Here is a 54,238-nt window from a genome sequence, read left to right on the forward strand (position 1 = left end):
ATCGAAATTATCGCAAAGGATCATGTGATCGCCATAGGCGTCGAACCGATCGCACTCCAGTCGGGCCGCATGGTCCACCTGTGCGCCGCCCCCGCCCAACTCGGTCACGAAAACATCATAGCGCAGACGCTGCGCGGCGCGCAGCTCCGCCTCGGTGCGGGCCAGTCTGACGGAAAACCGGGCATCCGAAGACTGCTTCCGCTCGTCCGCTTGTGAAATTCCGGTCTCCACCCGTCGCGCCCTCGCCTGCCGCTTTTCTCGCCCCAGAGCGGACAAGAAAGTGTATCACTCAACTCAAGGATGTGTTAATGATTTGGAAACCATGTTCAGGCATCAAAAACCGGTATCAAGGCAATTCGGGAACTCTCAATGACGACCTTACCTTTATCACGGAAATTGACGGTGACACGACCGCTGATGTTGCTTTGGACCTGGCCAACCCCCCAATCGGGCTGTCCGGGATGCCGGACCAGCATCCCCGGCGACAAGATGGCATTCAGATCTTCCATGACACACCCTTTCACGGCGGGGCTCTGATGGGCCAGAGCACAATCGACATCGGCACCCTGATCGGCAGCCGCATCTGTCATGACCTGATATCGCCCATCGGCGCGATCAACAATGGGCTCGAGCTTTTGGACATGTCGGGCGGCGCACCGGGCCCCGAGATGGATCTCATCGCCTCCAGCGTCAGCAGCGCCAGCGCGCGCATCCGGTTTTTCCGCATCGCCTTTGGCGCGGCAAGCGACAATTCGATGGGCCACGACGAAATCTGCTCGATCCTGAACGATATGACACAGGGCGGACGCCAGAGCGTGGAGTGGGGCGTATCCGATGCCCAACCGCGCAGCGAGGTCAGAATGGTTTTTCTGGCGCTTCAATGTCTCGAAAACGCTATGCCCTATGGCGGCAGGATCGAAATCGACAAGACCGGGGACACCTGGACGCTTCATGGCATGGCCGACAAGCTGACCGTGAACGAGGAGATCTGGACGATCCTTGCCACCCGCGACGCGCCCAGCACGCTTCAGCCCGCGCAGGTGCAGTTCGCCTTGTTGCCCCTGATCGCAAGGGACGAGGGCCGCCGCGTCATCGTGGACAGCGGCCCCACCCACATCAAGCTCAGCTTTTAGCCGCGAACGGTGCCATCGCCGGTGACCAGGTACTTGAAGCTGGTCAGTTGCGCCGCCCCCACCGGGCCGCGCGCGTGCATCTTGCCGGTGGCGATGCCGATCTCGGCGCCCATGCCGAATTCGCCCCCGTCCGCGAACTGGGTCGAGGCGTTGTGCATCAGGATCGCGCTATCCAGCCGCGACGTGAAATGGCCCACCGCGCCGTCATCTTCGGTCAGGATGCATTCGGTATGATTTGAGCCGTACTGACGGATATGCGCGATTGCCGCGTCGATGTCCGGCACGACCTTGGCTGCGATGTGCATGTCAAGGTACTCGCGTCCCCAATCCTCCGCCGTGGCCGGGGTTGTGCCGTCGATCGTGGCCAAGGCACCGTCGGCGTGCACCTCGACCCCGGCATCAAGCAGCGCCTTGATCACGCCTTGGCCGATGGTTTCGGCCACGTCCTGGTGGATCAGCAGACATTCCGCCGCGCCGCAGATGCCGGTGCGCCGCGTTTTGGCGTTCAGCACGACTTTCAATGCTTTCTCGGGGTCGGCGTCCTTGTCGATGTAGATGTGCACGATGCCTTCGAGGTGGGCAAAGACCGGCACGCGCGCCTCGCGCTGGACAAGACCGACAAGGCCCTTGCCGCCGCGCGGCACGATCACGTCGATGGTGTCGGTCATGGTCAGCATCTCGCTGACCGCGGCGCGGTCGCGTGTCGGAACAAGTTGGATCGCGTCCTCGGGCAGGCCCGCGTCCTTGAGCCCTTTCACCAGGCAGGCGTGCAATGCGCGCGAGGAATGAAAGCTTTCGGAACCGCCGCGCAGGATCACCGCGTTGCCCGCCTTGACGCACAGCGCGCCGGCATCCGCCGTCACGTTGGGGCGCGATTCATAGATCACGCCGATCACGCCCAGCGGTGTGCGCACACGCTTGATATGCAATCCCGAGGCCATGTCCCATTCGGTCAGGACCTCGCCCACCGGATCCGCCTGCTCGGCGATGGCGCGCAGGCTGTCCACGATGGCACGCACGCGGTCCTCGTCCAGCGTCAGCCGGTCCAGCATCGCGCCCGACAGGCCCTTCTCGTCGGCGGCCGCCAGATCCTTGGCGTTGGCCTCGAGAATGGTCTCGCGCGCGGACCAAACGGCATCTGCGGCGGAAATCAGCGCCGCGTGCTTGCGCTCTGCGGTGGCATGCGCCAGCTCGGCGGCGGCGGCCTTGGCCCGCGTGCCGATGTCGGCCATCAGCGCGGGAATGTCAGTGTCGGTAGCGGAATGATCGTTCATGATGTGTCACCTTTCGGTCCGGTTCGGTCAGGATGCGACGGGCAGAAACGCGGGTGCGTCTCAAAATGCCATGTCGTCGCGGTGAATAAGCGATGCGCGGCTGGGCCGGCCCAGCAGGCTTTCGATGTCGCGGGTGCGCGCGCCAATGATCTTGGTCGCTTCGTTAGAGGTATAGCGCGTGAGGCCCTGCCCCAGCACGTGACCCTGAGCGTCGACGATCGACACCGGGTCGCCCCGGCCAAAAACGCCTGACACGGCGGTCACGCCAGCCGGCAGCAGGCTGCGGCCGTCGTCCAGCGCCTTGATCGCGCCCGCATCGATGGTGATCTGCCCGGTGGGCTTCATCGACGCGATCCATTGCTTGCGCGCGGTCTTGGGGTCGCCATGCGCGGTGAACCAGGTGGCGTTCGCCCCGGCTTCGAGCTTTTGCAGCGGGTTCATCGCCGATCCTTCGGTGATGGCCATCGCGCATCCGCTATAGACGGCGGTCTTGGCGGCCATCAGCTTGGTCTTCATCCCGCCCTTGGACAGGCCGGAGACGGGATCGCCGGCCATGTCCTCGATTTCGGGGGTGATGTCGTCGATCTCGTCAAAGCGGGTGGCGGTGGGATCGACCGAGGGGTTCGCCGTATAGAGCCCGTCCACATCCGACAGAAGGATCAGCTGGTCGGCGCCCACGGTCACGGCGACCTGCGCGGCCAGCCTGTCATTGTCGCCATAACGGATCTTGTCGGTGGCGACCGTGTCGTTTTCATTGACGACCGGCACGACGTTCATGTCGACAAGCGTCTCGAGCGTGGCGCGGGTATTGAGATACCGCCGCCGGTCCGAGCTGTCATCCAGCGTCACCAGAACCTGCGCCGTGGTGATCCCATGCGGCGCCAGTACTTCCTCGTAAGCGCGCGCCAGGCGGCTTTGCCCGACGGCGGCGGCGGCCTGGGATTGCTCGAGCGGCAGCGCCGTCGCCGGCAGGTTCAGCACCCGCCGCCCCAGGGCGATGGAGCCGGAGGACACCAGCACGACGCGGATACCTTTCTTGCGCAGCCACGCCACGTCTTCGGCCACGGATTGCAGCCAGTCGATCCGCAGATCGCCGCTTTCCTTGTCCACCAACAGGGCGGAACCAATCTTTACTACCAGAATATCGGCGGACATCAGGGATGCCATTCTTCTACCTCCTCGGCCGGGCGGTGCCGCAGCCTGTCTTCGTTGATTTGGCCGCGCAGCGCGCGCAGCACATCGGTCACGCCGTCGCCTGCCACCCCGGACATTCTCATCACGGGGCCGCCGCTGGCTGTCTCAAGCTCGGCCTCGGCTTCGGCACGGTCTTCGTCTGTCAGCGCATCGATCTTGTTGAGCACGGTCACGCGGGGTTTGTCGGCAAGATCGCCGCCATAGGCTTCCAGCTCGGTGATGATCGTCCGGTAGTCCTCTGCCACGGTCGCGGATGTGCCATCCACCAGATGCAGCAGAACCGCGCACCGCTCCACATGCCCCAGGAACAGGTCGCCAAGGCCGCGACCTTCGGACGCCCCTTCGATCAGGCCGGGTATGTCGGCCACGACGAATTCGGTGTTGTCGACGCCTACCACGCCCAGATTGGGGTGCAAGGTGGTAAAGGGGTAATCCGCGATCTTGGGCCGCGCGTTGCTGGTGGCCGCCAGAAAGGTAGATTTGCCGGCGTTGGGCAGACCCAGCAGGCCCACATCCGCGATCAGCTTGAGCCGCAGCCAAAGCGTGCGCTCCACCCCGTCCTGGCCGGGGTTGGCCCGGCGCGGCGCCTGGTTGGTCGAGGATTTGAAGTGCAGGTTGCCAAAGCCGCCATTGCCGCCGCGCGCGAGCTGAACGCGCTGGCCCAGTTCGGTCATGTCCACCAGAACGGTTTCCTGATCCTCGTCCAGGATCTCGGTGCCGACGGGCACGCGCAGCACGATGTCGTCGCCATCCTTGCCGGTCCGCTGGCGGCCCATGCCGGGCTGGCCGTTCTTGGCGAAGAAATGCTGCTGATAGCGGAAATCGATCAGCGTGTTCAGCCCATCCACCGCTTCGGCCCAGACCGATCCGCCTGTGCCGCCGTCCCCGCCATCGGGTCCGCCGAATTCGATGTACTTTTCGCGCCGGAAGCTGACACAGCCGCCGCCGCCCGCACCGGAGCGAATATAGACTTTGCACAGATCGAGAAATTTCATGTCGGGTTCCTAACGCGACCGCGCCGCGGCCTCAAGCGTCCTAGCAAAGGTTTCGGCTGTAAGTCCATGTCAGGACCGTGGCATCGCGGGCGACGCAAAAGCTTTCGGCATCGCCCAGATAGTGAAATCCGCAATGGGTCAGCACACGCGCCGACGCCTCGTTGTCCTGAAAGACCGAGGCAAACATCGCCTTGTTCTTCAACGGGTTGGCCTCGACCAACGCCTGCACGGCCTCGGACGCAAGCCCGGTGTTCCAGAACGCCGGAGCGACCCAGTAACCGACCTCGGATTGGCTCCGATCCATGCGTTCCAGAGAAATGAGCCCCATAAGCTCGGATCCGCCGGTCTTGGTGCCGTCGATCGCCCAGACGTCGTCGTTGCGCGGCTCTCGGGTCGCGCGCTCGACGAATGCGTCGGCGGTTCCGGGCGGCAGCGGGTGCGGAATCGAGGTGGTCATCAGCGCCACGCGCCGGTCCGACCAATACAGGGTGATCAGCCCCGCGTCGGATTTGCGCAGGGGGCGCAGATCAAAGCGCTCTGTCTCGATGATCGGTTGGGTAATCGTTGCTGTCATCGTCATGTTCCTCCTCCGAACAGTACGAATAGAACCGAAGCCACGGTCAGCGCGGCCAGGGTCCACATCAAATAGGGTTCCGCCCGGGTTCCGGCGACCGTGCTGGCGATCCTGTCGCCTGCAAAGGTCCAGAGCGGATGCAAAAATAATTGGCAGGTCAATAACACGGCCGCGATCGTGGCCGTTGCGGCAAGTGCCGTCGTGCCCGGCCCCACAAACCCGGTAAAGCCCGCGACGATCATCGCCCAAGCCTTGGGGTTGAGCGGATGCACGACGAGGCCCGCGGCAAACCCCGGCGGGGTTCCCGCCTCCCCGGACGTGGACAGGCGCAGGTTCGCCACCTTCCACGCCAGCCAGACGATATAGGCCGCCGACAGCCATTTCAGCGCCTCGAAAAGCATCGGCATCCGCCCGGCCAATTCCATCAGGCCAAAGCCCACCGGCCAGATCACAAGCTGCTTGCCAAGCGCGACCCCGGCGACGAAAGGAAGCGCCGCGCGAAATCCGAACCGCGCACCCGTCGCCATCAGCGCCATGTTCGCAGGACCCGGCGTACCGATCTGACTGGCCGCGAAGACGGCGAAACTGGCGAGAGCGACTGACATGACGTGCCTTTTCGGCAATTGGGGTGTGGAAACAACAAAGGGGACCGGCGGTATCGCCGATCCCCAGAATTTTGTGTCACCGACGGGTTCGGGCTTACTCTGCGGCTTCCGCCGCTGGCAGGACCGAAATGAAGGTGCGGTTTTTCAGGCCCTTGTGAAACGTCACGGCGCCGTCGACGGTTGCAAAGATCGTGTGATCCTTGCCCATGCCTACGCCCTCGCCCGGCCAAAACTTGGTGCCGCGCTGACGCACGATGATGTTGCCGGGAATTGCCGACTGACCACCGAAAAGTTTCACGCCCAGACGACGACCGGCAGAGTCGCGACCGTTTCTGGATGAACCGCCTGCTTTCTTGTGTGCCATCTCGTCTCTCCTTAGCTTTTGCTCAGTTCTTTGGCCTGTGCGATCCAGCCTTCACGCTCGATCCGACCCTTGAACGACAGTTTTTCGTCCATATCAGCCACGTCCGCATCCGTCCATGCCGCGATCTGGGCAAAGGTCGTGATGCCTTCGGCAAGCAGCTTCTTCTCGAGCGCGGGGCCGACGCCCGACAACTGCTTGAGATCATCTGCGCCTGCGGCGGCTTTCGGCGCGGCCTTGGCTTTTGCCGGCTTGGCCGACTTTTCCTTGGCTTCGCCCTCGGAAACGCGCTTGGCCATCTCGGCCTGCTCGCCCTTGTTCTTGGCATAGCGGCCATCGGAGGCTGCAACCGCAAACCCGGCGCCGCCGACCGCGGCTTTCACGCCCGACTTGTCCGCTCCGGTGGCGAGGATGTCCGTCACCTTGATCAGCGTCAGCTTCTGGCGGTGGCCCTTGGTGCGCTTGGACGAATGCTTCCGGCGACGCTTGACGAAGTTGATGACCTTCTCGCCCTTGATCTGGTCGATCACCTCGGCCTGAACCCCGGCGTCTTTCACGAACGGAACGCCAACCTTGGGGCTGTCGCCACCAAGCATCAGGATTTCGTTGAACTGTACTTTTTCGCCAGCTTCCGCAGCCAATTTTTCAACCCGGAGGATATCGCCCGATTGAACCTTGTACTGCTTGCCGCCGGTCTTGAGGACCGCAAACATGCGTCTTTCCTTTGCACTATCGCGTTCTGTGGTCCCCGCATGGCGGGTGTTTTCGGCCCTCGGGCCACCTCGAACAGCGCACCCATCTTTCAGGATGATATCATAAATTGGGCTGCTTCACAGCGAAGCACCCGGTTCGAAGCCGCCTCTTGCACCAGCCCCGGCGCGTTGTCAAGCCGGCTGGCGGGTTAAAGATCGCTGCTGTGCGCGCTCAGCGCAACCGCGCGCCCAAGCGCATAGGAAATGTCGCGGTACATCGCCTCGAACCCCGCGAACAGCGCCGCGTTCAGGGCACGCCCCGTCGCCGTTTGCGAGAACGCCACATACTCCTCGATATCGCCGGTTTCAAGCGGCTCGTAGGCCAGCAGAAGATAACCGTAGAGCCAACCTTCGGTGTCATCGCGAATGGCCTGTTCCTGCTCCCAGACGTCCGCCAGCATCTCTTGTTCGGTCATGTCGATCGCGCCGCCCTCGGCAATGCCGCGGTAGAACTGCATGTTCGATGTCATCGCCCCGGTGACATTGCGATCCAGAAGGTCATTCGCCGCCACGAAACGGTCGATGGGGTCAAGCCGGGGGTCGTGCTCGTTGCGCAGCCGCAGGTAGGTGCCGCGCGCGGCCTCCTCGACGGCCTCGTCCACCATCGCGGCGCGCGCCGCCACCTCGAGCGTCACGATCCGGCGGCCCAGGTCGCTGTCGAAAAACAGCAGTGCCCGGTCCACCTGTTGCGGGGACAGCCCGTTGCGCAGCCCCTCGCGCACCATCTCCATCATGCGCGCGCGGTCATAGATGCGCGTCACCTGCGCGTTCCAGAACGCGCCGCCCTGCCCGGCCAGCATGTCCTCGTCCAGCGACTGCGCGTAATCCAGCCCCTCGTCACGCATGATGTCGACGATCTCGGCCAGGTGAAGCCGCTCCATCAACAGCGTCACACGCGCATCCGCCCAGGCCGGAGCCGCCAGAAGCATGAGCATCGCAAGAGCCCAAAACGCTGCGGCCCGCGCGCGCATCACAGGTCCTGACTGGGCTGCATGGACTGCAGGCGCCGCGCCACCGCCTCGTACCGATTGGCCATGATCTCGAACTGCACCGCGTTCATCAGTTCATAAACGCTTTGCATTCCGGGCTGCTCCAGCGCTTCGGCATAGGTCGTCATCTCGGCGTCGGAAAACGCCTGGTAGGTATAGGCCGATGCCGCCAGGCCCGACCGTTGCAGCGACAGGCGCAGCGCATCGGCATCGGCCGCCAGCGCCGCGCGCAGGTCCGCCTCGTCCATGCGCAGTTCGACCAGGCCGGCCGCGGCGGCGGCCATCAGGAACCGCACCTGGACCTCGTGAATGGCGCGCACCGAGGTGTCGACCGAACCGCTGGCGCGGTTCAACCGCTTGAGTATCTCGAGCCGCGGCAGCCCCAGCCGCACCAACCCGTCGACGATCGCCTCGCCGCTCTCGCGCTTTGCGGTGTCGTCCTCGATCATGTGCGACAGGTTTTCCGCCGCCACCAGCCGCTGGCCCAGGTCCGATCCGTAGAAATCCACCGCATCGGTCAGCAACCGCTCGTCCAGCGTTTCGGACAGGATATCCATCGCCATGGCGCGCAGGGTCTGCGGGTCAAAAAGCTCGTCCACAAGCCGCGTCCACTCCGATCCGAAGTCCTCGGCCTGCATCCCCACCATCTGCGGCGCCGATTCCGCCGAAAGCCGGAGACTGTCCAGCGCCACGTCAAATCCGGTCACCGCCAGAAACCGCTCAATCTGGGCGCGCTCGGCGGCACGCACGGGCAGCGACAGCAAAACGAAGAGAGCAATCAGGCAGGTCAGGGAAAAAACTTGGCGCAGAGCGGCTGTCATCGCGGTCTCCTCGTTCGCTGCATCAAGCTTAGGCCATTTGCGGATGCGGGCAATGAAAAAGCCCACACGATGACCGAAGCGTGAATTGGCCCCTTGTCACAGCCCAGAAACCCGACTAAACGCCCCGGACCAGACCCCCGCGGAGAGGTGCCGGAGTGGTCGAACGGGGCGGTCTCGAAAACCGTTGAGCCTTCACGGGTTCCCAGGGTTCGAATCCCTGTCTCTCCGCCATTTTCCCCAAGCTGCGGTTCATGCACGGGAAATCATGCCGATGCCCGGTCAGCCGGTGGACCCGACGACACACGCGGCGCAGGCTGCGGACATGCGATATCTGATCCAACGTCGCACGCCCGGCACAGGTGGGCTTCCTGCGATGACGGGGTCAATGCGGAGGCATGGGCGTCACGGACCACATCACGGGTGGACGGATTGGGCGCGAGAGGCCCGGCCGCGGTCCGTCGAATGATTTGGGGCAACAGTGCGACAGGTTCCCGAGCGCTGGACTGACGTCGCTCCGCTCCTCCCGAACCGAAGCTTTCACTTGCCAGACTCCTAGGCGCGCGTCATCGTTGGGCATCACGCCTGAAACCGTCTTCCGCAGCTCTTGTCGAGGAAATCATGGCTCTTAAAGTAATTGGCGCCGGTCTGGGGCGCACCGGCACCTATTCCCTTCGGATCGCACTCAATCAGCTTGGATTCGGCCCCTGTTTCCATATGGAAGACGTTGCAAGAAACCTTCCGGTTCAACTTCCGCTTTGGCAGGCGGCGCTCGCGGGACACGCTGACTGGGACGCGATCTATGATGGTTTCAACAGCGCGGTCGATTGGCCCACCGCCCGGTTCTATCGCGAGTTGAACACCGCTTACCCGGATGCGAAATTCGTGCTGGGCGACCGCGATCCTGTGTCATGGGCGGATAGTTTCGGCGAAACGATCTACAAGCTCATATCGGATCGGGAAACCGCACCTGAGCAATTCCATGCATGGCTCGACATGTCCGCCGAAACCATTCGCCAATCCGGCATCCCCATGGGAACGGATCGCGACGGGCTGGCGGCCGCGTTTTCCGCCCATGTCGAGAAGGTGCAAGAAACGATCCCCCAAGAACGTCTGTTGCTGTTCCGGGCCAAGGACGGCTGGGCGCCGCTCTGTGCGTTTCTTGGCGTACCGGTGCCTGATGACCCCTTTCCGCGTACCAACAATCGCAGCGAATTCTGGGATCTGATCGACAGCATCGGTTGAACGCCGCGTTCGCAACGCATGCCGTGCCGCCGCGAGCGGTCGCCACATCGCTTCGCCCGAGACGTTCGCAGCGCACGCCGCCGTCGCGCCCCGGATCGCTGCCACGCGATCACCCGAAGCTTGCCGCCTGAGCGCCCAAGGACTGCCCAAATCCGGAAATAAACTGCGGGCACATCCGATGAAACAGGCACGCCCATGACCCAGCCCCGCGAACCTCGACTGCATGACCCCGGCTATCCGCGCCATTCGCGGCTGTTCGAATTGATCCGCCAGAAGAACCAGGCCGATACGACCGTCGCCCGGGTTCAGGGCTTTACCATCCGCCGCATCACTGCGGAGGAAGCGCTGCAATTGCAGCGCGCGGCAGAGCGGTCCTTGCAGGGATCGAACTGATCCGCCCCTCCAAGCCCGCCGATTGCCGAATGGCGCCTCAGTAGAACGACTCGGCGTTCAGGCCGATGGTCATCGCACCGATCACCGCCCCGGTCGCGGGATCGCTGAGCGCCACGGAGACTTGCCCCTGATAGGTCTGCGTGCTTTCGTCGAATTCGACCTCGTCGACGAAAATCGTACCTGCACCCTGCCCGAAGCTTTGCGAAAACTTCGACTCGTCACCCTGCCAATAATCCGACGTCACGGCGCTCGACGCGACATTGAGCCCTTGGGCATCCATCACGAAAATCTCGTTGATGCGTCCCCCCGATGCCGCGACCTGCTCTGAAAGAAACGCGGAAAGCGGTGTCTGAAGCACCTGGTCGATCAGCGGCGACGCGGCGGTTCCGACCTGGCTGCGCCACTCGGTATCCCATTTGGCGATGTCCTCGGCGCTGGCCGACGCGGTACGCTGGTTCTGCGACTGGATGGCGGACACGACCCGTGTCTCCTGCGCCCAGCCAAGCACGTTGGATTCGACAAAACTGCGCATTGCGCCGGCCCCCGGCGCATCCGCGGCGGACGCGGCGCCGGTCAGGGCGACAAGGGGAGCGCATAACAACATGGCACGAAACATCATTGATCCTTTCGAATGACGCCCCGCGCCCCAATGGCACGAGGTCGCGCCACGCTACGCGCGCCGGTTTAAAGGATCGTAAAGAGCCGAAGGTTCATGCGTCGGCGCGGCGGCATCACCGGTTGGCCGTGCTGTCCCCTGTCGCGCGAAACCCTGTGGCGACGACAAATTTTTCCGAACTGTCCGACCGCGACGCGGGCGGCTTGATGTTGGCCACCTTGGTAAAGCGCTGCTTGAGCAGTTTCTGCAATTCCCCCTCGGCGCCACCGGCCAGCACCTTGGCCACGAATGTGCCGCCGTCATCCAGCACGTCGAAGGCGAAATAGGCCGCGGCCTCGCACAGGGCGATGATGCGCAAATGATCCGTCTGCTTGTGGCCGGAACTGCTGGCCGCCATGTCCGACATCACGACGTCCGCCGCGCCGCCGAGCCAGGATTTGACCTTGAGATCGGCGTCGTCCTCCATGAAGTCGAGCTGGTGCAGCTCGCAGCCCGCGATCGGCTCCATCTCCTGCAGGTCGATGCCCAGGATCGTGCCCTGCGCCTTGCCCGGTTTCTCGCCCAGAACGTTGCAGCGCTTGACCGCGACCTGGCACCATCCGCCGGGCGCGGCGCCCAGATCGACGACCCGCGCACCGGGCACCAGAAAGCGGTACTTGTCGTCGAGTTCCATGATTTTGTAGGCCGCGCGCCCACGATACCCTTCGGCCTGCGCGCGTTTGACGTAAGGGTCATTCAGTTGCCGTTGCAGCCATCGTGTCGAGCTGAGCGTGCGCCCGCGGGCGGTCTTGACCTTGACCTTGAGGTCGCGCTGCCCCCGTCCGGAGGTATTCTTGCCCGTCGGGGTCTTGCCGCCGGTCGGCTGTCCGCCGCCCGATTTGCCGCTTGGGGTCTTGGCCATCACAATGCTCCGTCTTCCAACACGCCATCGGCGCTCATCTGGGCATATAGCAGCCCTTCGCGCAGACCGCGATCCGCAACCGACAGCCGATCGGTCGGCCAGCAGCGCATCAATGCCTGCAGGATCGCCGCGCCCGACATGATCAGCGCCTGGCGGTCCTGCCCGATGCGCGGATCCGCGCGCCGACCCGCCGGGCCCATCGCCAGGTAGGACCGGATCACCGTATCGATCTGATCCGAGGTCATGCGCAGCCCGTCCACCTTGGTGCGGTCATACCGCTTGAGGTTGAGATGGCTCGCTGCCACCGTCGTCACCGTGCCCGAGGTTCCGACGATCTGGAATTTCTCTTGCGGCTGGGTGTCGTGATAGGGCGTGAAATCGGCCAGGTTCTCTTCGAAGAACCAGCTCATGAGGGCGAAGCGCGCGGCGTCGTCCTCGACATCGTTGAATTGGTCGCGCAGCGTGGCCACGCCAAGGGGCACTGAAATCCAGTCGACCACGCGGGCCTGCGGCACGTCGCTGACGGCGGGCGCAAAGCCCTGGTGCAGACGCATGATCGCGCGGGCGCGGTCACGCTTGGGCACCTCGGAAATGTCGATCCAGACCAGTTCGGTCGATCCGCCGCCAATATCCACGACCAGCAGGTTTTCCGTCTTGGGGCTGACCAGCGGCGCGCAGGAGATCACGGCAAGCTGCGCCTCCTGTTCGGGGGCGATGATATCAAGCTGCAGCCCCGTCTCGCGCTTGACCCGGGCGATGAAATCCTCGGCGTTGCGCGCGCGTCTGCAGGCTTCGGTCGCGACCAGACGCATCCGTCGCACCTTGTTGCGGCGCAGTTTCTGCTGGCAGATTCGCAATGCCTGGATGGTGCGCGCCATCGATCCGCGCGACAATCGCCCGGTCTTTTCCAGCCCCGCGCCCAGTTGGACGGACTTGGAAAAACTGTCCACCACATGAAATCCGCTGCCCTTGGGCTGTGCGATCAACATGCGGCAGCTATTTGTACCCAGATCCAGCGCGGCATAAAGCTCGGTTGGGTCGGGCGGAACTGGCGCGGGGCTCAGAGCCGTGCGTGTATCGAGCGCGCCCGCACCGGTGGGACGCTGTGGCGCCATGATCTGCGCCTTTCATTACGAGTTATGCCGAAGCTAACCATTCGACCGCGTTAGCGCAAGCGGAGTGACGGGTATCACCGGGCCGGAACCGGCCTGCGGCTCATATTGAACATGACTATTTTTCAGGTGGCATGCCGTGGCGGTCGCACCGCGGGGGCGTTAGGGTGCGGGCTAAGTCGCTCACGACATGCTTTCCGTCGAAATCCGGCACCGGGCGCCGGGCCTGAGCGGCTACATAGGGCCGAGTTAAAGCTAAGGAATCATCGCATATGCCTGACGTTACAATCGTGTACTGGCGCGACATCCCCGCACAGGTGATCGTCGGCAAGGGCCGCGCGGGTGCGAAACGGCAGCTGTCGGAGCGCTTCGAGCAGGCGATCGACCGCGCCGCGATGAAAACCGGCGCTGCCGGGACCGACGATTATCTTGCGCAATGGCGCAAGGCGCCCTCGGATCCGGTGGACGGCCCCCCCCAAGAGGTCGCCGACGCCGAAGCGGCCCGCCTCGAGGCGGAATACGACCGCGACCGCATCAAGACGCTCATCGCCAACGACGGCTGGGCCTGACCCTGCCCCGCCGACCCTTCATCACGTCCCTTGCCGCCCGAAAGGACAGCCTCATGGCCCTTCTGAACTTCAAAAAGAAAGCCGCCCCCGCCCCCGATCTGCCCAACCCCGCGGTCGAGGCGTTCTTGCAGGATTATTCCATCGAGGTGATGCCGCGCACCGCCGAGAAGGTCGAGAATTTCCGCGATCTGCTGCCGCAGGGCACCCGCGTCTACATCGCCCATATCGAGGGCACGCCGATCGAGGACATGGTCGCCACCGCCCGGCGCCTGAATGCCGACGGCTACAAGGTGATGCCGCATTTCCCTGCGCGGATCATCAAGGACCACGCCACGCTGGAGAACTGGATCGCCATGTACCAGGGCGAGGCCGACGTGCGCCAGGGCCTGCTGCTGGCGGGCGGCGTGACCACGCCGGCGGGCGATTTCGAAGACAGCATGCAACTGATGGAAACGGGGCTGTTCGACAAGCACGGGTTCGAGCGGCTGCACGTCGCGGGCCACCCTGAAGGCAACCGTGACATCGATCTGGACGGCACCCGGCTCAAGGTGGATTCGGCGCTGAAGTGGAAGCAGGGCTTTTCGGAGCGTACAGATGCCAAGATGGCAATCGCCACGCAGTTCGCCTTCGAGGCGCAGCCGATCATCGAATGGGCCGACAGTTTGCGCCACGCCGGTATCGACCTGCCCATCCACATCGGCATCGCGGGTCCGGCCAAGCTTCAGACGCTGATCAAATTCGCCATCGCCTGCGGCGTCGGCCCGTCGCTCAAGGTGCTGCAAAAGCGCGCGATGGACGTGACCAAGTTGCTGCTGCCCTACGAGCCGACGGATGTCGTGACCGAACTGGCGGCGCACAAGGCCGCCAACCCCGACTTCAACATCACCCATGTGCATTTCTTCCCGCTGGGCGGGATCAAGACCAACGCCACATGGGCCATCGAACACGGCGGCCGCGCGGCCCAGCCCGCCAACGCCCAATAAGGACAGACCCATGACCAGAACGATCGTCGAATCCAAGACCAAGACCGCCATCATCGGCTTTGACCAGCCGTTCTGCGTCATTGGCGAGCGGATCAACCCCACCGGCCGCAAGATCCTGTCCGAAGAGCTGGAGCGCGGCGATTTCTCGCGCGTCGAATCCGATGCCATCGCACAGGTCGCCGCGGGCGCGAATGTGCTCGACGTGAATTCGGGCGCGGTGTTTTCCAACAAGATGGGCGAAGACCCCCGCTATGCCGACAACAACTTTGTCGAGCCGATGCTGATGCCCGAGCTGATCGCGCGGGTGCAGGCCGTTGTCGATGTGCCGCTGTGCATCGACAGCTCGGTGCCAGGCGCGCTCGAAGCCGGGCTGGCCGCCGCAGAAGGCCGCCCGCTTCTGAACTCCGTGACCGGTGAGGAAGAGCGGCTGGAGCTGGTGCTGCCGCTGGTCAAGAAATACAACGTGCCGGTCGTTGCGATCTCCAACGACGACACGGGCATTTCCGAAGACCCCGACGTGCGCTTTGCCGTGGCCAAGAAGATCGTCGAGCGGGCCGCCGATTTCGGCATTCCCGCGCATGACATCGTGGTCGATCCGCTGGTCATGCCGATCGGTGCGATGGCCACGGCGGGCCACCAGGTCTTCACCCTCGTGCGGCGTCTGCGCGAGGAATTGGGCGTGAACACAACCTGCGGCGCCTCCAACATCAGCTTTGGCCTGCCCAACCGTCACGGCATCAACAACGCGTTCCTGCCGATGGCGATGGGGGCGGGCATGACAAGCGCGATCATGAACCCCGTCGCCCTGCCGGTGAACCAGACCAGAATCACCGAAAAGAAAGCGGAAATCGAAGCCGCGGGCATCGTGCTGCCCGAGGATATCGACGACGAGACCTTCGTCACGCTCTTTGGCCTCGGCTCCACCCTGCCGCGCGCCGGCAAGGAAATGGAAGCGATCCGCGCCGCCAATTTCCTGTTCGACCGCGATCCGCATGGCACCGCGTGGATCGAATTCAACAAGGTCGCGCCCAAGGCCGGGCACGAAGGCCGGGGCCGCGCCGGCCGCACCGGGGGCCGTCGCCGCCGCGCCTGACCCTCGACCCGCATCGCCGCCCCAATGAGCCCCCGAAGCCCCGCGCTTCGGGGGTTTTTCATGTCCGCGTGCGGTGGGGCCAAAAACTTGAGGGTGGTAACGGGGTTTTAACATACCGCGCTTTACAACCGGTCTGTCCAATCGACCCATTCCCCGACCGGAGAACGCGATGAACCTGCCTGTTTTCCTTCAGATCTTGTCTTTGCCGTGCCCGGCATGATCGTGCTGGATCCCAAGCTGGATCTGCCCGCCGCCACGCCGCTGCGCCGCGCGCTTTGCGATGCCGCCGCAGGCGACCTGACCCTCGACGCCGGCCGGGTCACGCATTTCGGGGCGCTGTGCCTGCAGGTGCTCTGCGCCGCGGCGGCGGACCGGCGATCACAGGGGGCCCGTTTGAGTGTCGTGAACACCTCTGATCGGGTGCTCGATCAGTTGCGTGTCATGGGCATGACACCCGAATCCATTTCAGAGGGGTGCAAATGACACTTCACATTCTCGCCATAGACGACAGCCGCACGATGCGCGACATGATCCGTCACACACTTGTGCCCGCCGGGTTCAACGTGGACCTTGCCGAAGACGGGCAGCATGGCATCGAGGTGCTGAGCGGTATCGAACCCGACGCCATCATCACCGATATCAACATGCCGCGCCTTGACGGCTTCGGCTTTATCGACGCTGTGCGCAAGATCGACAAGTACCGCGTGACGCCGATATTGGTTCTGACCACCGAGGCGGCGCCGGAACTCAAGGCGCGCGCACGCGTGGCCGGTGCGACCGGTTGGATCGTCAAGCCGTTCGACCCCGAAAAGCTGGTCAAAGCGCTTTTGATGGTCACCGGTTAGGGGCGCGACATGAGCAACACGCCCGACCCCATGGCCGAAATTCGCGCCTCGTTCTTCATCGAATGCGAAGAACTGCTGGAAGCCTTGCAAGACGGGCTGATGCAACTCGATGGCGGCGATGGCGACGCCGAGACGATCAACGTGGTCTTTCGCGCGGTCCACTCGATCAAGGGCGGCGCCGGCGCATTCGGGCTTGAACGGCTGGTGCGCTTTGCCCACGGCTTAGAGACGGTCCTCGACGAAGTGCGCGCCGGTCGGATGCACCCGGATTCCGAAGCGCTCAAGACATTCTTCGTCGCTGCCGACCACCTGTCGGACCTGGTGCGCGTCAGCCGCGATGACACACCGCTGCCCGAAAACCAGACCGCAGACCTTCTGACGCAACTCAACCGGCTCTTGGGAGAGGACGCCGCCTCAATCGACCCTTTGGACGAGGTCGAAGAGGACATCGACTTTCAACCGATGGGCCTGTCGCTCGATCTGGACCTCGGATTGCCCGACATCGGGATCGACATCGCCCCCCCCCAGCCCGCGCGATACACCGTCCAGTTCAGACCCGCGCCCGAGCTGTTCGAGACCGGCAACGAGCCCTTCCTTCTGCTGAGGACGCTGGACCAGATGGGGGACTGCCATGTTGCGTGTCACCTCGATGGCCTTCCCGATCTGGGCGATCTGAATCCCGAAACGCCCTACCTCGGCTGGACCATCGACATGACGACGGAGGCGGACGACAACGAGATCGCCTCGGTGTTCGAATTCGTCGATGGCCTGTGCTCGCTGACCATCACGCGCGTCGATGGTGACGCGGTGGTCTTATCCGCCCCCGATACCGCCGAGTCAGGTGACGCGGGAAACCCGGCATTGCCAATCTTGGATCCGGCGCCTTTTCCCCCGCTCGTTCAAGACCCCGCCGCCGCGCCGACACCGACGGACCCGCCGCAGCGGCCCGACGACGGGCCGGCCGTCGATCGGTCGCCCCCGACAGGCGCATCCGCCGTCAATGCGCCGGCGAAACCGGCATCCGCCGCCGCCAATTCCGTTGTGCGCGTCGATCTGGACCGCATCGAACGGCTGGTCAACCTGGTGGGTGAGCTGGTGATCAATCAGGCCATGCTCAGCCAAAGCCTGGAAACATCGGGACTGTCGCCGCATTCCGACGCGATGAACGGACTGGAGGAATTCCAGCGCCTCACACGCGACATCCAGGACAGCGTCATGATGATCCGCGCGCAACCGGTGAAATCGCTGTTCCAACGAATGTCGCGGATCGTGCGCGAAAGTTCCGCCGCCGTGGGCAAGGACGTCCGCCTGCACACCGAGGGCGACGCGACCGAAGTGGACAAGACCGTGATCGAGCGGCTCGCCGATCCGCTGACCCACATGATCCGCAACGCCGTCGATCACGGGCTTGAGCCCACGGAGATGCGCGTGGCCGCGGGCAAGCCCGAACAGGGCCGGGTGCGCCTGACGGCGGCACATAAATCGGGCCGTGTCGTGATCGAGGTCAGCGACGATGGCGGCGGAATCAACCGGTCACGCGTCCTGCAGATCGCCACGGAAAAAGGGCTTGTCGCACCGGACGCGTCGCTTTCCGATGCGGATATCGACAACCTTCTGTTTCTACCGGGGTTTTCCACTGCCAGCGTGGTCTCGGACCTGTCGGGCCGCGGGGTCGGAATGGATGTCGTGCGCACCGCCATCCAGGCTTTGGGCGGGCGCATTTCGATTACCTCAGTTCCGGGCGAGGGCACCACATTCTCGATTTCGCTACCGCTCACGCTTGCCGTGCTCGATGGCATGGTGGTGCAGGTGGCCGATGAAACCCTGGTCCTGCCGCTCAATGTCGTGGTGGAGACGCTGACGCTGCGGCACGGCGATGTGGAACAGGTCCACCCCAGGCTCAACGTGGTCCGGGTGCGCGAAGATTTCGTGCCGCTTTTCGATCTGGGCGAGGAGTTGGGATACCGCGCCGGCGTCAAGGATTACGAAGGCGCGGTCGTGCTTTTGATCACCCAGGACAACGGCGCCAACGCGGCCCTTGTCATCGACAAGATCCAGGATCAGCGCCAGGTGGTCATCAAGGGGCTGGACGACAGCTTTTACCGCGCACCGGGAATCGCGGCGGCAACCATCCTGGGCGACGGGCAAATCGCGCTCATTCTCGACCCGTCGGACATCATCGCCAATGCGACAGGTCCCGGCGGGCTGTCCGTTCCCGCATCGATCAACCAAGAAACGCCGCCTCAGATCACAGGACTCTCGCTATGAAAGACCGCCAGCAAAGCAGCAACAACAGCATCGAGCTTTTGACCTTTCAACTGGGGGACCAGGAATATTCGCTGGATATCATGTCGGTCCGCGAGATCAGGGGCTGGGCCCGCACCACGCCCCTGCCCCATGCGCCCAACTTCATGAAGGGGGTGATCAACCTGCGCGGAACGGTGTTGCCTGTCATGGACCTGTCACAACGGCTCGGGCTTGAGGCGCGCGCGCATACCAATCGCAACGTGATCATCGTGGTGAAATACGAGGACGTCATGACCGGCCTGCTGGTCGATGCCGTCTCTGACATCATCGCCCTGTCCGACGACGACCTGCAACCGCCACCCGACCTGTCGGGCAGTCCGTCGCCGAACGTGGTGCGCGCGCTGACGCTGGTGGGCGACCGGATGATCCGAGTTCTCGATCTGGCTGCGATCGTCACCCCAAGCCAAATCATCGCCGCCTGATGCGACAGTTACAGATGGACTGTACTCTCGACCCCGACAGCTTTCGGGCCATCGCGCGCCTGGCGTATTCCGAAAGCGGGCTGACGTTGGTGGAAGAGAAACTGTCGATGATCCAATCTCGGTTGCGGCATCGGTTGCGGGCGTTGGATCTGGCCGATTTCGCGGTCTATTCGTCCTTCGTCTGCTCCGATGCCGGACAGGCGGAACGCCGTCACATGATTTCCGCGCTCACCACGAACGTGTCGCACTTCTTTCGCGAAAGGCACCACTTCGACATTCTGGCCGGCACGATCCTGCGCGATGCCCTGCCCCGGTTGCGCACTGGCGGTCGCCTGCGTCTTTGGTCCGCCGGATGCTCCAACGGTCAGGAAGCCTGCTCGATGGCGATGACCCTGCTCGAGACCGCGCCGGAGGTGGCCGATCTCGACCTGCGCATATTGGCAACCGACATCGCCCCGAACGTTGTCGCCTTCGCCAAGGAGGGCCGCTATGCCGAACGGCTTGTCGCCGGCATCGACAAGGCGCTTCTGACCCGCTATTTCCAACAAGCAACAGACGCCGCCGGAACGGTCTATGTCGCAACCCCCGCACTGCGGTCGATGATCCGCTACCGCGAGTTGAACCTCCTGTCCGACTGGCCGATGCGCAATGCGATCGACGTGATTTTCTGCCGAAATGTCGTGATCTATTTCGACCAGGTCACCCAGAACCGTCTCTGGCCGCGGTTCCGCACGATCCTGTCACCGGATGGCTGGCTGTTCGTGGGTCATTCCGAACGGATCACGGACCCGGAAGCCTTTGGATTTCAAATCCAGGGCCCGACCGCATACCGGCCGAGCGATGCTCGCTGCGCCACCCCCCAGACCGCAAAAGGAAAAACCTGATGTCTTTGCGCGACCAAATTCGGATCATGGTTGTGGACGATATGTCCACCAGTCGCGGCTTGATCACCCAGGCATTGGACAGCTTCGGGATTCGCAACATCACGACCGCCGACAACGGCGTCGATGCGCTGAAGGCACTGGCGACGCACCCCGTCCACCTGGTGATTTCGGACTACAACATGCCGCAAATGGATGGGTTGCACCTGCTGCAACACCTGCGCACCGCGCCCAAGACCAAAGGTATCGGATTCATTCTGATCACCGGCCGCGCAGAACAACAGATTGTCGACCACGGCAAGAAACTGGGCATGAACAACTACCTCAAGAAACCCTTCGAACCCTCTGGTTTGCGCAGTTGCATCGAAGCTGTCGTTGGCCGCCTGTGACAGGCAGCCTGCACCACGCACCGATCAAGATAAGCCCGGTCCTGGCCCGTGTGTCGGCCCATCTCGACGATCTGGCCGGACAGGTCCAGAGCGTTGAAACCACGGTCGGCAGCCTGATGATTACCCCGGATGCACAGGCGATTTCACAGCTTCAGACGCTGGATTATCTTCGCCAGTCGCTTGAGGATCTGGCGCGCCTGGTCGGTTTTTTGGGGCAACCCGACGCCGATGCTGCGCCGCAGCGCGCGATATGCGCGCATTTGCGACTGACCAGCACCAAGCTGCTGCTGCAATTGGGCACCGAGGATACCGACACGACGACCTCTGGCGATTTCGATCTGTTCTGAGCGCTGCACGACATCCGTGCGGACGATGCCCGCCGCAGGGGTCGGCGGTCTGCGATCGCCCTACCCCGACACGGTTTTCGAACCGCCCCATGCCCGCCGCGGGGCCATGGATTTGCAGCCGCCTGCAAACGTCCTTGCGCCGCGGCTACAGCAGCTCGATCCCGTTGCCGCCCTTGTCGGCCGCGATGGTGCGCGGTGCCTCGGGTTTCTCGGAGGGGTTCGTCTTTTGCAGCACCCGCCCGGTGGCGGGCCAGAACAGAATGCTGCGCGCCGTGGTCCCGCCCAGCGAATGCCCCATGCACGCAATTCCTTCCTTGTTGAGATATTCAAGCGTGAATGCGGCATTGATCGTGCCCACATCCGACAGACCCGCCACCATCTGCGCCCCGCCGAACGCCTTGGCGCGCAAGCGGTTGCGCTGCCCGCCCAATTTCAGGATGTCGTTGATCAAAAGCTCCATCGCGTTGACCCCGACCATGTTGCACATCCCGGTCTTTTGCGCGCTGACCGTCAGAAGCATGTGATTCATGCCCCCGACACCTGCCTCCTCGTCCCAGATGCAACAGGCCACGCAGGATCCCAGGAGCGTCGCGATGACGACCTCGGAACAATTGCCGACGGCGCGCTGGCCCTGGGTGATGAGTATGCGACCGCCCGGCATGGCTACACCTGCCCGCCGCGACGCGTCGCCGGCGCCCGCGGCCCGTCATGATGCTGGCGCAGCACGCTGCCGATGCGGTTCAACGGCACGACCCGGCTGACCGCACCTTCGGCAATGGCCGCGCGGGGCATGCCAAAGACCACGCAACTGTCCTCGTCCTGCGCGATGGTGAATGCGCCCGCGTCGTGCAACTGCTTCATGCTGTTCGCGCCGTCGCGGCCCAGGCCGGTCAACAGCGCGGCAGACACCGATTTCGCATGCTCAACCACGGAGGCGAACAGCACGTCCACCGACGGACAATGCAGCGCGCGCCCCTCGTCGGGGCGCAACCGGCAGACCCATCGCCCGTCTTCCCGCGCGAGCGTCGTGTGAAGCTGAAACCCGGGAGCCAGCGCAATGTCGCCACGCGCGAGGACGGCCCCGTCAAAGGCAAGGTGCACGCGTTGCGGCAAACTGCGGTTCAAACGCTCCACAAAGCTGACCATGAAGGGGCCCGGCATATGCTGGACGATCATCACCGGCGGCCCATTGGCAGCCAGATCGTGCAACACCGTTTCAAGCGCGGCCACACCGCCGGTGGATGCCCCGATCACGATCAGCGACCCGCGCCGGCATTGTCCGTGGGGGCCCGACGTCAGGCTGGACACCGGTGACAGGTCTGGGCGCGGCACCGGTTGGGCGCGCGCGATGACCCGGCTGCAGGCGGCGAGGTGAATACGGTCACAGATGCTGCGAACGGTATCGCGGTCACAGCCGGTTTCGGGTTTGTGGATGCAATCCACCGCCCCGATGGACAGCGCGTGAATGGCGTTGGCACCCCCCTGTTTCGTTCGGCCCGACATCATGACCACGGGCATCGGGTGAACCGCCATCAGCCGGGCGAGGAATTCCAGTCCGTTCATGCCGGGCATTTCGACGTCGAGGGTCAGCACATCCGGTCGGGCGGTCCTCACCACCTCGCGCGCCTCCAGGGCGTTGGCCGCCTCTGCGACCACGATGAACCGTGAATCGGCCGTCAGCATCCGCCGGACCCACATTCGGAACGCCGCGTCATCATCGACGATGGCGACCCGCTTGACCGCGCCGATGCGGTCCGACTGTGGCTGGGTGTTGACAGGGTTCACGCAGTGCTTTCGCTTGATCCGGGACAGATGAGCCATCGGGTATCGCCGGCTGACCTGCGGGATCATGCGCGCCGGCGTGTAAAGACGGCCTTAAACCCGGCGCCCACCCATCGGCGATCTGGCGGGATGAAGCCCGCAAAATCCCTAAAAGGAATGGAAAACTTGCCCTGTGTGGTGCCGACCTGCGCGGCGCCTCGGGCGCGCGCCTGCGTGGATCGGACCGTTGAGCGCAAGACCGTGCGCCGGTGCAAGAGGCCGCCGCGACGCGCGGACCTGCGGCCAATCGATGTGTTCGCGCCGCAGGCGATCTTTTCAAAGCGGGTCATCGGACACCAGGCGCATGCCAAGATGCGCGGGCGGAGTGCCGACGGCGCAGCCGCCGCGCGCCGGATCGCGGACGAGGTAGAACATCGCGGCGACATGCTCTCCGCCGACAAGAAAAGCCGGGCAGCGCGCGACCGCCAAATCGACGGATGCGCCGGCATAGCAATCCTGCGTCCATTCCCAGACGCTGCCGTCCAGATCGGCGATCCCTTCGGGTGACACCGAAAAGCTGCGCTGCCGTTCAAGGCCGCGCGGCGCGAGACCTTCGGTGAGATATCCCGAGGCCCATCTCAGCGCCGGGTCAGTAAAGATCGGATCGGGGGTATCGGGCAATACGGACCGTGCCATGTGGCTCCACTCCGACGCGGTCGGCAGGCGAAAGGCATGGCCGCCGGTGGAAGTGATCCAGTCGACATATTCGCTGACGTCAACGTAACTCAGTCCGGTGGCAGGTGTCACTGCCGGGTCAACGCCCGGCCGGCTCCTCACCTCAAGCGCACAGCGGCCCTCGGCGTGGCAGACATTCCACGCGGCCACGGTGACCTCGTACCTCTGGACGTAAAGGGCGCGGCCACCCGGCATGATCACCGGGCGGTCCGCCATTTCGGGCGGCTGGAGCCCCACGGGATCGGGGCCGCGCAAATAAAGCGCGGCCCCGAAAAGCGCCGCCGCCGCCGCCGCCATGGCCGCAAGACCAAGGCGGATGCGAACCGGTATCGATCGCGTGGCGGCGGTCATCCGTCGCTCCCCCCGGGCGTCAGACCGTGTAGGGCCTTGGCGCGACCACCTGTTCCATCAGGCCGTTGTCCCAGTCGCCGTCGACGATGAAATGCGCCGTCGCACCCAATAGCGCCGCTTCGATCAGGTTGTGATTCACATAGGCATAGACGCCGGGCTGCTCGAATGTGTACATCGCCGCGACAGCACAACCGCCACGGACGAACCACGTCTCGACCCCGGTCTGTGGCGTGTCGGTGAACGATGTCTCCCAGACGAAATTGCCATGGCCGCCGATCAGGTGCGGGCGCGTGTCCCGATTGGCCTGATTGTGGATCATCAGCACCGTGTCCCCGACTTCGAAGTGCAGCGCGCCCTCGCCGGTCAATGCGCCGACCGCGCCGTTGAACACCGAATGCGTCGGCGTCAGCGTCCGCATCGCATCCAGGCTGTCGGCGTAGTCGTCTCCGGCGCTGTCATAGGACTTGAAGCCGCCGGTGTCATCCTTGGGCAGATAGTAATCCTGCTCTCCGATATAGGCGATCTTGTCATAACGCAGCGGATTTCCGTCGCGGTCCCTGAGCCCGTCGCGCGGCAGCACCATCACGGCGCCGTTCATGCCATGGGTGACATGATAGGGGATCATCGCCCCGCCTGGCGCACAGTGGTAGGTAAAGCAGCCCGGCTTGGTCGCCTTCCAGCGCAACACGGTTTCCTCTCCGGGATAGACATGGGTCAGGCCGCCGCCACCCAGCGCCCCTGTCGAGGCATGGAAATCGATGTTGTGCGCCATCATGCTGTCTTCGGGGTTGCGCAGCGTGAGTTCGATAATGTCGTCCTGGTGGCAGACGATCAGCGGACCGGGCACCGAGCCGTTATAGGTCAGGGCCCAGATCGACGCGCCGGTATCTTCGTCCACCACCATCAGGCGTTCGGTCGTTTCCAAAGTGATCTCGATGATTTTCGGGCCACCCGTGGCGATCTGGTCGTGCATTGGCGCATAAGGCGGCGCGACCAGCTCTTGCTTGACGCGGGTATATCCCGACAGATCCGATGGCACCGCGGTGCTCGCGGTCGTCACCTCGCCCGCCGCCTTGTACAGCCCGGCCGACACCGCATCCGCCTTGTGCGGCATGGCGGCGCGTTGGGCCGCCATTGCGGTGGCCCCGGTCATTGCGGCGGCGCCCGCAAGGATCGACCCTCGCAACACGTTGCGGCGGTTTGTCCTCGTCAGGACCGGATTGATGAATTTGGTCATATGTCCCTCCATTCGAATTGATTTTCGCGGCAAAGCCGTCATGGCTCCGCTGTCGTCTGGTGTCGCTCAGAACCTGGCGAGTTGCGCCGCAAGGCGCTCTTTGGCCTTGGGCGGTATCCGACCGTCGAGAAAGTCACCGGGGGCCGTGACATCGCCCACGGCAATGGTCATCACCATGCCCATGGCGTAATGCGGCTTGCACATCACGCCATAGACGCCCTCGGTCCCGAACGTGACCTCGATCTCTTCGTTGATCTTTCCCGCAAAGGCGGTCGCGTCGTCGGGGATCATGCCCTTGACGGTTTCGGCGTTGTGGCCCTTGTCACTGGCAAGAAATTTGACAGTGTCGCCCGCGGCGGCGCGCAGGAAGGGCGGCTCGAACACCATCCGGTCGCCATTCTGGCCCTTGTTGAGCATTCGGACCTCGAAGGTTTCGGCGAAGGCCGCGCTGCTCATCGCTGCCGCGAGCGCAAGGCATGTTAGGGTTGTGCGGATCATTTTCCATTCCTTTTCCAAGTGATCGCCAGATTTGAATGTAGCCAGTCGCAGGGTGCGCGGCTTTGTTCTGGGACAAACTTCCCAACCGTCGCCCGCAGCCGCAGCCGGACCATTCCCGACTATCGCGATGCCGGCGGATGTGGCACTGATCGTGGATGCAAGACCAAGCGCCCCGCAAAACCCTGCCAAAACTGGACGAAAGCCTGCTGGCGCATCTGCCGCCGTTTTCCCGGCTCGACCGCCGCGAAATCCGGGAGATCCTCGACCAGGCGACATCGCGTCGCCACGATGCCGGGGCGCGTCTCTTCAACGAAGGCGATCCCGCCGAACGGTTCTACATGCTGCTCGACGGCCATGTGCGGGTGGTCCGGGTAACGCCGACGGGCGACCAGGTCACCGCACTGCATATCCCGGCGGGCCAGCTCTTGGGCATCGCCAGGGCGATCGGGCGCGACACCTATCCCGCCACGGCGGTGACGGCGAGCGAAGCCATCTCGCTCGGCTGGCCGATGCACCTGTGGGACATATTCGTGGCCCGGTATGACGGCTTCGCGACCGAAACCTACAAGACCATCGGCGAGCGGATCGGCGAGATGAATACCCGTATCGTCGAGATGGCGACCCAGCAGGTCGAGCAGCGGGTGGCGAACGCGGTCTTGCGGCTGGTGAGCCAGAGCGGGCGCAAGGTTCCGAACGGGATCGAGATCGATTTCCCCATCACCCGTCAGGATCTGTCGGAACTGACCGCGACAACCCTGCACACCGTCAGCCGCCTTCTGAGCGCATGGGAAAAGCAGGGCCTGGTGGAGAGCAAGCGAAAACGCATCACCGTGTGCGACCCGCATGCGCTGGTCTTGCTGAGCCAGTCATAGCCCCCCCTGCCGTGGATCGGCAGTGCGTGGCCCTCACGATCAGAAGGTTTCGATCGACCGGCGCAACTCGGCAACAAAGGCCTCGGTGTCGAGGTGATATTCGGCGCAGGCGTCGGCGATCGTGTGAAACGGGTTGATCAGACATCCCACGCACAGCATCCCGTGACGCGAGAACACGGTGATCGTCTGCGGCCAGCGCGCCAAGAGATCGGACAGCGGAATATCGGCATCCTCTGGACCTGGGCGGGGCATTCCGTTTCCTTTCCGGCCCATGGTCCGCCCATCCTCCGCCGAAGACGTTGTCTTGGCGCAAACTTCGGCGTTCCCGGTTGCGCGGTCCCGGCCCGGCCCGAACGGCAGGCAGGTCTGGACCGGGTCGGCCCTGCGTCACAACGCCTGTCGGGATCGCGGGGTGCGATGCGGATATGACCCGGGCCGCCGCGCGACGCATCCCAGCCGCAACAAACCGTAAGAGGTGCAGGCGGGCCAGCAAGCTGTTCCGGCAACGCGTTCCTGCAACCTGATGTATTGAAAACCCATTTTGATCAAAGGGTCGTGGCGGAGCGACAGGGATTCGAACCCTGGAGACGGTCTCCCGCCTACACACTTTCCAGGCGTGCGCCTTCGACCACTCGGCCACCGCTCCGTCCGCGCGGTGTAGCGTGGGCATGCGGGGCATTGCAAGAGGATATTGCGGCTTCGTTCAGGTGCAGGTGAAACCGGGCTCTCAACTGTCGAGATGCAGGTACACGCGACGATTGACGCGGCCCTTTTTCTCGATTTTGCCAAGGCGCAGCGCACCGATTTCACCCAGCCGCGCGACATGCGTTCCGCCGCAGGGCTGCAGGTCGATCGGCTCGTGCAGCGTGCCGATGCGGATCAGGCGAATGGCGCCTGCGCCGCGCGGCGGCTGCACGGCCATCGTCTTGACCAAATCCGGGTTCTCGTCCAGCTGCGCTTGCGTGATCCAGTCTTCGGTAACGACGGCATCAAGCCCGACATAGGCGTTCAGGCTGTCTTGCAACTCGTCGCGGTCGGCGGGTGCGTCGGGCATGTCGAAATCCAGCCGCCCGTGTGACGCGCTGATCGATCCGCCGGTGACGCCGAAGGGCACGACGACCGACAGAAGGTGCAGCGCCGAATGCACACGCATGTGCCGGTGGCGGCGGTCCCAGTCCAGCGATTGCTCGACCGTCTGGCCGACGGGCGGCAAGGGCTGCGGTTCGGCCGGGACCAGCGCGATCCGGTCGCCGGCGGCCTTGACCGTGGTGGCGATGGGCAGGGATCGCCCCTGCCAGATCAGCGTGCCGCTGTCGCCGGGCTGACCGCCGCCGGTGGGATAGAAATTCGTCTGGTCCAGAACGATGCCGCCCTCGGGAGTATGGGCGATCACCGTGCCTTGCGCCTCGCGCAGATAGGCGTCTTCGCGAAACAGCATGCGGGTCATTCTAGGCAGCGTCCTTGGGTGGTGTCAGGGTCATTTGTCCGCCTCGCCTGCGGCATCGGCATCCGGATCTTGCATGTCATCGACGGTGGTATGGGTCTGCGCATCGCTCCGCGACCCGGTCCGCGTCGCGGCGACCTGCGCCGGCGCGGTGGCCTCCGCCGCGGCCTTGCCGCCGCCGCCGCCCGACCAGGCTTCGGGGTTGCGCAGCCAGATGTCGCGCTGGGCAAAGGGCACCTCGATGCCTTCCTCCGCGAAGCGCTCCGCAATGGCGTGGTTCACGTCGTTCTGCACCGGAATGAGCCAGTTCACGTCGCGCAGGATCATCCGCACCTCGAACTCCAGCGCGTCGGCCCCGAAGCTGGCAAACAGGATCATCGGAGGCGGATTGGCCAACACCATCGGCTGCGCCTCGGCGATCTCGCGCAGGATCGTGTCGACGCGCCGGGTGTCGGTGCCATAGGCGACGCCCACCTTGACGATCAGGCGGCCAACGGTATTGCCGCGGGTAAAGTTGGTCACCGTGCCGCTGACCAGATCCGCGTTGGGCACGATGACATCGGTGCGGTCGAAGGTCTCGATCCGGGTGGAGCGCACGGAGATATCGCGCACGTATCCCATCCGGCCGCCGACCTCGATCCAGTCGCCCTCGGAAATCGGTCGCTCGATCAGCAGGATGATGCCCGACACGAAGTTCGACACGATGTTCTGCAAGCCAAAGCCGATCCCCACCGACAGCGCACCCGCCACGATGGCGAGCGAACTGAGGTCGATCCCCGCGCCGGTGATCGCCGCCAGTGCGGCCAGGAAAATGCCGACATAGCCCAGCCCGGACACGATCGCGTTCTGCCCGCCGATATCGATCCTTGTCTTGGGCAGCACGTTGCTGCGCAGCGCGCCCTGCACCAGTCGGGTGATCACGTAGCCGCCCGAGAAGATCAGCGCGAACATCAGGAAGTCAGAGGGCGATATGCGCGTCTCCCCGATCACGAAGCCGCGGCTGAAGGCGGACCAGATCTCGGTCAGGTCGGCGACCCGCGCGCCCCAGGCCAGGGCCAGCAGCGGCGTCGCCGCCAGGACCAGCACAAAGCCGACCAGCACGGGCACCAGCGCATCGCGCCCCTGTGCGCCCTGACCGGTCAGCCAGCCGTAGAGATCGCCAAAGAACCGCTGCAGCGCCATCACCAGCCCGAGGATCAAGAGCGAAATCACGGTGGGATACAAAAGCGCGTTGCCCGCCGAGGCATAGCCCACCGCCGCCATCAGCGGGGCGGCGATCGACACCGCCATGATCGCTATACCGGTCAGCCGCAGGGCCCGGCCCAGACTGGTTGGCGCGACCTCTTCTTCGCCTTCGTCGGCGTAGGTTTCGCTGTAGCCGCGCAGGATCTGACCCACGCGAAACAGGATCAGACCGATCAGCACGACGACCGGAAACGCCACGACCGCCCGCGTCTCCGCGGAGACGTCCGAAAAGCTGAACAACAGCGCCAGCACCCCCCGCAGGACAAACAGCAGCGACAGCATCAGCAGGTAGAACCGCGCCTCTGCGCGGCGCTCGGGCGCCAGCACGATCAGCGCCTCGTCTTCGTCGCGCGAGAAAAGCCGTTCGGACAACCAGCGGAAGCCAAGCAGGATGCCGCCCCAAATGGGCAGCGCATTGAGGAGCTGTTCGCCCCGCACGCCGGCCATGCCGGTGGCGCGCAACGCCTGGCTAAGCGCCACGACACCGATCAGCGGCAGCACGATGCGGCCCAGCGACACGACGAAGCGGACCACGCTGACGCTGTGCCCGCCCAGACGGCGTGCGCGATGCGCGATCATGCCGGCCCATCTCCGCCCGCGCGCCATCAGGACCAGTGCAACCGCCCCCAGCAGCAACACCAGCGGCAGGTTTTCCCGCAACTGCTGGCGGCGCACCGAATCCCCGAAGGCGACGCTTTCCGACCCGACGTCCGCCAGCGTCGCGCCGAACTCCTGCACCGCAGGCCCCCAATGCACCGGGTTCAGCGGCGATGGCCCCAGAGCCAGCAGCCGCCGCGTCTGGCGGTCGCGGATGATCTGGTCGATTTCGCTGATCAGCCCGTCAGCCCGGCGAAAGGCTTCGTCAGCGACCTGAACAGGGGCCTGCAGGGTGGCCAGTTGACGCTCAAGCTCGGACCGTCGCGCCGCCACCTGCTCGGCTTCGGAGCCGGTTTCGGGCACGGGACCCAGCGCATCGAGTTGCTCGCGCAGGGTTGCGATCCGTTCGGCGTTGATCTGACGCGCGTCCTGGAACTCGGCCCGGAACGTGGCAAGACGGGTGCGCAGCGTTTCGAACACCTCGGTCTCGTCGATCTGTTCATCGACGGCCGTCTCGGCCCGGCTGGCCACACTTTGCCACAGGTCGTAATTGGGCCGGTCGGGTGTGCTCATCTCCTGCGCCGCGGCGGTGAACACCACCGACAGGCTCAGGACAAGCGCCAACGTCAGAAGGCGGAGCATGGCGTTCACACGTCCTCGAAAACGCCCGGAATGCTTGACGGGCCTTCCATCAGCCAACCGGGTTGCGGCAGCCCCTTTTCGCGCAGGAAGTCAGGGTTGTAGAGCTTGGACTGGTAGCGCGTGCCATAGTCGCACAGGATGGTCACGATGGTGTGCCCCGGCCCCAGGTCACGCGCCAGATGCATCGCGCCCGCGACATTGATGCCCGACGATCCGCCCAGGCACAGCCCTTCGTGCTGCAACAGGTCGAACACGATCGGCAGCGCCTCGGCGTCATGAATGTTATAGCTGAAATCGGGCGTGAACCCTTCGAGGTTGGCGGTGATGCGCCCCTGTCCGATGCCTTCGGTGATCGACGACCCCTCGGAGGCCAGCGTGCCGGTGGTGTAATAGCTGTGCAGCGCGGCACCGTCCGGATCGGCCAGGCCGATCTTGACACCACGCGGTTGCAGCGCCTCGGCCACGCCCGCCAGCGTCCCGCCCGACCCCACCGCACAGATGAAGCCGTCGACCTTGCCGTCCGTCTGGTCCCAGATCTCGGGGCCGGTGGTTTCCACATGCGCCTGCCGGTTGGCCACATTGTCGAACTGATTGGCCCAGATCACGCCCTCGTTGGTCTCGCGCGCGAGCTTTTCGGCCAGACGGCCGGAATACTTGACATAGTTGTTGGGGCTTTTGTACGGCGCTGCCGGAACCTGCACCAATTCGGCCCCCGCGAGGCGCAGCATGTCCTTCTTTTCCTGGCTCTGGGTCTCGGGGATGACGATGACCGTCTTGAACCCCATCGACGCCCCCACCAGCGCCAGGCCGATGCCGGTATTGCCGGCGGTGCCTTCGACGATGGTGCCGCCGGGCTTGAGCGCGCCGCGCGAAATCGCGTCGCGGATGATGAACAGCGCCGCGCGGTCCTTGACCGACTGGCCGGGGTTCATGAATTCCGCCTTGCCGAGGATCTCGCAGCCGGTCTCTTCGCTGGCCTTGTTCAGCCGGATCAGCGGTGTGTTCCCGATGGCCTGCGCCAAGTCTTTAGCAATATACATGATGTGTCCCTCACTGCGCCTGCCTAGTGGTGTAGCGGGGCGCGGCTATGGCCTCAAGGGGGGGCGACTGCGGAGCTATGCCTTTGCCCGCAATTCGTCGCGGTGCCGCGCCAGCCAATAGGCCGCCACCATCAGCGGCGCGTTCGCCACATTGCCCCCGTCGCACAGCGCCATCAGATCGTCGAAGGACATCAGGTGCGACCGGATATCCTCGGTCTCGCTCGCCAGCCCGCCGATGCCGGTCACATCCGCCGCCAGATCGGCAATCGCCACGTAGATGTAGTAGAATTCCGTCGTGTTGCCGGGCGAGGCATAGAGCTCTCCCACCGGATGCAACCTGGCCACCTCCAGCCCCGCCTCCTCGCGCGTCTCGCGGCGGGCGGTCTGCTCGGGCGTCTCTCCCGCGTCGATGCGCCCCGCGACCGGCTCGAGCTGCCAGACATTCGCGTCGCCCCGCGCCAGCGGCCCCATGCGCATCTGCTCGATCAGCAGGACGCGATCGCGCACCGGATCATAGGGCAGCACGATCGCCGCATCGGTCGAGACGAACACCGCCCGTTCGACCTGCGGTGTCATCGTGCCGTCGAACCGCTCATGGCTGAGCCTGAATTCGTCCAGCGCGAAAAACTTGGCATAGACCCGGCGCCGGTCGGTGACATCGACCCGGCCCCGAAACGTGCCTTGCTCGTGGTCGGTCCGGCGCGCGTTGACACGGGCCATCGCACGCGTGCGGATCATCGGGAACATCCCGGCGATCTCGTCGCGCGATTTCTGGCCGAAATACCCCATCACCTCCGCCGCCGCTTCGCAGCTCATCTCGCCCCAGTCGCGCACCCAATCGTCCAGCGACCACGGCCCCTGCAAGGTCCAGGCGCCCGCGGCGGGCAAATAGACCTGGGCACGTGCCCCGTCACCCAGCGTGACGGTCACGAGATCATAGTCGAAGCCGCCCTCGTAATAATCGAGCCGCGCGATATCCTCGGGCGTGAGCGCGCCGACGACGACGCCCTCGGCCCGTGCATCGGGGCGCGCCTCGATTCCCGGAAACGGCCCCTCGGCGACGCTGCGCACCGCATAGCCGGGCAAGGTCGCGGGGCGCAGGTCGATGTCCGTTGCCGGGCGGCCCAGCACGATTTCAAGCAGGGGCAAATGCCGCAGCGTGCCGTAGAAGAACAAAGGCATTCCGCCGGGTGTCAGCGCCACGTGCGCCACGCGTATTCAGTCGCCAGCCCGGACAGGACGGCACCCACGATCAGCGTGGCGATGACGGTGAAATCGATCAGGATCAGACCGTACTCGGCGCCGATCTCGAAGATGGCGATCAGCGCTTCGAAGGCATTATCATACCGGTTGCGCATCGCCAGCCGGACCATCTCGTTCGCGGCTTGCACGAAGACGCCCCAGAACACCATCGACGCCACGCCGGTCAGGCCGTTGTTGACCGCGGACGTGATCCCGCGCCCAGCGCGGCGGCCCATCACGAACCAGCCGACAAGCGCGCCGATCGCCATGTTGACCCACGTGAAATAGCCGAAATCGGTGCTTTCGGGCATCAGCGGCATGATCTGCCCCGACACGATGAAGGCGAGGATCGCCAGGCACACGGCGGCCATGAGTTTGCTGGCGTCGGGCATAATGCCTCCTCTGCGGCGCGGTCGGCCTCAGACGGGCCGCTTCACGGTAATTTGCGTCACGTCGCAGTTGGCACTTTCAAAGGTCGCCGCACAAGAGGTGAGATAGAAATTCCACATCCGGCGGAACCGGTCGTCAAAGCCCATCGCGCTGACCTCGTCCCATTTGGCGTTGAAGGTCTCATGCCAGCGGCGCAACGTCACCGAGTAGCTATGACCGAATTCCACCGACCGTTCGACCGCCAGGCCGGCGCGCGCGATCTGGTCGCGCAATGCGCCGGGACTGGGCAGCATGCCACCGGGAAAGATGTACTTCTGGATGAAATCCACGCCCCGTCGGTACACGTCCCACCGGCGGTCGGTCACGGTAATGATCTGGAACGTGGCGGTCTTGCCGGGTTTCAGACGCTCGCGCACGGTGGCGAAATAGGCGGGCCAGTATTTCTCACCCACCGCCTCGAACATCTCGATCGACGCGATGCCGTCATAGATGCCCCGCTCGTCGCGGTAGTCCTGCAACTTGAAATCCACCATGTCGGTAAGTCCCGCCTTTTCAATGCGGTCGCGGGCGTACTTGATCTGTTCTTCGCTGATGGTCAGGCCGGTAACCCTGAGCCCGCGTTCCTTGGCCGCATATTCCGCGAACCCGCCCCAACCACAGCCGATTTCGAGGATGTGATCGCCCGGCTGCACGCCCATTTCATCGACCATCGAGGCATATTTCGCGATTTGCGCGGCCTCCATGCTTTCCTGTCCGGTTTTGAACAGCGCGCTGGAATAGGTCATCGTCTCGTCCAGCCACAACCCGTAGAAATCATTGCCCAGATCATAGTGATAGCTGATGTTGCGGCGGGCCTGGGTCTTGGAATTTCGCTGCCACCAGAAGCGCAGTTTTTCGAAGTTGCGCAATAGCCCCATGCCGGGAAAACCGTCGTAGATATCCTCGTTGTCGGCGTGCACCAGGTCCATGAAGGCTTGCAGGTCGGGTGTTGACCATTCCTCGTCCAGGTAGGCGTCGCAAAACCCCAGGTCACCCTCGCGGATCAGCCGCGCGAACAAATCGTCGCTGTGGATGCGCAATTCGGCCACAGGGCCGGGGTTCTTGCCTTCGGCGCGGAACACACGGCCATCGGGCAGCACGAAATCCACGCGCCCGTTGTTCATCTGCTGTGTCATGGCGAACACGCGGGTGAAATATCGTGGCAGATCGCCTTGGCCATCGGTCGTCGTCAGGATCATCTCAAAGTTCCGCTCATCGTTATATGGCCCCGTCATTTTGCGGGGCATTTTTCATTTTCGCAAGGCGGCACACCGTTTCGCTACAGCCTGTAGCAAGACACGAAGCACGCCAAGTAACAGTTTCAAAAGTCCCGATTTTCATAGGCGTTCAAGGCACGTTTGCGGCCTTCGTCGGCAGGCATGATCGGATCGGGATACTCATCCTCTGGCGACATCCCCCAATGGCGCGGGACAGCGTCAAAAAAGCTGAGCGCGGTCGCACTGGGGTCCGCGCGCCCCTCGGCGATCCAGGCGCGGGTGTAATCGCGCGATTTGTCGAATTTATCGAGCTGCGTGACCGGGTTGAACACCCGGAAATAGGGGGTCGCGTCGGGGCCGGACCCGGCCGCCCATTGCCAGCCCATCGCGTTGCTTGCGGGGTCCCAATCGATCAGGCAGTCCTCGAACCACTCCTTGCCGATGCGCCAATGCGTCATCAGGTGCTTGGTCAGGTAACTTGCCACGATCATGCGGCCGCGGTTGTGCATCCGCCCCGTCACGTACATCTCGCGCATGGCGGCATCGACAAAGGGGATGCCCGTGCGCCCCTTTTTCCAGGCCAGAACCTGCGCGCCGCGCGCGTCGTCCTGCCAGGGGAAACTGTCCCATTTCTCGCGCCAGTTCTCGGTCAGGATGCGCGGCGTGTGGTGCATGAGGTGATAGGCGAACTCGCGCCAGACCAGTTCCTTGAGGAACGTCTCCGCGCCCTGCTTGCCTTCCTGTCGCGCGCGCTGGCCCGCGTGCCAGCACTGGTGCGGGCTGATCTCGCCCAGGCTCAGGTTCTCCGACAGGCCCGATGTGCCGTCCTGCCCCGGTATGTCGCGGCTTTCGCCGTAGCCCTGCACGATATTGGCCATGAAGGCGCCCAGCCGCGATTGCGCCGCGCTCTCGCCCAGCCGCACGTGGGGTCGAACCACATCCGCGCCGCGGTTCATCGCGGCCCCCATCGCCCAATCGTCGAGATCGTCGCTTTCGGGCCAGGCTTCGGGTGCCGGAATTTTGGGTGGCGCGCTGAGCGGTGCATCGACGTCGCGCGATTTCACCGAATTCCAGAAGGGCGTGTAGACCTTGTAGTATTCGCCCTGCCCGGTCTCGACCGACCACGGCTCGAACATCAGGTGCCCGCCAAAGGATCGGGCCTCGATGCCGGCGTCCTTGAGGGTCGTTTTCACACGCGTGTCGCGGTCCACCGATTGCGGATCGTACAGCCGCGACCAAAAGACCGCACCGGCGCCTGTCTCGTCGATCAAGGCCTGCAACTGCGCCAGCGCGTCACCCCGGCGCAGGATCAGGCGGCTGCCCTTGTCGGCCAGCGTCGCGGCAAAATCCTCCACCCCGAGGCCCAGCCGCCATTTCGGCGCCGCGCCCAGGCTGTCTGACACGTCATCGTGCACGAACACCGGAATCACCGGCCGGCCCGTGGCGCAGGCGGCGTCGAGCGCCGGATGATCGCTAAGCCGCAGATCGCGGCGGAACCAGACAAGGACGGGAGAAGATGCTGTCACGGGGCGAACTACCTTTCGGGCAAGTGTTATCACCTACTTAGGACACCTGCGCCCAGTTCAAGAGCCGATTACAGAACCGCGTCCAGCGCACCCAGCAACTGATCCATCTCGGCATCCGAAGTGTAATGCGTGAAACTGAGCCGCAGCACACCGTGATCGGGGGTCACGCCCATCGCCGCCAGCGCGCGACCGGCGTAAAAATCGCCGCCCCCCGCCATGATGCCGTGCGGGGCCAGGTCGGCGGCCACCGCCTCTCCGGGGCGGTTCAACGCCAGCGCCACGGTGGGCGCGCGGCCTGCCGCCACCGCCGGGCCGATCAGGCGCACCGAATTGCGGTCTTTCACCGCGTCCAGCAGCCGGGTCAGCAGCCGGGTTTCATGGGCGCGCATCAGGTCGTGCACCACCGCGCCGCGCGCCGCCGGATCGGTTCCGGTCCCGCCATGATGATCATGGAGCGCATCGATATAATCCGCGATCCCCGCACAGGCTGCCACCTGGGCGTGATCGGGTCCGGCGGGCGTGAACCGCTTGTGAAGCGTGTCACCGTTGAAATGGTGCCCCTGGTTGGGCAGCAGTTCGCCCAGCGCGCGGCGGATCACCATCAGCCCCTGGTGCGGGCCAAAGGTCTTGTAGGCGGAAAACAGGTAGATATCGGGACCAAGCGCGCCCACATCCACCAACCCGTGCGGCGCGTAAGACACGCCATCGACACAGACAAACGCGCCCGCGGCATGGGCCAGCGCGGTAATCTCGGTGACCGGATTCACTTCGCCCACCACGTTCGAGCAATGCGGAAAACACACCAGCCGCACCCGCTCGTCCAGCAGGTCTTCCAGCGCTTCGGGGTCCAGATGGCCGGTGTCTGGATCGACGCGCCATTCGCGCACCTCGATCCCTCGCTCCGCCAGTCTGCGCCAGGGTCCGGTGTTGGCCTCGTGGTCCTGGTTGGTGACGACGATCGCCTCGCCGGGGTCGAGCATCTGGCCAAAGGCCTGCGCCAGCACATAGGTGTTCTGCGTGGTGGACGGACCGAAAGACAACTCGTCCGCGTCCACACCGAGGATCGCGGACAGGCGGCTGCGGGCCTCGTCCATCTCCGCTCCGCCAAGACGGCTGGCGGCATAAGGCGCATAGGGTTGCACCTTGCGTTCGGTGTAAAACCGGGTCAGCCGGTCGATCACGGGCCTGCAGGTATAAGACCCGCCGGCATTTTCGAAGAACGCCTGCCCCGCGAGCTCGGGCACGTCGAAGGCGGGGAACTGCGCCCGCACGAAATCCAGATCCAGGTCCATTGCCACTGCTCCCCCATGGTCATTTCGCGCCACTCAAGGCGAAAAGCCGGGCAAGTGCAAGGGCATCCCCCGCCTGGCGGGCGGGCGCGGTCGCGGGACCGGCCCCTGCGCCCACAGGAGCGTCATGGGATCGGGCGAACAGAAAGGCCCCGGCGCGAATCCGCGCCGGGGCCTTGTCGATGTCGCGCAGGACCCGGATCAGCGCAGTTGCGCACGCTCCGATTGCAAGCCGCGGAAGATCGCCCAGCACATGACCAGCAGCACCACGGTAAAGGGCAGGCCCGTAGAGATGACCATCGATTGCAACGACGACAGCCCGCCCACCGACAGCAGCAGAACGATCGCAACCGCGCCTTCGAAGATGCACCAGAACACCCGCTGCGGCACCGGCGCGTCGATCTTGCCGCCCGCCGTGATCGTGTCGATCACAAGGCTGCCGCTGTCCGAGGACGTGACGAAGAAGACGACCACGAGGATGATGCCGATCAGCGAGGTGATCCCCGCCAGCGGCAGCGCGTCGAGCATCTTGAACAGCTTCAGTTCAAGCGGCGCGTCCTGTGCTGCGGTATAGCCGTCCATCACGACCTGCTGGATCGCCACGCCGCCAAAGACGCTCATCCACAGCACGCAAACCAGGCTGGGGATCAGCAGCACGCAGACCACGAATTCACGGACCGTGCGGCCCCGGCTGACGCGGGCGATGAACATGCCCACGAAGGGCGACCAGCTGATCCACCACGCCCAGTAGAACGAGGTCCACCCCTGCATGAAGTTTGTATCCGTGCGCCCCACCGGGTTCGACAATGCGGGCAGGTATTGCACATAGGCCGCCAGATAATCGGCAAAGCCGGTGAGGATAACCATCGTCGGCCCTACGAGCAGAACGAACATCAGCAGCAGGAACGCCAGCCCCATGTTGATTTCCGACAGGACCTTGACCCCGCCATCAAGCCCGCGCAGCACCGAGATCAGCGCAATCGCGGTGATTGCGGTGATCAGCACCACTTCGGTGGTCGATCCCAGCGGAATGCCGAACAGCTCGTTCAAGCCGGCACTGGCCTGTGTGGCGCCAAAGCCGAGCGACGTGGCAAGACCGAAGAGCGTGGCAAAGACCGCGAGCGTGTCGATGACATGCCCGGTCCAGCCCCACACACGATCGCCGAAGATCGGGTAGAACGCCGAGCGGATCGTCAGCGGCAGGCCCTTGTTATAGGAAAACAGCGCCAGAGCCAGTGCGACGACCGCATAGATCGCCCAAGGGTGCAGGCCCCAGTGAAAGATCGTCGCGGCCATGCCCAGCCGGATCGCCGCGTCGGTATCTCCGGCGGCCGCCCCCAGCGGCGCCCAGTCGGTCCGCGCGCCTTCCTCCATCGCCACGCCGCCCATCGACGACGAAAAGTGGCTCATCGGTTCGGAGACGCCATAGAACATCAGGCCGATGCCCATGCCGGCGGCGAACAGCATCGCGAACCATCCGACATAAGTGTAGTCCGCCGTCGCATCCGCACCGCCCAGCCGGACGCTGCCGTAGGGTGTGACGATCAGGAACAGGCAGAACAACACGAAGATGTTCGCCGCCCCCAGAAAGAACCAGTCGAAGCCCTTTGTCACCGCGCTGAACAGCCAGCTGAACACCGCGCCGGATTGTTCGGGCAGGGCAAGCGTGTAGAACACGAAGGCCACGATCGAGAGACCCGAGATCAGGAAAACCGGGTTGTGGATGTCAAAGCCGAAGGGCCCCACCGATCCGTCGACGTTATCCTGGCCGATTTCGTATTCGGTCTCGATAATATGGGCTGTCCCTTCGGGTTCCGGAATGCCCTGGTTTGCGGTTTCATCCGTCATCGACGCCTCCTTTTCTTAAGGTTTCTACAGGTTTGAGTGTGCATATCGACCCTTTCAATCACGTACAACCAGAACGGACGCCTTGGCGTGTCCCGCGATCTTGCCGCCGTTGGACGGCCAGACATATTCGGCCACGCCCGGCACATGGCTGGCCATCACCACGAGGTCCGCGTCGATATCCTTGACGGCACGCAGCAGCGTGTCATCCAGATCCGTGGTCGGATCATGCGCCATGACCATGTGGTCATGTGCCTCGATGCCGCGCTGCGCGGCCTGCGCGCCGGCGAATTCCCGGAGCTTTGCGGCGAATTCCGCGGGCGTGTGGGCAACGGCGCTGGGGGCGGCAGCGGTCGCGCCGACATACGTCACCTCGGCGCCGTAAAGCCCCGCCAGGTCCGCCGCACAGCCCAGGGCGTGCTCCATCTTGTCGATATGCGCCAGATCGACGGGAACCATGATACGTTTAAACATAAAACCTCCCTCCAGAATGTCTTGCCAAGGCAATTGAGGGGCCGCGACGGGTCAAGAAGGGGGGGATGCCTAAAGCAGCATCTCGGTGTCGTGGCCCCGCCCCAGCACGCTGGGACGAGGGCATACTAGCATAGTTTTCCGTTTATTCAGCAGGTTTTACCGCCGTCACGTTGGCGGTGGTGTCGATGCCCGCCGCATTGCGCTTGCCGTCCTTGTAGATCGCCTTGATCAGCGACACCGCCATCAGCACCATCACAAGGCTGAACGGCAGCGCGCCGATCACCATCGCGGTCTGGATCGCGCTGATCCCGCCAATCAGCAGCAAGGCCGCCACCACCGCCCCCAGCGCGATGCCCCAGAAGATGATGTGCGGCCGCGCCTTGGGCCCTTCGTCGCCCGCCGCGTTGATGGTGTTCACGATCAGCACCGCACTGTCCGCGCTGGTGACAAGGTAGGTCATCAGCAACACCACGATGAGGACCGCCATGCTCCAGCCCAGCGCGCCTTCGCCCAGCATGATGTCGGTCATGGCAAAGATCTTGCCGCCGTCGGTCGCGTCAAAGATGGCGCCGCCCGCTTGTCCGGTCAGTTCGAGGTCGATGGCCGTGCCGCCCGCCCAGGTGAACCACACGAAACACATGAACGCGGGCACGATCACCGCCCCCAGCACGAATTCGCGGATCGTGCGGCCCCGGCTGATGCGCGCCAGGAACAGGCCGACAAAGGGGGCAAACGCCACCCACCACGCCCAGTAGAACACCGTCCACGCGCCCTGCCATCCGGCCAGCGCCTGGTTGATCTCGCTTTCGCCGCGATAGACCGTGACCATCATCGACGGCAGGTTGACGATGTACTCCCACGTGCCGGCGAACAGCGCCCACAGCCCGAACCACGTCGATCCGAAGATGAGGAAAAACAGCAACAGAAAGATCGACAGCCCCATGTTGAGGTTGGACAGCCACTTGATGCCCTTGCCCACGCCCGAAAGCGCCGACAGGGTCGAGGCGCCCATGATGATCAAAATGGCAAACAGGATACCCGCGGGCGACGGCGTGCCGTCGGCCTTGGTCAGCCACTCGCCGATACCGATCCGGCTCAGGCCGTCAACGAACTGGTTCACCCCGAAACCCAGCGTCTGCGCCACGCCAAGGATCGTCGCCACGACGGCCACGATGTCGATGACATGCCCCAGCGGGCCGGACAGCGACTTGCCGAACAGCGGCGCCAGCGCCGACCGGATGGTCAGCGGCAGCCCCCGGCGATAGGCGAAATACCCAAGGCTCAGCCCACAGATCGCATAGGACGACCACGCGGTGAACCCCCAGTGCAGAAAGGACCACTTGTAGGCGTTGATGATGTTGTCCTCGCCCTGACCGGTCGCAAAGCCCTGGATCACGTCGGGATTGGTGTTGAAATGATACACCGGCTCCGCGACCGCCCAGGTCAGCATGCCGACACCGATCCCGGCCCCGAACATCATCGAAAACCACGAAAACCGGGTGAATTCCGGCGTGTCCTCGGGCCGCCCCATCTTAAGTGCGCCACCCGTCGGCCAGATCGCCAGACCGACGCACACAAGCACGAAAAACGCCATCACGATCACGTACCAGGTGGCAAAGTTGCTCAGGATGAAGCTGTTGAAGCCGTTCAGGACCGCCCCCGCCTGATCGGGAAAGGCGACGGCCCAGATCACCAGCAGGCCGATGATGACCTTGGCGGTGACGGTGACGTCAACGCTGAACCCGCGATAGAAACCGCTGTCGGCGGTCTTGATTGGCAGGTCCATCAATGGGGGTTTGAGTGCCATGAAAAACTGTCCCTTTGTCTATGCATTTTGTACGGCACAGCCTAAGCAAAGCTGCCCCGGAGTCAAAGGAAACCACAATATGTTGTATTGCGGGCCAGATACACCAACAAGCATTAGCGTAGTGCGACTGTTGCGTGCCCCCACCGGGACGGACAAACGCCGCGCAGGCAGTGCCCCGCGCGGCGTTCCGTATCGGCAGGTCCGGTCTGGCCCGCGGTCAGGCGTTCACATCCACCACGACGCGGCCCTTGACCTGCCCCTTGAGGATATCTGCGCCAAGCCGCGGCAGATCGGTCAGCGTCGCGGGCTGGATCATCGCCTCCAGCTTGTCCATCGGCAGATCCTTGGCGATCCGCGTCCAGGCGCGCAGGCGGTTGTCATAGGGCTGCATCACGCTGTCGATGCCCAGCAGGTTGACGCCGCGCAACAGGAAGGGAATGACCGTCGTCGGCAAATTCGCGCCGCCCGCCAATCCCACGGCCGCGACGCTGGCGCCGTATTTCATCTGCCCCAGGACACGGGCCAGCATCTCGCCCCCCACCGCATCGATGCAGCCCTCCCATGTCTCGCCCTCGAGCGGGCGCTTCACTGTCTCATTGATTTCCTCGCGTGCCACGATCCGGCTCGCGCCCAGCGACCTGAGGTACTCCGCCGTCTCCGGCCGCCCTGTCACGCCCGCGACCTCGTGGCCCAAGTTGGCCAGAATAGCGGTGGCCACCGATCCCACGCCGCCCGCGGCCCCGGTGACCAGCACCGGACCGTGGCCCGTCGTCAGCCCGTGATCCTCCAGCGCCATCACCGCAAGCATCGCGGTGAACCCGGCGGTGCCGACCGCCATCGCAAGCCGCGTGTCCAACCCATCGGGCAGCGGCACCAACCAGTCGGCCTTGACCCTCGCCTTCTGCGAATAGCCGCCCCAATGCGCCTCGCCCACGCGCCAGCCGGTCAGCACGACCTTGTCGCCGGGGCTGTAGCGATCATCGTCCGACGCCTCGACCGTTCCGGCGAAATCGATTCCCGGCACATGCGGGTACTTGCGCACAAGCCCGCCACCCGGACCGATGCACAACCCGTCCTTGTAATTCACCGTGGAATACTCGACCGCCACCGTCACCTCGCCATGCGGCAGATCGTCCAAACCGATCTCGCGCACGCCGGCCGATGTCTTGCCGCTCTCTTCGTCCTTGTCGACGACCAATGCCTTGAACATGTCTCTCTCCTTCATTGCGCAGCCGATGGCCCGATCGCCACCCCCTGCTTCTTTGGGTCAAAAATACTCCCGCCGGAGGCTCCTCCAGGGGCAACCGGCGCTAGCGCCAGAAGTTTTCCTGCACGGTGGCCTCCCGGCGCCCCTGCGGCGTCTCGACCTGCACCTGCGTGCCCGGGTCCCAATGCGTCATCCGCACCATGCCGATCGCCACGTTGGTGTCAAACTCGGGCGACCATGCCGCCGAGGTGATCTGCCCCACCGGTTTGCCATCCGCGGTCACGCGCCAGGGCCGGTCGCATCCCGGCACCCTGTCGCCCCCGATCGCGATCGCGCGGATCTGCTGCACCGGCCCTTCCTTGGCCACGCGCAGCAGCGCATCCCGCCCGATGCAGCCGATCGCCGTCTGCGTATCGCAAAACCGCCCCAGGCCACATTCATGCGGGGTGTTGTCGTCGGTCATGTCGTTGCCATAGCTCAGCAACCCGCCCTCGATCCGCTCGATCAGGTTGGGGCAGCCCGCGCGCACGTCCAGATCGGCGCCCGCCTCGAACAGAGCATTCCACAGCGGCATACCGATGTCGCTGTCCTCGACATAGATCTCGAAACCGCCCTGCTTGGAATAGCCCGACCGCGCGACCACGAGGTCACGGCCCTGGAAATCGAACAGGCCGAAGCGAAAGAACCGCACGTCGCGCACCGCATCGCCGAACACCCGCGCCATCAGGTCGTCGGCCTTCGGTCCCTGCACGGCCAGCGGGCTCACGTCGGGCTCGTCGACCAGCACATCCAGCCGGTAGCCATTGGCGATCCCCTTGACCCAGAGCAGCAGATCGCTGTCCGCGATCGAGATCCACCAGCGGTCCTCGGCCAGTTTCACCGCGACCGGATCGTTCAGCATCCCGCCCGTCTCGTCGACGATGGGTACGTAGAAACAGCGCCCCGGCAACATGCCGCGCAGATCGCGCGGGGTCAGCATCTGCATCAGGCGCGCCGCATCCGGCCCGCGCAACTCCACCTGCCGCTCGCAGGCCACGTCCCAGACCTGCACGGCGGACTTGAGGTGGTGGTAATCCGCCTCGACGCTGTCAAAGACGGTGGGCAGCAACATTCGGTTGTAGACCGTGTAGGCCTTGACGCCGGCGGCTTCGACCCCGTCGGAAAACGGCGTGCGGCGCAGACGGCGGGACGGGGAAATCAATGCCATTGTCAGGCCTCCTCGGGCATGGCGAACAGATCGCTGACCGGCGCCCGATACCCGGCGGCCGTCAGCATCGCGTGTATCTGACCCCGGTGATGGGTCTGATGGTTGAACATATGGACAACGGCCTGCGTCAACGGTACTTTCATGTCGCGCTGTAAGGCACCGGAGTACCACGATATTTCACCCTTGAGGTCGATCGCACGCAGCCCCTGTGCCCACAGCAGGATCCGCCCGTCCAGGCGAAACCGCTCCGCGCCCCAAGCCGCGGCGGTGGGGTGCAGCGCCACGCTTTCGGGGATCCCGGTTTCGGGTGCTGCGAGCCGCGGATCGAACCGCGACATCCACAGCATGTCCCCCCAGAGCAGATGGTTGGCCGTCGCCAGAAGACTGCCGAAGAACGCGCCCCTGTCCCGGCAAAGGTCGGCCTGCGGCATGGCGTCCAGAACGGGCATCACCTGCCTGTTCTGCCACGCGTTGTAGCGGGCCATGGTCACGACATAGCCCGTGTCGATCACGGATTGGGGCCCTTCCAGTCGATCGGGCAGATCTCCGCCGACATTCCGTTGAAATCCCAGACCCGGCCGTAATCGCGCACCCGGCTTTTCAGCCCCCGCGCCGCGATGATGTCCGGCCCCATCCAGTATTTGGAATTGCTGACCATGACCGGGTGGTCGGGCGATTTGCCCGCCAGCATCTCGATCTCGCCCTGGATCTTTCGTCCGATCATGATCGACCGCTTGTTGCCCTCGCGCAGGATCTCGACCGGCGCGCGCTCGGCCCCGATGATTTCGCTTACCAGCATGGTGAAAAGCCCCGTGGTGCCCCCCGCGGCCCCGGAAAAGATCTGCAAGATGCCATTGTAGGCCTTGCCCGAGGCGCGCTCGTCCACATAGGCCGCGACCTTCCAGTTGCCCTCGCCCATGCGGCCGGGAATATCGACCAGCAGCCCGACATTCAGACCGCCCAGATCCTCGCCCTCGTAATGACCTTCGTCGATCGCGATGGCCATCCAGGCATGGCAGTGCCCCTCGGTCGGCGGATGCGCGCCAAGGCTGACCACGCAGGGGCAGAACACGGTGCACGAGCAGTTCAGGAAAAGCTCGCCCTTGATCGACCAGTCCGTCGGCGTCGCCTGCCGCCGCTTGGGGTTGGGCATGCGCTGGTCGATGCGCTGGCTGATCGGCAGCTTGTCGGCATCCTTGCGTTTGTTCGTGGCCATTCTATCCTCCTGTCAGGACGGGCGCGCCCACCACCGCGAGACCCGCGATGACAAGGGCAACCCCCATCGGTTTGGTTACATGATGCCCGATCTGGGGCAGTTTTTCGATCACCATGAACAGCGTCGCCAGACCCATCCACGTGAGGTTCATCACTCCGCCGACGAACCCCAGCACCATGAAGCCCCAGCAGCAGCCGACGCAATAGGCGCCCAGCGACAGGCCCATGCGCACCCCGCCCGCGGCGCCGGTGCGCCAGTGGCCCAGGAAATACATCATCGGCGCGTGGCACACGCCATGGCACAGCTTTTTCACGCGGCTGAATTGAAACGCGCCCACGGCAATCAAAAGCCCGCCGGCAAACAGCGGCGACGTGGCGATGCCCAGCATGTCGATCAGCCCGGCGTGCAGCAGCGCCACCTGCGCCCCCGCGATGGTGGCGGCAAATCCCGCCCAGATCACGCCATAGCCAAGAACAACGCCCAGCCATCCCGCCCGCGACCCCGTGGCGCTGACCATCAGATCCTCGTAGCTGCGCAGCGTGGGCACCAGCGTCGGCAGCATCATCGCCGCCATCATGATGGCCCACATCGCGAAAAGCGTTCCGAACGCCGCCATCGGCATGGCCATGTCCATGCCCGGATCCATCCCGCGCATTGCCTGCGCCATCGCCCCAGGCCGGCCCAGCAGATCCAGATCCATCGAGGTGCTCATGGCGAACATGACACCCCAAGCGGCAAGAATCGCGGCGAAAAACCCCAGCCAGAGAGTGGACCGCATCAGCCCCTGCATGTCTCGCTCCATCAAATCACTTGTCGAAGCAGTGGCAGAACTTTAATTGTAAGACAAATGAAAATTGAACCCGCCTCCTCCGGCCCTGCCCGCCCCGCCGACCTGTCGGCCCAGATCGCCGCCGCGATCCGCGACGCCATCATGGAAGGCCGGCTGATCGTCGACGAACGCCTGCCGTCGGAGGCCGAACTGGCCGAACACTTCGCCGTCTCGCGGCCCACCGTGCGCGAGGCGCTGAAACGGCTGGCGGCGCAATCGCTGATCCGCACGCAGCGCGGCGCCACGGGCGGCGCTTTCGTGAACCGGCTGAGCTTTGAAGAGGCCTATGCCCAACAGATCACGACCTCGACACTGCTGCTGTCGATGAACGCGGTCAGCTTTGCCACCGCCTGCGAGGCGCGCTATGCGCTGGAGCGGGCCTGCGCGCCATTGTCCGCGGCCCGGCGAGGTGCCGATCACCTGGCCGCGATGCGCCGCGAGATCAACCGCCAGGGCGAGCCGGCGCTGACCGACGAAGCCTTTTGCGCCTCGGACGTGGCCTTTCACCGGGCGCTGGTTGACGGTGCGGGCAATCCGGTGCTGAGCTATCAACTGGCCGGCGCGGTCGAGGCGATGCAGCCCTTGATGAACATGATCACCTTTTCCGCCCGGTCTCGGACACGGATCATCGCGCTGCACACCGATATCGCGAACGCCATCGCGGCGCAGGATCAGCGCGCGGCCTGTGACGGGCTGACGGCGCTGGAGGACGAGACGCAGGCGCTGGCGCGCAGCGTGTTCGCGACCCGCAGCCCGCGGGCGTGACCCCGGGCCACCGGTGCGGCGATACCGGCCGGTCGCCCCCGGATGCCTGGTGGTGCTTTATCGGCGAAATTCCGGATGCGCGGCGCTTGCCCCCACCGCGCGCAAGGCTATCTGTTCGCGAATGATGGACACGCTCAACATCCTTGCCGCGCTGCTGACGGTCGGCTTCGGGCTCTTCGGCCTTGTCGCGCCGCGCTATACCGCCGCGGCGCTGGATCTGTCGCCGAGCGGCAGCACGATGGGCCTGTCGGAACTGCGCGCGTCGGTGGGCGGGCTGTTCGTCGTGGCCGGTGCCGCGGCGATCTGGCTGGCGCATCCCGTGGGCTATGCGATGATCGGTTTCGCCTTTGCCGGAGCGGCGCTTGGCCGGGTGGTATCGCTGATCCTCGACGCGCCGCCGCGCGGAAAAGTTATTGTTTTCGGCGGTATAGAAGCCGCTCTTGCGGCATGGTTCCTGGGTGCCAACCTTGGCGGATAAGCCGAACACCCGGTGATCCCATCACCGCCAACCACATGAAAGACGCTGTTTATGGATTCGATTTTCTTTATCAATATCGCCCTGGCCATTGTCAGCATCGTGTTCGGTGCGATGGGGTGGCTGGCGCCGCGCGCCACGATGGATACACTCGACATGCAGGACGGCGCCACGACAATGGCCCGGTCCGAGGTGCGCGCGGCGTCCGGTGCGCTCTTCGTCATGGCGGGTGTCGGAGCGCTCTGGCTGAGCTCACCCGACGTGTTTGCGATGATCGGCTTCATCTGGGCGGGCGGCGCGCTGGGGCGGGCGACCTCGCTGCTTCTGGATGGAACCCTGCGCAAGAAATGGGTGTTCTTCGCGGTCGAGCTTGGCGTGGCCGCGCTGGCATTGACGATCAACCTCTAGTTTGCGCGACCGCTGCCGGGGCGTCTTGTAATTCGCGCCACGCTGTCCTACATTTGCAATGTCCTTCGGGACTATGGACATAAACGCGCTCGTAATAAGCGGATCGGACCCGGGGGCGGTACCCGGCGACTCCACCAACACCCGTTCATTTGGCGGTCATGGGGTCGAAACAGGATCGACGAACGTCTAAAGGGGTTATGCTTTGTCTCGGCTGTCTGCCACCGTTATCGGCGAAAACTGTACAATTGCAAATGACAATCGTGCTCCGATGGCGATGGCCGCGTAAGCGACCGGACCTATCGAAAATTAAGTCCTTGAGCTTTGCAGCTTAAGGCGGGGTTCGCAGGCACCTGGCAACAGAAGCCTGCACTTTCCCTTCCTTTTTCGACGACGCGCCGTTTGGGCGTTTTTGTTTTGTTCACCTCTCTGCGCTATCAGCGGCACAGGAGGACCATGCTGATGTCGTCGAAACTTGATCTACTCAACCGATGGTACAAGGATGTCTGGCTGGACGGAGACCTGGACGCCATCGATGTCTATTTCGTGCCCGACACCGACGCCCAGGGCATCGTGCCCGACCTGTCGATGGGCCCCACCGAATTTCGCGACCTGGTCAGCGTGATGCGCCAGATGGTCGTGGCGCTGGATATCCGCATCAAGCACAGCGTGGAGAACGGCAACTGGCTGTGCGCGCTTGTCGAGGTCACGGCGCGCACACGAGCCCGCGGCGCGCCGATTCATGTATTCAGCCAGGTGATGGTGCGGTTCGACGGTGACAAGATGGTGGAAGCCTACAACAGCTTCGACTTCATGACGCTGTTCGAACAAATGGGCCAGGTGCCGCCGAATTCCCTGCCTCTGATGATGACCGGCGTGCACCTTGCCGAAGCCTGACCGCGCACCGGATTGACCTTTCACGGGCCTCGTGGCATCCATAGGTATGGGGACACCGCGATCGCCCCGTGAGGCCCCGGCCCAAGCATCGCATCCTGATACGGTTTTCAAGGATGCTGAAATATGGCCCAATTCAACACGATTTCCCCCAATGCGCTGATGCGACTGATCGGAACGCCCGCCGCGCCGGTCATCGTCGATGTCTGCATCGACGAGGATTTCCATGCCGACCCCAGGCTGATCCCGACCGCGCGGCGCTGGCCACACCGCGAGATTGCCGCGCTTGCGGCCGATCTGCGTGGCGCGCGGGTCGTCGTCGTCTGTCAAAAGGGGTTGAAGCTCAGCCAGGGGGCCGCGGCCCTGCTGCGCACGCGCGGTATTGTCGCCGAAGCGCTGGAGGGCGGCAATTTCGGTTGGCGTGACGCGGATCTTCCGCTGGTGCCCGCCGCGCGCATCCCCGCGCCGGGGCGCGGCACGCTCTGGGTGACGCGCCACCGGCCCAAGATCGACCGCATCGCCTGCCCCTGGCTGATCCGCCGCTTTGTCGATCCGCAGGCACAATTCCTGTTCGTCCCGACCGCCGATGTGCTGGCCATCGCCGACAGGTTCGACGCAACCGCCTTTGACGTGGAGGGCGCACCCTGGACCCACGACGGGGATCTGTGCACCTTCGACACGCTTTGCGACGGCCTTGCGCTGAGAACGGAGGCGCTGGACCGTATGGCGCGCGTCATTCGCGCGGCGGACACCAACCGCCACGATCTGGCCCCCGAAGCGGCCGGGTTGCTGGCCTTGTCCGTCGGGCTGTCGCGCGCACATTCGGATGACCTCGCGCAGCTCGAAGCGGGGATGGTGCTTTACGATGCGCTGTTCCGCTGGGCCCGCGACGGTCAGGGCGAAGGTCACGACTGGCCGGGGGGCCGGGCGCAGTGAGCGCACCGCAAACGCCCGATATGGCCAGCCTGATCCGCGTCTTCGGTCGCATCGGGCTGTTGTCCTTTGGCGGGCCTGCGGCGCAGATCGCCTTGATGCACCGCGAACTGGTCGAGGCGCGGCCCTGGCTTTCGGAGCAGACGTATCTTCGGGCGCTCAGCCTGTGCATGCTGCTGCCGGGGCCGGAGGCGATGCAACTGGCAATCTACGCGGGTTGGCGGTTGCGTGGCACGCCGGGTGGCCTGGTGGCGGGGCTGTTGTTCGTGGTGCCGGGCGCGGTGGTCATATTGGCGCTGGCGTTGGGCTATGCGGTCTGGGGCGATCTGCCGTTGGTGCAGGCCGCTTTCGTCGGCATCAAGGCCGCCGTCATCGTGATCGTCGTTCAGGCGCTGCTCAAGGTGGCGCGCCGCGCGCTGACCGGGTTGGCCGCCTGGGGTCTGGCCTGTGCGGCCTTTGTCGCGCTGTTCGTGCTTGGCCTGCCGTTTCCGCTGATCGTGCTGGTGGCCGGGCTATATGGCTTTGCCGCCGCGCGCGGCCAATCCGCCCCGCAGGTGGTTGCGGCCCCTGCGCGGACCGCGCCGCGCAGCGCGTTGACGCTGGCAACATGGGGCGGTCTTTGGGCCCTGCCGCTGCTGGCGCTTTGGCTGGGCAATCACGCGTTCCTGCTCGATGTGGGTCTGTTCTTTTCCAAGCTGGCGATCGTGACCTTCGGCGGCGCCTATGCCGTGCTGGCATATATGACCCAGACGGTCGTGGCCGACTATGGCTGGATCACCACCGAGGCGATGATCGACGCGCTAGGCCTGGCGGAGACGACGCCGGGGCCGCTGATTCTCGTCACGGAATTCGTGGCCTTGCTGGCCGGGTTCGCCCAGGGCGGTGTCATGGGGGCGCTGGCGGCGGGGGCCGTTGCGCTTTGGGTGACATTCACGCCGTGTTTTCTCTGGATTTTTCTGGCCGGTCCCTATCTTGATCACCTGGCCACGCGGCCGCGCCTCTCGGCGGCGCTGCATGCCATCACCGCCGCGGTGGTCGGCGTGATCGCGAACCTGTCGCTCTGGTTCGCCGTGCATGTTCTGTTCCGCGAGGTCGACACCGGGGTCTGGCTGGCCTTGCCGGATCCGCGCTGGTCCAGCCTCGATGTACAGGCGCTGGTGCTGATGCTGGCGGCGGCCGGGCTCATGCTGGGCGCACGTCGCGGCATGGTTGAAACGCTCGGTCTTTTGGCACTCGCGGGAATTGGCCTAGACCTTCTGTGACTAAGACCGGATTTCGGGCCGCGGCCCCTTTCCTATCCGAGTGAATAAGGTATGCTTTCTCTGACGCAACCGGGATACCCTTGAGGATAACCATGAGCCGAAGCATAGAGTATGGCAATCTGATGCACGACGCGATGCGAGGTTTGATTCGCAAGGTCCTGCAGGATGTTGCTGACCACGGGCTGCCCGGTGCGCATCATTTCTTCATCACCTTCGACACCGGCCACCCCGATGCCGAACTGGCAGACTGGCTGTCGGACCGCTATCCCGACGAGATGACCGTTGTCGTGCAGCACTGGTACGACAACCTCGAGGTGACGGATGACGGGTTTTCCATCACCCTGAACTTTGGCGACGCGCCAGAGCCGCTTTATATCCCCTATGACGCGATCAAGACCTTCGTGGACCCGTCAGTCGAATTCGGCCTGCGATTCGAGACGCAGGACAGCGACGCGGAAGATGACGAGGCCGAAGACCCGGCGGCGCCGGCCCACCTGCCCGCGGTCAAACCCAAAGGCAAGAAACTCAAGCCCGACGAGACCAAGAGCACATCCGACAAGGAGGATGAGGCCGGCGTCAAGGATGCGGAGATCGTGTCGCTCGACAGTTTCAGAAAGTAACGCCGCCTTTGGGATCGCCCTTTCGCCGGGCTACTGCTTCTTGAGAAAGCTCGATACGCGGCGATGCACCTTGCCGTTGCGAACGCTTTGAAATTCAAGCTGCAATCCGCCGTCGGCCAGCGTGCGGTCGAATTGCTGGATCTCGTAGCCGCCTTGCGGATCGACAAATAACGAATACAGGCTAAGCGTGTCGCCGATGATCCGCGCCCAGACGTAGGGCTCCCCTTCCATCGGGTTCAGCTGCACCTCGTGCCCGAAGACGTTTCGGCGCATCGCCGCGGCATAGACGTCCTCGCGGTCGGTGGGCACGAAACTGATGGAATAGGATTTTTCCTTGGCCCGGCCATCAGGCCGATAGGTGATCGAGGTCCAGCTGATGTTGAACCCTTCCTTGGTTTCCGAAATCGTCACGCTCATGTCGCGCGGCACCAGCGACCCATCCGCGCTCTGGACTTCGGCGGACCCGGTGTAGCTACCGACGAACCGCTCCGCCTGCGCCTGCGCGCCGCTTGCCGACAGTAACAGGCAGATCAGCATGACCAGCCCATGCACGGCATGGGTCACGAAACCTGTGGGTCGGGGTGCAATCATTGTGTCCTCACGCGGTGGCAGCGACATGGGTCCATCATAGACTACCACGCCGTAACCCCCTATCGCATTTTTGCGCGGCGGCTGCCTTGCTGCAAATCAACTGTACCGTTGCGCCGCTGACGGCACGGCGATACACCCTGACGCAACATGTCAAAACAGACCGGAGCCCGCGCCACATGTCCGATACCCGCACAGAAACCGACAGCTTTGGCCCGCTCGAGGTCCCGTCCGAGAAATACTGGGGCGCGCAAACACAACGCTCGATCATGAACTTTCCCATCGGCTGGGAGAAGCAGCCGGTGGCCATCGTGCGCGCGCTTGGCGTTATCAAGAAGGCCTGCGCGCAGGCGAACATGGATCAGGGTACGCTGAAGCCCGAACTGGGCGAGGCGATCGTGCAGGCGGCGGGCGAAGTGATCGACGGCAAGTTTGACGACAACTTTCCGCTGGTGGTCTGGCAGACCGGGTCGGGCACGCAATCCAACATGAACGCCAACGAGGTCATCGCGAACCGCGCGATCGAGATCCTTGGCGGCGTCATCGGGTCCAAGGATCCGGTGCACCCAAATGACCATTGCAACATGGGCCAGTCGAGCAACGACACCTTTCCCACCGCGATGCACATCGCAACCGCGATGACCGCGCGCGATGTTCTGCTGCCGGGGCTGGAAAAGCTGCACGGCGCGCTGCAGGCCAAGGTCGAGGCGTTCGACGGCATCATCAAGATCGGCCGCACCCACACCCAGGACGCCACGCCGCTGACGCTGAGCCAGGAATTCTCCGGCTACACGCACCAGGTCGCGATGGGCATCCGCCGGGTCAACACCGCGCTGGAGGCGATTTACGAACTGGCGCAGGGCGGCACCGCCGTGGGCACGGGGCTCAACACCCGCAAGGGATGGGACGTAACGGTGGCGCGCAACATGGCCAATATCACCGGCCTGCCCTTCGTCACCGCACCCAACAAGTTCGAGGCGCTGGCCGCGCATGACGCAATGGTCGAAATTTCGGGCGCCCTGAAAACGGTCGCCGCGTCGCTGTTCAAGATCGCCAATGACATTCGCCTGCTGGGCTCGGGTCCGCGCTGCGGATTGGGCGAGCTGATCCTGCCGGAGAACGAGCCGGGATCGTCGATCATGCCGGGCAAGGTGAATCCCACGCAATGCGAGGCGCTGACCCAGGTCTGCGCGCATGTCTTCGGCAACGATGCCGCCGTCGGCTTTGCCGGATCGCAGGGACACTTCGAACTGAACGTCTACAAGCCGATGATGGCCTATAACGTCTTGCAATCCATGCAACTTTTGGGCGACGCTGCCTCTGCCTTCACCGACAACCTCGTGGTGGGTCTGAAGGCGGATGCCGACCGGATTGAAAAGTTGATGCGCGAATCGCTGATGCTGGTCACCGCGCTGGCGCCTGAAATCGGCTACGACAATGCCACCAAGGTGGCCAAGACCGCACATAAGAACGGCACGACCCTCAAGGAAGAAGCGATCGCCCTTGGGTTCGTCGATGCAGAGACATTCGAGCGCGTGGTGCGCCCCGAAAACATGATTGGACCCAAATGAGCAGCCCCATAAACCTCAACAAGGTCAAGAAAGAGCGTGACCGTTCCTCCCGCAAGGCGCGCGCGGATGAAAACGCGGTCAAGTTCGGCCAGTCCAAGAGCCAGAAAGACATGCTCAAGGCCCGCGCCGAGCAGATCAAGCGCAATCTTGACGGTCACAAGACGGACCCATGAGCGGTCGGCCGGTCAAACGGTCGGTCACGCTCAAGGGGCATCGCACGTCGATTTCGCTGGAGGATGAATTCTGGACGGAGTTGCGTGCCATCGCCGCCAAGGAAAATAAGGCAATCAATGCCTTGGTCGCTGAAATTGATGTGTCGCGCGACCTTAAGACAGGGTTGGCTTCGGCCATCCGGGTGCATGTTCTGCGGAATTTAAGGGACCGATTGCCACCCGCACAGTAGCCTTGGATCATGCAACGGATCCCTGCATCTCTGTCGGCTGACGCCTGTTTGATCCCTCGTTTCAGATCGAAAGCGGCCGGATCCAGCGGCGTCATCCGTCGCAAGCTGCGCGGCGTCGAACGCTATGTCGGTCGCAACAGCATCGAAGCCGATTTGCGCCGTCGCGGGTTTCACGCCGTCGAATACGCCGGCCAGATCGTGATCTTCTGCAATCAAGGCGCGATTCGGCTGGCGCGATGGCGGCTTTTTCGCAGAAAACGGTCCGGAATTTTCGAAAACTCCGGCTCGTGGTTCAGATCGACGCGCGATAGATCTTGTCGATGTTCGACCCCAGGGCCGTGTTGAAATCCGCGTCCGTCATCTTGACGTTCAGCCCTTCGGTCAGCGCACGGCTGAAGCTGGCGATCATCCGCGGGTTCCGGGCCAGCCGCGCGCAGGCGTCATCCGTCGAATACCCGCCAGACAGCGCCACCACCCGCAGCACCCGGTCATGCATCGCCAGATCGTCGTAAAGCCCCGGCTCCTCGGGCAGCGTCAGCTTCAGCATCACATCAACACCGCCCGCCAATTCATTCAGGTGTCTGGTCAATTCCACCTTCAGCATGGTTTCCGCCTCGGCCTTGGTGTCGGAGTGAATATTCACCTCCGGCTCGATGATCGGCACAAGCCCCGCGGCGGTGACAGCCGCTGCCACCTCGAACTGCTGGGCCACGACGGCTGCGATCCCCACCGGATCGGCGTGATGAATGACGGACCGTTCCTTGGTCCCGAAAATACGCTTGCTCTTGGCCTCTGCCAACAGCGCGTCAAGGCC

At 64.2% G+C, this 54,238-nt stretch carries 62 protein-coding genes, 2 tRNA genes and 1 other RNA gene (2 of these 65 only partly in view); 26 read left to right on the forward strand and 39 right to left on the reverse strand.

Going from position 1 to position 54,238, the window contains the following annotated elements; genetic code table 11:
* Nucleotides 1-231, reverse strand: partial view of an L-ornithine N(alpha)-acyltransferase gene (gene olsB, locus FDT80_RS03385; protein ID WP_246039821.1) — the start only. Its footprint begins 588 nt before the window's first position; the window shows 231 of its 819 coding nt (coding positions 1-231); its start codon is at nt 229-231; the stop codon falls past the left edge of the window.
* Nucleotides 232-326: 95 nt separating this feature from the next.
* Nucleotides 327-509, reverse strand: coding sequence for a DUF3553 domain-containing protein (locus FDT80_RS03390; protein ID WP_138660817.1), 183 nt, complete (start codon nt 507-509; stop codon nt 327-329).
* A 27-nt stretch (nt 510-536) separates the two neighbouring features.
* Here FDT80_RS03390 and FDT80_RS03395 point away from each other — a divergent pair, with 27 nt between their 5' ends.
* Nucleotides 537-1,133 carry a histidine phosphotransferase family protein gene (locus FDT80_RS03395; RefSeq protein WP_138660818.1) on the forward strand — a complete coding sequence of 199 codons (597 nt, stop codon included), beginning with the start codon at nt 537-539 and terminating at the stop codon, nt 1,131-1,133.
* Here FDT80_RS03395 and FDT80_RS03400 read toward each other — a convergent pair.
* The 9 genes from FDT80_RS03400 to FDT80_RS03440 all read right to left on the reverse strand — a co-directional run bounded on the left by FDT80_RS03400 (nt 1,130) and on the right by FDT80_RS03440 (nt 8,698).
* Nucleotides 1,130-2,407, reverse strand: coding sequence for a glutamate-5-semialdehyde dehydrogenase (locus FDT80_RS03400; RefSeq protein ID WP_170311775.1), 1,278 nt, complete (start codon nt 2,405-2,407; stop codon nt 1,130-1,132). The two genes, FDT80_RS03395 and FDT80_RS03400, sit on opposite strands and share 4 nt — an antisense overlap.
* A 60-nt stretch (nt 2,408-2,467) precedes the next feature.
* Entirely contained in the window at nt 2,468-3,574 is a 1,107-nt protein-coding gene (gene proB, locus FDT80_RS03405) for a glutamate 5-kinase (RefSeq protein ID WP_138660820.1), read from the reverse strand.
* Nucleotides 3,562-4,596 (reverse strand): GTPase ObgE, encoded by a 1,035-nt coding sequence (obgE, locus tag FDT80_RS03410; protein WP_138660821.1) that lies wholly within the window; start codon nt 4,594-4,596, stop codon nt 3,562-3,564. Before obgE ends, proB begins: the two co-directional genes overlap by 13 nt.
* A 40-nt stretch (nt 4,597-4,636) precedes the next feature.
* On the reverse strand, nt 4,637-5,176 hold the full coding sequence (locus tag FDT80_RS03415; RefSeq protein ID WP_138660822.1) for a GNAT family N-acetyltransferase: 540 nt from the start codon (nt 5,174-5,176) through the stop codon (nt 4,637-4,639).
* Nucleotides 5,173-5,775 carry a LysE family translocator gene (locus FDT80_RS03420; protein ID WP_138660823.1) on the reverse strand — a complete coding sequence of 201 codons (603 nt, stop codon included), beginning with the start codon at nt 5,773-5,775 and terminating at the stop codon, nt 5,173-5,175. The genes FDT80_RS03415 and FDT80_RS03420 overlap by 4 nt, the downstream gene beginning before the upstream one ends.
* Nucleotides 5,776-5,869: 94 nt before the next feature.
* Nucleotides 5,870-6,139: a 50S ribosomal protein L27 gene (rpmA, locus tag FDT80_RS03425; protein WP_138660824.1), complete on the reverse strand. Its 270-nt coding sequence runs from the start codon at nt 6,137-6,139 to the stop codon at nt 5,870-5,872.
* An 11-nt stretch (nt 6,140-6,150) separates the two neighbouring features.
* Nucleotides 6,151-6,849: a 50S ribosomal protein L21 gene (locus tag FDT80_RS03430; RefSeq protein WP_138660825.1), complete on the reverse strand. Its 699-nt coding sequence runs from the start codon at nt 6,847-6,849 to the stop codon at nt 6,151-6,153.
* A gap of 188 nt (nt 6,850-7,037) precedes the next feature.
* On the reverse strand, nt 7,038-7,823 hold the full coding sequence (locus tag FDT80_RS03435; RefSeq protein WP_246039823.1) for a DUF2059 domain-containing protein: 786 nt from the start codon (nt 7,821-7,823) through the stop codon (nt 7,038-7,040).
* Nucleotides 7,824-7,858: 35 nt separating this feature from the next.
* Nucleotides 7,859-8,698, reverse strand: coding sequence for a DUF2059 domain-containing protein (locus tag FDT80_RS03440; RefSeq protein ID WP_138660827.1), 840 nt, complete (start codon nt 8,696-8,698; stop codon nt 7,859-7,861).
* 141 nt (nt 8,699-8,839) lie between these two features.
* On the opposite strand from FDT80_RS03440, the gene FDT80_RS03445 reads away from it, so the two are divergent.
* From FDT80_RS03445 to FDT80_RS03455, 3 genes are all read left to right on the forward strand, one after another.
* Nucleotides 8,840-8,929, forward strand: a tRNA-Ser gene (locus tag FDT80_RS03445).
* Nucleotides 8,930-9,316: 387 nt separating this feature from the next.
* Nucleotides 9,317-9,940 carry a sulfotransferase family protein gene (locus FDT80_RS03450; protein ID WP_138660828.1) on the forward strand — a complete coding sequence of 208 codons (624 nt, stop codon included), beginning with the start codon at nt 9,317-9,319 and terminating at the stop codon, nt 9,938-9,940.
* Between the two features lie 195 nt (nt 9,941-10,135).
* Complete coding sequence (locus FDT80_RS03455) at nt 10,136-10,333, forward strand: hypothetical protein (RefSeq protein ID WP_138660829.1); 198 nt, start codon at nt 10,136-10,138, stop codon at nt 10,331-10,333.
* 37 nt (nt 10,334-10,370) lie between these two features.
* Here the strand turns inward: FDT80_RS03455 and FDT80_RS03460 are convergent, their stop codons facing one another.
* The 3 genes from FDT80_RS03460 to FDT80_RS03470 form a co-directional block, all read right to left on the reverse strand.
* Entirely contained in the window at nt 10,371-10,952 is a 582-nt protein-coding gene (locus FDT80_RS03460; RefSeq protein WP_246039827.1) for a cache domain-containing protein, read from the reverse strand.
* Between the two features lie 112 nt (nt 10,953-11,064).
* A complete protein-coding gene (locus tag FDT80_RS03465) occupies nt 11,065-11,850 on the reverse strand; it encodes an RlmE family RNA methyltransferase (protein ID WP_138660830.1) in 786 nt (261 codons plus the stop codon).
* The gene (locus tag FDT80_RS03470; protein WP_138660831.1) at nt 11,850-12,965 is read right to left on the reverse strand and encodes a Ppx/GppA phosphatase family protein; all 1,116 of its coding nucleotides are present in this window, start codon (nt 12,963-12,965) and stop codon (nt 11,850-11,852) included. The genes FDT80_RS03465 and FDT80_RS03470 overlap by 1 nt, the downstream gene beginning before the upstream one ends.
* 269 nt (nt 12,966-13,234) lie before the next feature.
* Between FDT80_RS03470 and FDT80_RS03475 the strand changes: the two genes are divergently transcribed.
* The 10 genes from FDT80_RS03475 (at nt 13,235) to FDT80_RS03520 (ending at nt 20,798) form a co-directional block, all read left to right on the forward strand.
* Nucleotides 13,235-13,531 carry a virulence factor gene (locus FDT80_RS03475; RefSeq protein WP_138660832.1) on the forward strand — a complete coding sequence of 99 codons (297 nt, stop codon included), beginning with the start codon at nt 13,235-13,237 and terminating at the stop codon, nt 13,529-13,531.
* Between the two features lie 53 nt (nt 13,532-13,584).
* Complete coding sequence (locus FDT80_RS03480; RefSeq protein WP_138660833.1) at nt 13,585-14,514, forward strand: methylenetetrahydrofolate reductase; 930 nt, start codon at nt 13,585-13,587, stop codon at nt 14,512-14,514.
* A 10-nt stretch (nt 14,515-14,524) separates the two neighbouring features.
* Nucleotides 14,525-15,607, forward strand: a complete 1,083-nt coding sequence (locus FDT80_RS03485; protein ID WP_138660834.1) for a dihydropteroate synthase — start codon at nt 14,525-14,527, stop codon at nt 15,605-15,607.
* A gap of 216 nt (nt 15,608-15,823) precedes the next feature.
* The gene (locus FDT80_RS03490) at nt 15,824-16,090 is read left to right on the forward strand and encodes an STAS domain-containing protein (RefSeq protein WP_138660835.1); all 267 of its coding nucleotides are present in this window, start codon (nt 15,824-15,826) and stop codon (nt 16,088-16,090) included.
* Nucleotides 16,087-16,452 (forward strand): response regulator, encoded by a 366-nt coding sequence (locus FDT80_RS03495; RefSeq protein ID WP_138660836.1) that lies wholly within the window; start codon nt 16,087-16,089, stop codon nt 16,450-16,452. Before FDT80_RS03490 ends, FDT80_RS03495 begins: the two co-directional genes overlap by 4 nt.
* A gap of 9 nt (nt 16,453-16,461) precedes the next feature.
* Nucleotides 16,462-18,720, forward strand: coding sequence for a chemotaxis protein CheA (locus FDT80_RS03500; protein WP_138660837.1), 2,259 nt, complete (start codon nt 16,462-16,464; stop codon nt 18,718-18,720).
* Nucleotides 18,717-19,181: a chemotaxis protein CheW gene (locus tag FDT80_RS03505; protein ID WP_138660838.1), complete on the forward strand. Its 465-nt coding sequence runs from the start codon at nt 18,717-18,719 to the stop codon at nt 19,179-19,181. Before FDT80_RS03500 ends, FDT80_RS03505 begins: the two co-directional genes overlap by 4 nt.
* Nucleotides 19,181-20,065, forward strand: a complete 885-nt coding sequence (locus tag FDT80_RS03510) for a CheR family methyltransferase (protein ID WP_138660839.1) — start codon at nt 19,181-19,183, stop codon at nt 20,063-20,065. The genes FDT80_RS03505 and FDT80_RS03510 overlap by 1 nt, the downstream gene beginning before the upstream one ends.
* Entirely contained in the window at nt 20,065-20,451 is a 387-nt protein-coding gene (locus FDT80_RS03515; protein ID WP_138660840.1) for a response regulator, read from the forward strand. Before FDT80_RS03510 ends, FDT80_RS03515 begins: the two co-directional genes overlap by 1 nt.
* Nucleotides 20,448-20,798 (forward strand): hypothetical protein, encoded by a 351-nt coding sequence (locus tag FDT80_RS03520; RefSeq protein ID WP_138660841.1) that lies wholly within the window; start codon nt 20,448-20,450, stop codon nt 20,796-20,798. Before FDT80_RS03515 ends, FDT80_RS03520 begins: the two co-directional genes overlap by 4 nt.
* A 145-nt stretch (nt 20,799-20,943) precedes the next feature.
* Here FDT80_RS03520 and FDT80_RS03525 read toward each other — a convergent pair whose 3' ends face one another.
* The 5 genes from FDT80_RS03525 to FDT80_RS03545 all read right to left on the reverse strand — a co-directional run bounded on the left by FDT80_RS03525 (nt 20,944) and on the right by FDT80_RS03545 (nt 25,380).
* Complete coding sequence (locus FDT80_RS03525; RefSeq protein ID WP_138660842.1) at nt 20,944-21,459, reverse strand: chemotaxis protein CheD; 516 nt, start codon at nt 21,457-21,459, stop codon at nt 20,944-20,946.
* Nucleotides 21,460-21,461: 2 nt separating this feature from the next.
* On the reverse strand, nt 21,462-22,619 hold the full coding sequence (gene cheB, locus FDT80_RS03530) for a chemotaxis-specific protein-glutamate methyltransferase CheB (protein WP_138660843.1): 1,158 nt from the start codon (nt 22,617-22,619) through the stop codon (nt 21,462-21,464).
* Nucleotides 22,620-22,895: 276 nt separating this feature from the next.
* Nucleotides 22,896-23,645 (reverse strand): formylglycine-generating enzyme family protein, encoded by a 750-nt coding sequence (locus FDT80_RS03535; RefSeq protein ID WP_246039829.1) that lies wholly within the window; start codon nt 23,643-23,645, stop codon nt 22,896-22,898.
* Between the two features lie 19 nt (nt 23,646-23,664).
* Complete coding sequence (gene nirK, locus FDT80_RS03540; protein WP_138660844.1) at nt 23,665-24,882, reverse strand: copper-containing nitrite reductase; 1,218 nt, start codon at nt 24,880-24,882, stop codon at nt 23,665-23,667.
* Between the two features lie 66 nt (nt 24,883-24,948).
* Nucleotides 24,949-25,380, reverse strand: coding sequence for a pseudoazurin (locus tag FDT80_RS03545; protein ID WP_170311777.1), 432 nt, complete (start codon nt 25,378-25,380; stop codon nt 24,949-24,951).
* Between the two features lie 155 nt (nt 25,381-25,535).
* Here FDT80_RS03545 and FDT80_RS03550 point away from each other — a divergent pair, with 155 nt between their 5' ends.
* The gene (locus FDT80_RS03550; RefSeq protein WP_138660845.1) at nt 25,536-26,252 is read left to right on the forward strand and encodes a Crp/Fnr family transcriptional regulator; all 717 of its coding nucleotides are present in this window, start codon (nt 25,536-25,538) and stop codon (nt 26,250-26,252) included.
* Nucleotides 26,253-26,291: 39 nt separating this feature from the next.
* Here the strand turns inward: FDT80_RS03550 and FDT80_RS03555 are convergent, their stop codons facing one another.
* The 18 genes from FDT80_RS03555 to FDT80_RS03640 form a co-directional block, all read right to left on the reverse strand.
* Entirely contained in the window at nt 26,292-26,504 is a 213-nt protein-coding gene (locus FDT80_RS03555; RefSeq protein ID WP_138660846.1) for a DUF1858 domain-containing protein, read from the reverse strand.
* A 304-nt stretch (nt 26,505-26,808) separates the two neighbouring features.
* Nucleotides 26,809-26,898: transfer RNA gene (locus tag FDT80_RS03560), tRNA-Ser, on the reverse strand.
* Between the two features lie 81 nt (nt 26,899-26,979).
* The gene (locus tag FDT80_RS03565) at nt 26,980-27,699 is read right to left on the reverse strand and encodes an alanyl-tRNA editing protein (protein ID WP_138660847.1); all 720 of its coding nucleotides are present in this window, start codon (nt 27,697-27,699) and stop codon (nt 26,980-26,982) included.
* Nucleotides 27,700-27,729: 30 nt separating this feature from the next.
* A complete protein-coding gene (locus FDT80_RS03570; protein ID WP_138660848.1) occupies nt 27,730-30,180 on the reverse strand; it encodes a DUF3772 domain-containing protein in 2,451 nt (816 codons plus the stop codon).
* A 5-nt stretch (nt 30,181-30,185) separates the two neighbouring features.
* Complete coding sequence (locus tag FDT80_RS03575) at nt 30,186-31,220, reverse strand: cysteine synthase A (RefSeq protein ID WP_138660849.1); 1,035 nt, start codon at nt 31,218-31,220, stop codon at nt 30,186-30,188.
* Between the two features lie 75 nt (nt 31,221-31,295).
* Nucleotides 31,296-32,423: an NUDIX domain-containing protein gene (locus FDT80_RS03580; RefSeq protein ID WP_342777634.1), complete on the reverse strand. Its 1,128-nt coding sequence runs from the start codon at nt 32,421-32,423 to the stop codon at nt 31,296-31,298.
* Entirely contained in the window at nt 32,414-32,854 is a 441-nt protein-coding gene (locus FDT80_RS03585) for a TrgA family protein (RefSeq protein ID WP_138660851.1), read from the reverse strand. Before FDT80_RS03585 ends, FDT80_RS03580 begins: the two co-directional genes overlap by 10 nt.
* A 27-nt stretch (nt 32,855-32,881) precedes the next feature.
* Nucleotides 32,882-34,090 carry an SAM-dependent methyltransferase gene (locus FDT80_RS03590; RefSeq protein WP_138660852.1) on the reverse strand — a complete coding sequence of 403 codons (1,209 nt, stop codon included), beginning with the start codon at nt 34,088-34,090 and terminating at the stop codon, nt 32,882-32,884.
* A gap of 122 nt (nt 34,091-34,212) precedes the next feature.
* A complete protein-coding gene (locus FDT80_RS03595; RefSeq protein WP_138660853.1) occupies nt 34,213-35,634 on the reverse strand; it encodes a cryptochrome/photolyase family protein in 1,422 nt (473 codons plus the stop codon).
* Between the two features lie 68 nt (nt 35,635-35,702).
* Nucleotides 35,703-36,926 carry an aminotransferase class V-fold PLP-dependent enzyme gene (locus tag FDT80_RS03600; RefSeq protein ID WP_138660854.1) on the reverse strand — a complete coding sequence of 408 codons (1,224 nt, stop codon included), beginning with the start codon at nt 36,924-36,926 and terminating at the stop codon, nt 35,703-35,705.
* Between the two features lie 198 nt (nt 36,927-37,124).
* Nucleotides 37,125-38,771, reverse strand: coding sequence for a BCCT family transporter (locus FDT80_RS03605; RefSeq protein WP_138660855.1), 1,647 nt, complete (start codon nt 38,769-38,771; stop codon nt 37,125-37,127).
* Nucleotides 38,772-38,825: 54 nt separating this feature from the next.
* On the reverse strand, nt 38,826-39,242 hold the full coding sequence (locus tag FDT80_RS03610; RefSeq protein WP_138660856.1) for a universal stress protein: 417 nt from the start codon (nt 39,240-39,242) through the stop codon (nt 38,826-38,828).
* Between the two features lie 142 nt (nt 39,243-39,384).
* Complete coding sequence (locus tag FDT80_RS03615) at nt 39,385-41,049, reverse strand: BCCT family transporter (RefSeq protein WP_138660857.1); 1,665 nt, start codon at nt 41,047-41,049, stop codon at nt 39,385-39,387.
* Between the two features lie 217 nt (nt 41,050-41,266).
* Nucleotides 41,267-42,259 (reverse strand): acryloyl-CoA reductase, encoded by a 993-nt coding sequence (acuI, locus tag FDT80_RS03620; RefSeq protein ID WP_138660858.1) that lies wholly within the window; start codon nt 42,257-42,259, stop codon nt 41,267-41,269.
* A 100-nt stretch (nt 42,260-42,359) separates the two neighbouring features.
* Nucleotides 42,360-43,463: a dimethylsulfoniopropionate demethylase gene (locus FDT80_RS03625; protein ID WP_138660859.1), complete on the reverse strand. Its 1,104-nt coding sequence runs from the start codon at nt 43,461-43,463 to the stop codon at nt 42,360-42,362.
* A 2-nt stretch (nt 43,464-43,465) separates the two neighbouring features.
* The gene (locus tag FDT80_RS03630; RefSeq protein WP_246039831.1) at nt 43,466-43,975 is read right to left on the reverse strand and encodes a DinB family protein; all 510 of its coding nucleotides are present in this window, start codon (nt 43,973-43,975) and stop codon (nt 43,466-43,468) included.
* Nucleotides 43,972-44,679, reverse strand: coding sequence for a DUF1326 domain-containing protein (locus FDT80_RS03635; protein WP_138660860.1), 708 nt, complete (start codon nt 44,677-44,679; stop codon nt 43,972-43,974). The genes FDT80_RS03630 and FDT80_RS03635 overlap by 4 nt, the downstream gene beginning before the upstream one ends.
* 1 nt (nt 44,680) lies before the next feature.
* Nucleotides 44,681-45,469, reverse strand: coding sequence for a DUF2182 domain-containing protein (locus FDT80_RS03640; RefSeq protein WP_138660861.1), 789 nt, complete (start codon nt 45,467-45,469; stop codon nt 44,681-44,683).
* A 57-nt stretch (nt 45,470-45,526) separates the two neighbouring features.
* Between FDT80_RS03640 and FDT80_RS03645 the strand changes: the two genes are divergently transcribed.
* From FDT80_RS03645 to FDT80_RS03680, 8 genes are all read left to right on the forward strand, one after another.
* Nucleotides 45,527-46,273 carry a FadR/GntR family transcriptional regulator gene (locus FDT80_RS03645; RefSeq protein WP_138660862.1) on the forward strand — a complete coding sequence of 249 codons (747 nt, stop codon included), beginning with the start codon at nt 45,527-45,529 and terminating at the stop codon, nt 46,271-46,273.
* Between the two features lie 121 nt (nt 46,274-46,394).
* Nucleotides 46,395-46,751, forward strand: a complete 357-nt coding sequence (locus tag FDT80_RS03650) for a DUF4345 family protein (RefSeq protein ID WP_138660863.1) — start codon at nt 46,395-46,397, stop codon at nt 46,749-46,751.
* A gap of 51 nt (nt 46,752-46,802) precedes the next feature.
* Entirely contained in the window at nt 46,803-47,156 is a 354-nt protein-coding gene (locus FDT80_RS03655) for a DUF4345 family protein (RefSeq protein WP_246039833.1), read from the forward strand.
* Nucleotides 47,157-47,177: 21 nt separating this feature from the next.
* Nucleotides 47,178-47,527: a transfer-messenger RNA gene (ssrA, locus tag FDT80_RS03660) on the forward strand.
* An 88-nt stretch (nt 47,528-47,615) separates the two neighbouring features.
* Nucleotides 47,616-48,050: an ester cyclase gene (locus FDT80_RS03665; RefSeq protein WP_170311778.1), complete on the forward strand. Its 435-nt coding sequence runs from the start codon at nt 47,616-47,618 to the stop codon at nt 48,048-48,050.
* Nucleotides 48,051-48,173: 123 nt separating this feature from the next.
* The gene (locus FDT80_RS03670; RefSeq protein ID WP_138660865.1) at nt 48,174-48,983 is read left to right on the forward strand and encodes a chromate resistance protein ChrB domain-containing protein; all 810 of its coding nucleotides are present in this window, start codon (nt 48,174-48,176) and stop codon (nt 48,981-48,983) included.
* Between the two features lie 20 nt (nt 48,984-49,003).
* Nucleotides 49,004-50,242: a chromate efflux transporter gene (gene chrA / locus FDT80_RS03675; protein ID WP_138661773.1), complete on the forward strand. Its 1,239-nt coding sequence runs from the start codon at nt 49,004-49,006 to the stop codon at nt 50,240-50,242.
* Between the two features lie 92 nt (nt 50,243-50,334).
* A complete protein-coding gene (locus tag FDT80_RS03680; protein WP_138660866.1) occupies nt 50,335-50,862 on the forward strand; it encodes an SspB family protein in 528 nt (175 codons plus the stop codon).
* Between the two features lie 30 nt (nt 50,863-50,892).
* Here FDT80_RS03680 and FDT80_RS03685 read toward each other — a convergent pair whose 3' ends face one another.
* Nucleotides 50,893-51,453, reverse strand: a complete 561-nt coding sequence (locus FDT80_RS03685) for a hypothetical protein (protein WP_246039835.1) — start codon at nt 51,451-51,453, stop codon at nt 50,893-50,895.
* Nucleotides 51,454-51,629: 176 nt separating this feature from the next.
* Here FDT80_RS03685 and fumC point away from each other — a divergent pair, with 176 nt between their 5' ends.
* Genes fumC through FDT80_RS03700 form a run of 3 tightly spaced genes read left to right on the forward strand, consistent with a single transcriptional unit; the run spans nt 51,630 to nt 53,424 of the window.
* Nucleotides 51,630-53,021 carry a class II fumarate hydratase gene (fumC, locus tag FDT80_RS03690; protein WP_138660867.1) on the forward strand — a complete coding sequence of 464 codons (1,392 nt, stop codon included), beginning with the start codon at nt 51,630-51,632 and terminating at the stop codon, nt 53,019-53,021.
* A complete protein-coding gene (locus FDT80_RS03695) occupies nt 53,018-53,194 on the forward strand; it encodes a DUF4169 family protein (RefSeq protein ID WP_138660868.1) in 177 nt (58 codons plus the stop codon). Before fumC ends, FDT80_RS03695 begins: the two co-directional genes overlap by 4 nt.
* On the forward strand, nt 53,191-53,424 hold the full coding sequence (locus FDT80_RS03700; protein ID WP_138660869.1) for a ribbon-helix-helix domain-containing protein: 234 nt from the start codon (nt 53,191-53,193) through the stop codon (nt 53,422-53,424). Before FDT80_RS03695 ends, FDT80_RS03700 begins: the two co-directional genes overlap by 4 nt.
* Before the next feature lie 292 nt (nt 53,425-53,716).
* On the opposite strand, the gene FDT80_RS03710 is transcribed toward FDT80_RS03700, so the two are convergent.
* Nucleotides 53,717-54,238, reverse strand: partial view of a fructose bisphosphate aldolase gene (locus FDT80_RS03710; RefSeq protein WP_138660870.1) — the 3' portion only. Its footprint extends 369 nt past the window's final position; the window shows 522 of its 891 coding nt (coding positions 370-891); its start codon lies beyond the right edge, outside the window — the gene reads right to left on this strand; its stop codon occupies nt 53,717-53,719.

This window comes from Sulfitobacter sabulilitoris, assembly GCF_005887615.1.
Lineage (GTDB): Bacteria > Pseudomonadota > Alphaproteobacteria > Rhodobacterales > Rhodobacteraceae > Sulfitobacter_E > Sulfitobacter_E sabulilitoris.

What these genes read in the sequence shown, in the direction of transcription:
- FDT80_RS03665 (WP_170311778.1), top strand. Translation starts at nt 47,616, where the DNA reads ATGTCGTCGAAACTTGATCTACTCAACCGATGGTACAAGGATGTCTGG.
- FDT80_RS03420 (WP_138660823.1), bottom strand. Translation starts at nt 5,775, where the DNA reads ATGTCAGTCGCTCTCGCCAGTTTCGCCGTCTTCGCGGCCAGTCAGATC.
- FDT80_RS03625 (WP_138660859.1), bottom strand. Translation starts at nt 43,463, where the DNA reads ATGGCATTGATTTCCCCGTCCCGCCGTCTGCGCCGCACGCCGTTTTCC.
- FDT80_RS03550 (WP_138660845.1), top strand. Translation starts at nt 25,536, where the DNA reads ATGCAAGACCAAGCGCCCCGCAAAACCCTGCCAAAACTGGACGAAAGC.
- FDT80_RS03495 (WP_138660836.1), top strand. Translation starts at nt 16,087, where the DNA reads ATGACACTTCACATTCTCGCCATAGACGACAGCCGCACGATGCGCGAC.
- FDT80_RS03390 (WP_138660817.1), bottom strand. Translation starts at nt 509, where the DNA reads ATGGAAGATCTGAATGCCATCTTGTCGCCGGGGATGCTGGTCCGGCAT.
- FDT80_RS03515 (WP_138660840.1), top strand. Translation starts at nt 20,065, where the DNA reads ATGTCTTTGCGCGACCAAATTCGGATCATGGTTGTGGACGATATGTCC.
- fumC (WP_138660867.1), top strand. Translation starts at nt 51,630, where the DNA reads ATGTCCGATACCCGCACAGAAACCGACAGCTTTGGCCCGCTCGAGGTC.
- FDT80_RS03570 (WP_138660848.1), bottom strand. Translation starts at nt 30,180, where the DNA reads ATGCTCCGCCTTCTGACGTTGGCGCTTGTCCTGAGCCTGTCGGTGGTG.
- FDT80_RS03565 (WP_138660847.1), bottom strand. Translation starts at nt 27,699, where the DNA reads ATGACCCGCATGCTGTTTCGCGAAGACGCCTATCTGCGCGAGGCGCAA.
- FDT80_RS03655 (WP_246039833.1), top strand. Translation starts at nt 46,803, where the DNA reads ATGGATTCGATTTTCTTTATCAATATCGCCCTGGCCATTGTCAGCATC.
- FDT80_RS03415 (WP_138660822.1), bottom strand. Translation starts at nt 5,176, where the DNA reads ATGACGATGACAGCAACGATTACCCAACCGATCATCGAGACAGAGCGC.
- FDT80_RS03645 (WP_138660862.1), top strand. Translation starts at nt 45,527, where the DNA reads ATGAAAATTGAACCCGCCTCCTCCGGCCCTGCCCGCCCCGCCGACCTG.
- FDT80_RS03545 (WP_170311777.1), bottom strand. Translation starts at nt 25,380, where the DNA reads ATGATCCGCACAACCCTAACATGCCTTGCGCTCGCGGCAGCGATGAGC.
- FDT80_RS03460 (WP_246039827.1), bottom strand. Translation starts at nt 10,952, where the DNA reads ATGATGTTTCGTGCCATGTTGTTATGCGCTCCCCTTGTCGCCCTGACC.
- FDT80_RS03600 (WP_138660854.1), bottom strand. Translation starts at nt 36,926, where the DNA reads ATGGACCTGGATCTGGATTTCGTGCGGGCGCAGTTCCCCGCCTTCGAC.
- chrA (WP_138661773.1), top strand. Translation starts at nt 49,004, where the DNA reads ATGGCCAGCCTGATCCGCGTCTTCGGTCGCATCGGGCTGTTGTCCTTT.
- FDT80_RS03535 (WP_246039829.1), bottom strand. Translation starts at nt 23,645, where the DNA reads ATGACCGCCGCCACGCGATCGATACCGGTTCGCATCCGCCTTGGTCTT.
- FDT80_RS03450 (WP_138660828.1), top strand. Translation starts at nt 9,317, where the DNA reads ATGGCTCTTAAAGTAATTGGCGCCGGTCTGGGGCGCACCGGCACCTAT.
- FDT80_RS03430 (WP_138660825.1), bottom strand. Translation starts at nt 6,849, where the DNA reads ATGTTTGCGGTCCTCAAGACCGGCGGCAAGCAGTACAAGGTTCAATCG.
- FDT80_RS03680 (WP_138660866.1), top strand. Translation starts at nt 50,335, where the DNA reads ATGAGCCGAAGCATAGAGTATGGCAATCTGATGCACGACGCGATGCGA.
- FDT80_RS03555 (WP_138660846.1), bottom strand. Translation starts at nt 26,504, where the DNA reads ATGCCCCGCCCAGGTCCAGAGGATGCCGATATTCCGCTGTCCGATCTC.
- FDT80_RS03510 (WP_138660839.1), top strand. Translation starts at nt 19,181, where the DNA reads ATGCGACAGTTACAGATGGACTGTACTCTCGACCCCGACAGCTTTCGG.
- acuI (WP_138660858.1), bottom strand. Translation starts at nt 42,259, where the DNA reads ATGTTCAAGGCATTGGTCGTCGACAAGGACGAAGAGAGCGGCAAGACA.
- FDT80_RS03500 (WP_138660837.1), top strand. Translation starts at nt 16,462, where the DNA reads ATGAGCAACACGCCCGACCCCATGGCCGAAATTCGCGCCTCGTTCTTC.
- FDT80_RS03435 (WP_246039823.1), bottom strand. Translation starts at nt 7,823, where the DNA reads ATGCTCATGCTTCTGGCGGCTCCGGCCTGGGCGGATGCGCGTGTGACG.
- FDT80_RS03475 (WP_138660832.1), top strand. Translation starts at nt 13,235, where the DNA reads ATGCCTGACGTTACAATCGTGTACTGGCGCGACATCCCCGCACAGGTG.
- FDT80_RS03485 (WP_138660834.1), top strand. Translation starts at nt 14,525, where the DNA reads ATGACCAGAACGATCGTCGAATCCAAGACCAAGACCGCCATCATCGGC.
- FDT80_RS03585 (WP_138660851.1), bottom strand. Translation starts at nt 32,854, where the DNA reads ATGCCCGACGCCAGCAAACTCATGGCCGCCGTGTGCCTGGCGATCCTC.
- FDT80_RS03650 (WP_138660863.1), top strand. Translation starts at nt 46,395, where the DNA reads ATGATGGACACGCTCAACATCCTTGCCGCGCTGCTGACGGTCGGCTTC.
- FDT80_RS03400 (WP_170311775.1), bottom strand. Translation starts at nt 2,407, where the DNA reads ATGAACGATCATTCCGCTACCGACACTGACATTCCCGCGCTGATGGCC.
- proB (WP_138660820.1), bottom strand. Translation starts at nt 3,574, where the DNA reads ATGGCATCCCTGATGTCCGCCGATATTCTGGTAGTAAAGATTGGTTCC.
- FDT80_RS03490 (WP_138660835.1), top strand. Translation starts at nt 15,824, where the DNA reads ATGATCGTGCTGGATCCCAAGCTGGATCTGCCCGCCGCCACGCCGCTG.
- FDT80_RS03440 (WP_138660827.1), bottom strand. Translation starts at nt 8,698, where the DNA reads ATGACAGCCGCTCTGCGCCAAGTTTTTTCCCTGACCTGCCTGATTGCT.
- FDT80_RS03610 (WP_138660856.1), bottom strand. Translation starts at nt 39,242, where the DNA reads ATGTTTAAACGTATCATGGTTCCCGTCGATCTGGCGCATATCGACAAG.
- FDT80_RS03590 (WP_138660852.1), bottom strand. Translation starts at nt 34,090, where the DNA reads ATGATCCTGACGACGACCGATGGCCAAGGCGATCTGCCACGATATTTC.
- FDT80_RS03605 (WP_138660855.1), bottom strand. Translation starts at nt 38,771, where the DNA reads ATGACGGATGAAACCGCAAACCAGGGCATTCCGGAACCCGAAGGGACA.
- FDT80_RS03455 (WP_138660829.1), top strand. Translation starts at nt 10,136, where the DNA reads ATGACCCAGCCCCGCGAACCTCGACTGCATGACCCCGGCTATCCGCGC.
- FDT80_RS03395 (WP_138660818.1), top strand. Translation starts at nt 537, where the DNA reads ATGGGCCAGAGCACAATCGACATCGGCACCCTGATCGGCAGCCGCATC.
- FDT80_RS03685 (WP_246039835.1), bottom strand. Translation starts at nt 51,453, where the DNA reads ATGATTGCACCCCGACCCACAGGTTTCGTGACCCATGCCGTGCATGGG.
- obgE (WP_138660821.1), bottom strand. Translation starts at nt 4,596, where the DNA reads ATGAAATTTCTCGATCTGTGCAAAGTCTATATTCGCTCCGGTGCGGGC.
- FDT80_RS03470 (WP_138660831.1), bottom strand. Translation starts at nt 12,965, where the DNA reads ATGGCGCCACAGCGTCCCACCGGTGCGGGCGCGCTCGATACACGCACG.
- FDT80_RS03635 (WP_138660860.1), bottom strand. Translation starts at nt 44,679, where the DNA reads ATGGCCACGAACAAACGCAAGGATGCCGACAAGCTGCCGATCAGCCAG.
- rpmA (WP_138660824.1), bottom strand. Translation starts at nt 6,139, where the DNA reads ATGGCACACAAGAAAGCAGGCGGTTCATCCAGAAACGGTCGCGACTCT.
- FDT80_RS03465 (WP_138660830.1), bottom strand. Translation starts at nt 11,850, where the DNA reads ATGGCCAAGACCCCAAGCGGCAAATCGGGCGGCGGACAGCCGACCGGC.
- FDT80_RS03525 (WP_138660842.1), bottom strand. Translation starts at nt 21,459, where the DNA reads ATGCCGGGCGGTCGCATACTCATCACCCAGGGCCAGCGCGCCGTCGGC.
- FDT80_RS03700 (WP_138660869.1), top strand. Translation starts at nt 53,191, where the DNA reads ATGAGCGGTCGGCCGGTCAAACGGTCGGTCACGCTCAAGGGGCATCGC.
- FDT80_RS03670 (WP_138660865.1), top strand. Translation starts at nt 48,174, where the DNA reads ATGGCCCAATTCAACACGATTTCCCCCAATGCGCTGATGCGACTGATC.
- cheB (WP_138660843.1), bottom strand. Translation starts at nt 22,619, where the DNA reads ATGGCTCATCTGTCCCGGATCAAGCGAAAGCACTGCGTGAACCCTGTC.
- FDT80_RS03615 (WP_138660857.1), bottom strand. Translation starts at nt 41,049, where the DNA reads ATGGCACTCAAACCCCCATTGATGGACCTGCCAATCAAGACCGCCGAC.
- nirK (WP_138660844.1), bottom strand. Translation starts at nt 24,882, where the DNA reads ATGACCAAATTCATCAATCCGGTCCTGACGAGGACAAACCGCCGCAAC.
- FDT80_RS03640 (WP_138660861.1), bottom strand. Translation starts at nt 45,469, where the DNA reads ATGCAGGGGCTGATGCGGTCCACTCTCTGGCTGGGGTTTTTCGCCGCG.
- FDT80_RS03505 (WP_138660838.1), top strand. Translation starts at nt 18,717, where the DNA reads ATGAAAGACCGCCAGCAAAGCAGCAACAACAGCATCGAGCTTTTGACC.
- FDT80_RS03575 (WP_138660849.1), bottom strand. Translation starts at nt 31,220, where the DNA reads ATGTATATTGCTAAAGACTTGGCGCAGGCCATCGGGAACACACCGCTG.
- FDT80_RS03695 (WP_138660868.1), top strand. Translation starts at nt 53,018, where the DNA reads ATGAGCAGCCCCATAAACCTCAACAAGGTCAAGAAAGAGCGTGACCGT.
- FDT80_RS03480 (WP_138660833.1), top strand. Translation starts at nt 13,585, where the DNA reads ATGGCCCTTCTGAACTTCAAAAAGAAAGCCGCCCCCGCCCCCGATCTG.